Consider the following 57,671-nt stretch of genomic DNA (forward strand, 5'->3'; position numbering starts at 1 on the left):
TCGCTACTGACCCAGCTGAGTGAGCTATATCAAGCACTGGAAATGTGGCTGGAGTGGCTACAGCTATTGCCGGAGCTGAAAAAATACAGCCAACTGCCAGCGGCACAATTGGCGCAAACCGAAGTGAGCGCTTATGGACATTATTTCGAACTGCTGGCCAGTCAGAAAGGCGTTGAACCAACCATCAGTTATTGGCAATCGTTGGCCAAGCAAACTCAGCAAAATGGCGACATTCTGGCTGGATTCAGCCGCGCAATGCGCCGTCATGGTGGCGGCCCTCAAGCAGCGGACTTAGTTTACCCAGCCTTACTCAAAACACCGACTCAAACCCTGTTGGATGAATGGTTGCAGTTGCCCGTTGCCGAGCCAGAACAAAAATTACAGGAAGTGAAAAAGCGGGCCAAAGGCGATGAAGCCATGCGCGCCAGCCTGATAGGCATTACCGCGCTTCACGCCCGCTACTTTGATGAAGCCAGCGATCATCTGAAAAAAGCCTTGAGACAACTCAGCAATCGCCGCGACTATTTAGCGCTGGCCTCAGCGCTGGAGCAAAACGGCAATTACAGTAGTGCCATTGAGGCCTACCGCAAAGCCGTTACCTTGTCTTAACGGTTTATTCGATAAAGGCAAAAGCGTCTGAAAACATCCGCTCGCGAGGCATACCGCGCTCAATAAAGGCGTCGCGAGCAATGCCAACCATTTCAAAGCGACCGGCCATGTAGATATCATAGCCACTCATATCGGCAAAATCGGCCAATACCGCTTGATGGACTTTACCTATTTTGCCCTGCCAACCAGCCGATGGTTCTTCGACCACGGCGTGAACCGTCAGCCAGTCATGATTTGCCGCCAAGTGTTCGATGCGCGGCCACTCATATAAATCAGCTTCTTTGCGAACGCCCCAATACAACACCAAAGGCTCGCGACGCGGCTGATCAATCATGCTCATCAGAATACTGTTCACGTACGAAAAGCCTGTGCCGCCGGCCATCAGAATAGTTGGCTCATGGCGTTCAGGATGCCAGTAGGCCTCACCGCCAGGTAATGACACTGTCACTTGCTGATGGTCGCGCAGGTAGTCAATGGCCTGACCGGCGTAACTGTCGGCTCGGCCAGCACCAATGTGCAGCTCTAAGGTCGCCGCGGAGGTCGCGCTAGCAATGGAAAAAGGTCGCTTATCGTCATCTGATAGGTGCAGCATCAAATACTGGCCGGGCAAAAATTCGACTGGCTCTGCTGGGATCAAAATTGCACGTTGAACGTAAGGCGTCAGCGCCTCAAGACGGCTTACCGTGCAAATCACTTGTTTCATCATTTCTCCAGATACGGTGACTTAATTGTCACCGTCAAAAATGCCGAGTTCGTCCCATATGGCATCGACTCGGTCTTTTACTTGTTGACTCATGGTTATCGGCTCGCCCCACTCTCGATCGGTTTCGCCTGGCCACTTATTGGTGGCATCCATCCCCATCTTCGAACCAAGACCGGCAACCGGAGAGGCGAAGTCGAGGTAATCGATCGGGGTGTTCTCAATCAGCGTGGTATCTCTGGCCGGATCCATTCGCGTGGTCATCGCCCAAATCACATCCTGCCAATTTCGAGCGTCGATATCATGGTCACAAACAATAACAAATTTAGTGTACATAAACTGCCGCAAGAACGACCAAACACCCATCATGACTCGTTTTGCGTGACCGGCATATTGTTTACGGATAGTCACCACTGCCAAGCGATACGAACAACCTTCCGGCGGTAAGTAAAAATCCTCAATCTCGGGAAATTGCTTTTGCAGAATCGGCACAAACACTTCGTTCAAGGCAACACCAAGTACGGCTGGCTCATCCGGCGGCCGGCCAGTATAAGTGCTGTGATAAATCGGCTCGTTACGCATGGTAATGCGCTGCACCGTGAATACCGGAAACTGCTCCACTTCATTGTAGTAGCCGGTGTGGTCGCCATAGGGGCCTTCGGGTGCAAATTCATCTGGCTCGATGACACCCTCGAGAACAATCTCGGCACTCGCTGGTACTTCCAGATCATTGCCAATACAACGCACCGTTTCGGTTTTATTGCCGCGCAGCAGACCAGCAAAGGCGTATTCCGACATGGTATCAGGCACAGGTGTCACCGCCCCTAAGATGGTCGCCGGATCGGCACCTAAGGCGACCGAAACAGGGAAGGGCTCCCCCGGATGCTGCTCTTGCCAATCACGCAAATCGAGGGCGCCGCCACGGTGCGACAACCAACGCATAATCAGCTTGTTTTTGGCCAGCAACTGCTGGCGATAGATACCAAGATTCTGCCGTTTCGAACGGGGCCCACGGGTAATGGTTAAGCCCCAGGTTACCAGTGGTGCAACATCGCCGGGCCAGCAGGTCATAATCGGTAACTGATTTAAATCGACCTCATCACCTTCAAATACCACTTGCTGACAAGGCGCCTTGCCCAACACTTTGGTGGGCATGTTGAGCACTTGCTTGTACATGGGTAGCTTTTGCAAGGCATCTTTGAAACCCTTTGGCGGCTCCGGCTCTTTCAGCGATGCCAATAACTTACCCACATCTTTTAGCGCGCTGACTTCGCTCTGGCCCATGCCCAACGCCACCCGCTTGGGCGTGCCGAACAAGTTGGCCAACACCGGAATATTAAAGCCCTTGGGGTTTTCGAATAACAACGCCGGCCCACCTGCACGCAGTGTGCGATCGGCGATTTCGGTCATTTCCAAATTAGGATCGATAGGTTGTGCAATACGCTTTAATTCGCCGAGCGACTCGAGTTGGTCGAGGAAGTCTCTCAGATCCTTATATTTCATAACGGCCACATAGAAAAGTTGAGGAATTAGTATAGTGAAGCTGACGCAATAAGCGCGGCTGACTCAGCGCAGTTTAACGATGGCGTAAGGCCAATGGTTCAAGGACGTAGCCACTTTGTTCAATGGCCAGCTGAGCAAATCGGTCAGCAGGACTATCCAGCTGTTTTAATTGCAATTTACGATGTAATTCCTGCAATGTTTGCTGACTACCATATTTTGCCAACGACACCGCAGATACGGGCCCGATACGCTCATCGTACAAACCATCGACCATCAATTGTTGAACATCATCATCAGGCCCAAAGTGAGTTGCTAGAACTGGCATTGCTGCCACCGCCAAATCGCCTTGTTGCGCCGCTTCAACCAGCAACTGTTTGGCAGTAGTTTGGTCAAAGCGTTGGGGTATCTCACGCAAACTATTTAAGGTGGCTTCGCGCTCCCCGCGAGCGATAACCTGCCGCAATAAATCAGCTCGCTCGCAACGCAGGGCAAGTGCGGCCAACACGGTCGCGTCAATCCCATCGAACACGCCATCAACCGAACATGCAGGAAATTGTTGCTGACTTAACCAATAAAGCTGTCGTTGCTGCGATAGCATCAGCCAGTCTGACCAAGTCGGCAGCGCGCGTTGCTTGGCTCGCACCAAAAGCTGCTCGGCCGTGTGTTGAATCAAGCCATGACCGCTGCGTTGCCAATCCTCGGTCCAAGCCCGTTGCGCCTCAGTTAACGGTTCCGGCAGCCCCATTAAGTGCTGCATGTGCTGTAGCACAGCAAGCTCAATGGCGGCGTCATTCGACGCAGTCTGGTTCAGATCAGTTGGACTGAGGGCAGTTGGATTTAGGCGAGCTTGAGCAAACGATTGTTGGAAATCAGTACTATGGGCGAGTTCATCACTGAGATCGGTAGCCTGACAGGCTAAGCTCCAAATGAGCAGCCCGATGCCGACACTCAACGCCTTCATGGCAGATTTCATCCGTTGGCCAAATCCCAATTTGTCTGATGAGGTAGGGTTAGTTATTAGTGCAGCGTACATCGGCTGCTTATTAATCAAGCATTCTGCACTAAAAAGGGCAGAAAAAGCTAGCATTTAGCTCTTACTGCCCTTGATAAGACCGCTAAATCTTATTTTTTCTTCATCGCTTCGAAAAATTCATCGTTGGTTTTGGTCATGGCCAACTTATCGATGAGGAATTCCATGCCACTGATTTCATCCATTGGGTGGATGATTTTGCGCAGGATCCACATTTTTTGCAGCTCATCAGGCGTAGTGAGCAGCTCTTCGCGACGGGTACCCGAACGATTAATATTAATGGCTGGGAACACACGTTTTTCAGCGATCTTACGATCCAAATGCACTTCCATATTACCGGTGCCTTTGAATTCCTCGTAAATCACTTCGTCCATCTTCGAGCCGGTATCGATCAATGCCGTTGCCAGAATCGTCAGGCTACCGCCTTCTTCGACATTACGGGCCGCACCGAAGAAACGTTTTGGTTTGTGCAAGGCGTTAGCATCAACACCACCGGTCAGTACTTTACCTGACGATGGGATCACAGTGTTGTAAGCGCGTGCCAAACGAGTGATGGAATCAAGCAGGATCACCACGTCTTTTTTATGCTCGACCAAACGCTTGGCTTTTTCGATCACCATTTCTGCCACTTGCACGTGGCGGCTGGCTGGCTCGTCAAAGGTGGAAGCAACCACTTCGCCCTTCACCAAACGCTTCATTTCGGTCACTTCTTCTGGTCGCTCGTCAATCAGCAATACCATCAGTTCGCATTCTGGGTGGTTCGCGGCAATCGATTGCGCCAAGTTCTGCAGTAAGATTGTTTTACCGGCTTTTGGCGGTGCCACAATCAAACCACGCTGACCTTTACCGGTCGGCGATGCCAAATCCAGTACCCGTGCCGTAATGTCTTCTGTTGAGCCGTTACCACGCTCCATCCGCATACGCTCTGCAGCATGCAGTGGGGTGAGGTTTTCAAAGAGGATTTTATTACGGGAGTTTTCTGGACGGTCGAAGTTGACTTCGTTGACTTTCAACAGAGCGAAATAGCGTTCACCTTCTTTCGGCGGACGAATTTTACCGGCAATGGTGTCACCGGTCCGCAAGTTGAAGCGACGGATCTGGCTCGGAGAGACGTAAATGTCATCCGGCCCAGCTAGATAAGAGCTGTCGGCGCTTCGGAGAAAGCCAAAACCATCCTGCAAAATCTCGAGCACACCGCTACCGAAGATATCTTCGCCACCTTTAGCATGTGTCTTGAGAATCGTAAAAATGATGTCTTGTTTGCGCAAGCGGGCTAGGTTATCTAGGCCTTTGCTTTCGCCCAGAGCAATCAGCTCTGATACTGGGGTGTTTTTTAACTCGGTTAGGTGCATCTTGGGATCTGCTACACGTCGGTTATGTTGGAATAGTTCAATTGCATAGTGACGCGCTCTGCGCACCACGGAGAAAAGACTTTGGAATTTCCCGGCAAAATTAGCCGCAAGAAGGGAACTCAGTTAGATGTAAAGTAACACCTATAATTGGATTCGTCCAGAAAGATAGTCATAAAGGCTAACGATTTAACATTGATAGCCTTTATGACTGATTTGCTTACAGGTTGTCGTTGATAAACTCAACCAGCTGGCCTTTCGACAAAGCACCAACTTTAGTTGCTGCAACATTGCCATCTTTGAATAACAACAATGTCGGAATACCACGAATACCGAATTTCGGCGCAGTTTCAGCGTTGTCATCAATATTTAATTTAGCGATGGTTAGCTTGCCATCGAACTCGCCAGCAACTTCATCCAGAATCGGCGCGATCATTTTGCAAGGGCCACACCATTCCGCCCAAAAGTCAACCAACACAGGGCCGCTGGCTTTTAATACATCGTCTTCAAAACTGGCATCTGTCACGTGGACAATTTTGTCGCTCATCGCTTGCTCCAAATATAGGGTTAGGTCGCTCTCAGTTCAGTCACTATATATGGCGACACTTTGGATCTATTTCAAGTCATGTTGTTTATTATTGCAAGTTTAACCTGATATGCTTACCAGATGAGCAAAACACATTTAACAGAACAGCGCTTTAGCGAATTCCCGCTACACCCAAAAGTGTTAAGCGCACTCACCGAAAAAGGGTTCGATTTCTGCACCCCGATTCAGGCTAAGACCCTGCCTTTGGCATTGGACGGCAAAGACGTTGCTGGCCAAGCTCAAACTGGTACAGGGAAAACCATCGCGTTTCTAGCCGCTACTTTTCATCATTTACTGAATACGCCAAGTCGTGAAGATCGACCGTCGAATCACCCCCGAGCGGTGATCGTAGCACCAACGCGCGAACTGGTTATTCAAATCCATAACGACGCCGAATTGATGGCCAAGCACAGCGATATCAAGCTGCAAGTGGTCTACGGCGGCGAAGGATACGACATTCAGCGCCAGCGTTTGCAGCAAGGCGTCGATGTGCTGGTCGCGACTATGGGCCGTCTGATCGATTACTTCAAGCAAGGCGTGATTAGCTTGGATGATGTCCAAGTGGTCGTGCTCGATGAAGCAGACCGAATGTTTGACCTCGGCTTCATCAAAGACATTCGCTACATGATGCGTCGCTTGCCGCCGCCAACGGAGCGACTCAATCTGCTTTACTCAGCAACGCTGTCTTATAAAGTCCGTGAACTGGCTTATGAACACATGAATGAGCCAACTCATGTGCAAATCGAACCTGAGCGTAAAACTGCCGAGAAAATCCAAGAAGAGCTGTTCTACCCATCGAATGAAGACAAGATGACCTTGTTACTCACGCTGATGGAAGAAGAATGGCCCGATAAAGCCATTGTGTTTGGCAACACCAAGCATGGTTGTGAAAAGATCTGGGGCGCTTTGGCTGGCGAAGAGCACCGCGTGGGCTTGCTAACCGGCGATGTGCCGCAGCGTAAACGTCTCAAAATCCTCGAGCAATTCACTCAAGGTGAGTTGGATATTCTGGTGGCAACGGATGTTGCAGCACGTGGGCTCCACATTCCAGCAGTGACTCACGTCTTTAACTATGACCTGCCAGACGATGCCGAAGATTACGTTCACCGTATTGGCCGTACCGGCCGCGCGGGTGCGAGCGGTCACGCCATTAGCTTTGCTTGTGAGCAGTACGCGATTAACTTACCGGCGATTGAGTCCTACATTGCTCATGAAATTCCAGTGACTCAATACGATGCCAACGCATTGCTAACGGATATCAAACCAGCTAAGCACATGCCGCGTACTCGTCAGGTCAATCAAAGTGGCCGCAAGCGTTCTCGCAGCGGTGGCAATAGTAACCGACGTCCGCAAGGAAAACCGTCTAAGTAGTGTTTGGCTTATGACCACCAGTAACCAAGATTTGTTTGCCGCCATTGATTTAGGCTCAAACAGTTTTCACATGCTGGTGGTTCGCCAAGTAGCCGGCACCATCCAGACCATCGCCAAAATCAAACGAAAAGTGCGGTTAGCGGCGGGTCTGGACGACAACCTAACACTTTCAGCCGAAGCGATGGAGCGCGGCTTTGACTGCCTCCAGCTATTCGCTGAGCGCCTGCAATTCATTCCCAGCTCAAACGTTCGTATTGTGGCCACAGCCACCATCCGGCTCGCCACCAATGGCGCCCAATTTATTACCCAAGCCGAGCACATCACCGGTAACCGCATTGATGTCATCAGCGGTGAACAAGAAGCCCACTTCGTTTATCAAGGTGCGGCATATACATCTGCCGGCAGCGATCAGCGCTTAGTGATCGACATTGGTGGCGCCAGTACCGAGCTGATCATTGGCCAAGGGGCCGACATTCATCAAGCCGTCAGCCTTGATATGGGTTGTGTCCGTTTTACTGAAGAATATTTCGCTGATGGGCTGTTTAATCAACTTAGCTTCACTGCCGCCGTCAACGAGGCCAAGCGCATCGTTGCGCCACTGGTGGCGAACTATCAGCAAATCGGCTGGCAGCAAGCTCTTGGCGCATCAGGCACCCTGCGGGCGATTCAAGAAGTGCTGCTGGCGAACGGCTACGATGACGTCATCACCTTAGAAGTACTGCACCAACTGCAGCAACGCGTGGTGTCTGCAGGAAAGTTGAGTCTGCTGACCATTGATGGTCTGAAAGAAGAACGTAAGCCGGTGTTTGCCGGCGGTCTGGCGATCCTGACTGGTTTGTTTGAAGCCTTGGCTATCCACGATTTGCGCATTTCCGGAGGCGCCCTTCGCGAAGGGCTCGTGTACGGCATGCTCAACGTCACCGCCGGTGATGATGTCAGACAGCGGACGCTCAGCAATCTCGCCGACAAGTACCATTTGGATACTCAGCATGGCGAACAATGCCGTCAGGCGGCCATGGCGTTATGCGCCCAATTTGAGCCTCACTGGCCGATTACTGAAGACGGCAAGGCGATGCTGGCCTGCGCCGCACAATTGCATGAGATTGGCTTCACGATTGGATTCGTCAATGGCCATCGGCACGGTGCGTACATTCTCAGCCATACCAATCAGCCGGGCTTTTCAACCAGCCAACAAACTTTGATTGCCACCTTGCTCGGCGCCAGCAAAGGCGATTTATCGGCCGATTCGCTTCAGCACCTGCAAGGCTACGATAATGAACAAGTGATCGCTCTTGTGCGGATCTTGCGTTGGGCGATGATTCTCACCAGCCATCGCTCAAACCATTTGTTACTGCCGCTGCAGATCCACTGCGATGGCCACGAGGTACACTGGCAGATGCCCGCTGACTGGCAAAAGAAGCACCCGTTAACGGCTGTCAACTTAGCAGAGGAAAGTCATTTCCAAACCGAAGCTGGTTTTACCTTTCAACTCAGTGAGGCCAAGCTCAGCGAACCATCAGAAGCCTGATGTTCGCCGCTTGCCAGTCAGATTAGCTGTTTTGCTCTTTGAGCCAGCGCGCCACGTCCACGGCAAAATAGGTCAAAATGGCATCCGCTCCGGCACGCTTGAACGCCAGTAGCGACTCCATTACCACCGCTTTTTCATCGAGCCAGCCGTTCTGCGCCGCCGCTTTTAACATGGCGTATTCACCACTCACTTGATAAACCATGGTTGGCACTTTGAATTCGTCTTTCACGCGACGAACAATGTCGAGATAAGGCATACCTGGCTTGACCATGACCATGTCGGCGCCTTCTTGCAAATCCATCGCCACTTCCCGCAGCGCTTCATCACCATTCGCCGGATCTATCTGATAGCTATATTTATTACCACCCTTGAGGTTACCGGATGAACCAACCGCATCACGAAATGGGCCATAGAAACTTGAAGCGTACTTGGCTGAGTAAGCCAAAATTTGAGTGTGAATATAGCCCGCTTGCTCGAGCGCTTCGCGGATAGCGCCAACACGGCCATCCATCATGTCCGAGGGGGCAACAACATCAGCACCAGCTTGAGCATGACTCAAGGCTTGCTTGACCAGCACTTCGACGGTCTCATCATTCATCACATAACCCGACTCATCGAGTAAACCATCTTGGCCGTGAATCGTGAACGGATCGAGCGCCACATCAGTGATCACACCAAGCTCAGGTTGGTGGGCTTTTAACGCTCGCACCGCGCGTTGGGCTAGGCCATTCGGATCATAAGCCTGCTCGGCCAACTCGGTCTTTACTTCCGCCGGCGTGACCGGAAACAAAGCAACCGCCGGGATCCCGAGCTCAACCAGTTCATCGGCCAGTTCGAGTAGCAAATCAATGGAAAGGCGTGTTACTCCGGGCATCGATGGCACCGATTGACGCTGCTGTTCGCCCTCTAAGACAAACACCGGATAAATTAAATCAGCCGCAGAGACTTGGTTCTCAGCCATCAGTCGACGAGAAAAAGTATGTTTACGCATCCGCCGAGGGCGGGCAAAAGGAAAAGTAGCGGTCATCAATAGTCGTCCGATTTAAAAAGTAATGATTGAGGTGAGTGGCCTTGGGCGCCGACCTGCTGCCACTTGGCCTGATCGCGGCCTGCTTCTTTGGCGCTGTACAAAGCCTGATCGGCCGCATCGAGCAAGCCATTGGGCTCCATTTCAGGCTGTACCACAGCAACCGACAATCCGGCGCTAATAGTCACCGGCAAAGCACCGTCATTGGTGATGAACGGCGTTTGTCTGATTGCCGTGAGCACCTCTTCAACAACCAGCAACGCGCCTTCTAAATGGGTTGCCGGAAGGATGAGCGCAAACTCCTCGCCACCGTAGCGCGTCAAAGCATCCGAAGGGCGCTTTAACACCGACTGAATTCGATGGGCGACTTGGCGAATCACTTCATCGCCAACCAAATGGCCATAGGTATCATTGATCCGCTTAAAGTGATCAATATCGAGCATCACCACACCCAGCGGCGTTTGCTCTCGGCGGCTGCGACGAAATTCAGCAACATAGCGCTTATCAAAGTGCTTGCGGTTTTTTACACCAGTGAGGAAGTCTACCGTGCTTTGCTCTTCAAGCTGGCGATTGGTCTCTTCCAATTCGCGCAGAGCCACTTCCAGCTCAAAGGTCCGCTCTTGAACCTTACTTTCTAATTCTTCGGTGGCATTGGCTTGAGCTTGCAGCGCTTGCTGCTGCAGTCGATTGGCTCGCTCCGCATTTTTCAGCGATTCACGCTGGGCTGCCAAGCGCGCTTGTTTAGCATCAGCAAAGCTGCCAGCCATAACAAACGAAATCACAATCACTTCAGCAATCAAACCAATGATCAGCGGCACATGAGTGGCAATCGGCAACGTCAGCCAGCCTTTGTAACTCAACAGCGTCAAACCAAAACCAATGGACAACGCCAGCCAAGCGATAAAATAAAAACCACTGTAACGAACTTTTTTCTGCCACAGCCAGATGCTGCAACCCAGCATATATAAACTCAGCAAGCACGCCAGCACCACTACCAACCGCACCGCATATAAATGCCAACTGAGCAGCATTACCATGCCACTAAGCGCAATGGCTAAAATCAACACTCGGAAGACGACTTGAAGTCGTTTCGGCGCTTTAGCCTGCGCCACTAAATCACCGGCAAATAATGCGATCAACACGGCGGCAGCGACGCCAATGACCATGATTAATTGGAAGGTATTCCAGAATGGTGGCTGCCAGAAAAAGCTGCTCAAGCCAGTGGCCACCGCAGTCATCAGGAACACGCAAAGGCCATAACAACCGTGAAATAAGAAGCTCAGCGTGCGGCTGTGCCAATAGACAAACAGCTTGAAAACCGCCATGACCAGCAGCACGCCACAGAATAAACCGTTCACGGCCAATGCTCTGGCTTGCTGGGTATAGCTGTCGGCGGCTAGATCAATAGAAATCAGGTAGGAAATATCAGGGTTAGCCGCCACGGCCAAGCCTGGCAGCAATACCAAGCTCAGAGATAACAACCAGCTCCATGGCGACTTATACATTCAACACCCTGTTACTCGAGACGTTTCGCCCGAGTTTTTCGTCCGGCGCCATCTTTACGAACATAAAACGCGCCAAATGCACCGCGTTCAATCACCACTTTGTCGCCCTCAGCAAATTTAGGTCCGGTCGATTGCAGCTTCCAGCGCTGATTGTTATCGAGGCTTAGGGTTAATTTGCCGTATGCATCTTTTGACAGGTCGGTAATCACCGCATCAATGGCATCGATCTTGTCCAATTCTTGCTTGATAATTTTTTGCTCAAGGCCAAATTGCTCTTCCGGCGACGAATCGACAGTCACAACAGATGGTGCTGGCGTACTGCCGGCAACGACCGCCGCAGCTTGAGACTGTTCTGCCGGCACCATTGCGCTTGCAAGTGCCGATGAATCGGCGGGCTGCTGCACTTCCTGACTGATGGTTTTCGCCGCACCCGAGCCAGTTAAGCCATAGCGGGCGCCAATTCGGTCATAGCACAGCAGGCGCTGCTGATCGTTTTTTACCGAGGCACACAACTGCCACTCAGCTTGCCAATCGGCTGCATTGGCGGCGGCACCACTGATGAGCAATGCCCAGCTCAGCAACACGGTATTAGCTTTTAACATCAGATTCCTCTTCATTCTGGTCATCGCGCTGGCGACTGTAGAGCGATGACATCAACACGCCTAACTCAAACAGCAGCCACATCGGCAGCGCTAGTAAAGTTTGAGATATGACATCAGGCGGTGTCAGCAGCATTCCAATAACAAACGCTGCAACAATAACATAGGGGCGTTTTTTGCGCAGCGATGCAGGCGATGTAACGCCACTAACGCAGAGCAAGATCACCGCAATGGGGATCTCGAATGCCAAACCAAAGGCAAACAGAATTTTCAGCACGAAATCGAGATAGCTGGAAATATCCGTGGCGATCACCACATCATCGGGCGCGACACTAGTAAAAAAGCTAAAGGCCAGCGGGAACACCACATAAAACGCGAATGCAATGCCGCCGTAAAATAGCAGTACGCTCATCACCAATAACGGGATGGCTAAACGTCGTTCATGCCGATACAGACCCGGCGCAATAAAGCCCCATGCCTGATGCAACACCACTGGCATGGCCAGCGCCATGGCAACCACTATGGTGAGTTTAAACGGAGTAAAAAATGGCGCTGCGACATTAGTGGCAATCATGTTGCTGCCTTCAGGCAGTTGGGCAACAAGCGGCTCAGCGATCCAATGATACAAATCATTGGCGAAGTAAACCAAGCAGAGAAAAATCACCAAAATGGCAACGACGGCTCGCAACAGCCGCGACCGCAATTCAATCAAGTGAGTGATTAGCGGGACACTGTTATCCGTCATCACGTGGGCTCTTTGTCGGAGAAGGCTGCTCGGAATTAGATTGTTGCGAAGGTGGCGTGCTGTCTGCCGTAGCGTCAGTCTGATAAGGGCGCTGCACCGATTCTGCTGCCGACTTCAGTTCGTCCACTGAACGTTGCAGGTCCGGAGCCAAATTACTCATCCCCTGCTCCTCGGCTTTTTTCAGATTCTGCTGGAGCTCATGGATATGTAACTCCTGACTAATTTCTTCTTTGACATTAGTCGCCATGGAACGCACCGAGCGGATCCAGCCAATCACCGTCCGCAGCGCACCGGGGAGGCGCTCAGGCCCGAGCACAATTAGCCCCAGAACAGCAATAACGCCGAGCTCCCAAAAGCCAATGTCAAACATGTTCGATTACTTCTTTGGAGTTTCAGATTTCTGCGAAGTGAAATCCGCATCCTGTTCAGTTTGGCTTTGATCGGTCAGCTGCTCATTTTTTTGCGGCTCCGATTTATCGTCACTGACAGATTCTTTAAATCCCTTGATGGCCGAGCCCAAATCGCTGCCCAAACCACGCAACTTCTTCGTTCCAAACAGCAGCGCAACAATCACTGCAATAATCAAAAGTTGCCAAATGCTGATTCCACCCATGGTGTCAGTCCTATTTCGATGGTTAAAAAATCTTCGTCATTATAAAGAGCTAGGCTCGCAACGGCTACTACTGCCGATTCAACCACAGCCCCCGCACCCAACATATTGCGGCAGCGGTTAAAACACCAGTTAATTGTGGCCAGCTGACGGTATCGTGGACCAGTCCGCCACACACCGCCAATACCCCCGCAGTCGCCAGCCAATAAAATGAGCGCGCTTGGCGCTGCCGCCATTGGCTGATTTGAGCTGCAGATTGCTGATGTTGTTCGGTGAAGCGCTGCACCGCCTGCAACGAGTCATAAATCAGGTTCGGCATTTCGGGCAATTTTTCACCCCAAAATGGCGCATTTTCCTTGATATCACGCCAAACGGCTTTCGGCCCAATTTGCAGCTGCATCCACTCTTCTAAAAATGGCTTCGCGGTTTTCCATAAATCCAGCTGGGGATACAACTGCCGCCCCAAGCCCTCAATATAAAGCAATGTTTTCTCGAGCAAAACCAGCTGCGGCTGAACTTCCATATTGAATCGGCGCGCGGTATTAAACAAGTTGATCAAGACATGACCAAAGGAAATTTCCGCTAACGGCTTTTGGAATATCGGCTCGCAGACGGTTCGAATGGCAAATTCAAATTCTTCCACATTGGTGTCAGAAGGCACCCAACCCGAAGCCACGTGCAACTCTGCAACCTTGCGATAATCGCGGTTAAAAAAGGCTAAAAAGTTTTCCGCTAAGTAACGTTTGTCTTCACGGTTCAGGGTGCCAACAATGCCAAAATCGACGCCAATGTACATCGGGTTATCAGGGTGTTGCCGAGAGACAAAAATATTGCCCGGATGCATGTCGGCATGGAAAAACGAATCACGGAAAACCTGGGTAAAAAACACTTCAACGCCACGTTCAGCAAGGCGCTCCATGTTGGTACCTTGGGCTTCAAGGGCGGCGATATCACTGACCGGAATGCCATCAATGCGCTCCATCACCAAGACATTCTGACGACAGAAATCGGCATAGATTTCTGGTACATACAAACTATCTGAGCCGTCAAAATTACGCTTTAGCTGAATGCCATTGGCGGCCTCTCGCATTAAGTCGAGCTCATCAAACAGCGTCTTGCGATATTCGCTGACCACTTCTTTGGGACGCAGCCGTTTACCATCGGGGAGAAATTTTTCGGCCAAACCGGCAAACAGTTGCATCACCGAGATATCGGCATCAATGACTTTGCCAATACCAGGGCGAATCACCTTCACCACCACGCTCAGCTGCACGTCATTGATGGTCAGTTTGGCGCCATGTACCTGCGCCACTGAGGCGGACGCCATTGGCTCCGCTTCAAACGAATCAAACACCTGTTCCAGCGATTTGCCATAGGCTTGCTCAATTTGCTGGCGCGCTTGTGATTCATTAATTGGCGCCACTCGATCTTGCAGCTTGGCCAGCTCTTCGGCAAAAGCATCAGGCAGCAGGTCACGGCGAGTCGACAACATCTGGCCAAATTTGACAAACACCGGCCCCAGCTCTTCCAACGCAAGACGAAACCGCGCCGCATCAGAGGCTTCTTTGTGACGCGGGCGAAACCACAGCACAATGAACCGGCCATAGCGAACGTACCAAGGCAGCCAACTTTCTGGAAACAGTCGATCAAGACGGTATTGCCAGAAAATTTTAGTAATTTGATAGAGCCGGCGATGTTGTTTGATTAGCATTCCGAACAGACTCCCGGAGTCGCAAGGCAGGGTATGAAAGCAAGGTTTATCATGATGTTAGTTTCTCAATTCGCTCACTCAATTGCTGACAACGAGCGTTCAGCTCATTCACTTGGCGGCTAAATTGACGCAATTCTGCAGCAGCAGGTAGCCAGCGGATTTCGTCCTGCAAATACGCTTCGACGTCGGCCTCCATGGTCTGCTTTCGGTGCGCTGCCCAGTGTTGTACACGCTTGCCCGCGGTCACCAGCAGGTGAGCCGGCACATCGCCAATGCGCTGCGATAGCCACTCTTCACTATCGAACTGAGTATGACTGAGCGCTTCGCCGATTTGGCTGGCAATTTTGACATCGCCCGTAACCGACACCGCTTCAGTTTTAAGGAGCTCCGGCAAGCGTTCGCTGTGTTTGAGTTGCTGCAGCGCTGCGAGTGTGCCGTCGATCCGGCAATCGGCAGTTTGCTCCTGCAATGGCAGCAATCGCAGTCGTTCGCCGACTTCAATCAGGATGGCAATAGGTGCATCGGAGCACTCAATCGCTAACGTGGCTCCTTTGATGCGCTGCAAACTTGGTGGCATAGGCTGTTGGCTGCAATAAGCCGCCAATGCCTTATCAGCCAGCGAGATGGCAAATGCTTGCAACATCATGGGTTAAAATTTGAAGCCGCGGTGCAAAGCAACAATGCCGCCGCTGAGGTTGAAGTAGCTGACTTCATCAAAACCAACGTCGCGCATCATTTGCGCCAGCGTGTCCTGATCAGGGTGCATGCGAATCGATTCGGCTAGATATTGGTAACTTTCGCTGTCATTCGCCACCAACTCGCCCATTTTTGGTAACAATTTGAACGAGTAGGCATCGTAGACTTTATTCAGCCAGTCGAACTGAGGCTTGGAAAACTCCAAAACCAGCAAGCGCCCGCCCGGTTTTAAAACCCGCAGCATCGACGCCAGCGCATTGCTCTTCTCGGTGACATTGCGCAAACCAAAGCCAATGGTAATGACATCAAAATGATTGTCGGGGAATGGCAGCGCCTCGGCGTTTGCTTGGACAAATTCAACATTACCCACCACACCGCGGTCGCGTAATTTGGCCTTGCCGACTTTCAGCATGGAGCCATTAATATCGGCTAGTACCACTTGCCCTGTCGGGCCGACTCGCTTTGACATCAAAGCGGTGATATCGCCAGTGCCACCGGCAATGTCGAGCACGCGATCGCCACTTTTAACGCCGCTGCACTCACGGGTGAACAGTTTCCAAACACGATGAACACCAAACGACATTAAATCGTTCATCACATCGTACTTATCCGCCACTGAATGAAATACGTCAGCAACCAGCGAAACCTTGTCTTCTTTGGCAACCTGGCGAAAGCCAAAATGCGTCGTGGCAGATGTTGAGTCAGTCATGGGAAAGCCTTATCAAAAAGTTATCGGCGATTGTAACGGAACCTAGGCAACGGAGAAAGAGCGCCGCATCGGTCGTCCGCAGCCCACAGTCATCATCTCCAGCCTCACATGGCTGCTGAACTTTCCTCGCAACCGACGCTCGAAAAGCCAATGTATCGATGCCGCTGAAGTTTTCAACAAAGCGTCAAAAATTAACTATAACTTAATGATTGCCTTTAATTATCAGCAACAACAATGGTTGGAGAAACGCTGTGATCGAATCGCTCCAGAGTCAACTAAACGATGCCAACACGCCACCACAACAGGCAGCGAAGAAAGTCGCGCACCCAAGGAAAATTGCTTTTGTGTGTAACCCGAAAATGGGTGGCTCGGGCATCATTGCAACCGAGCTGGCCATGGCATTGGCCGAACGCGGCCATCATGTCTGGCTACTGGCCGAAAAGCACCCTTATTCGTGGCGTCAGGTAAGCGACACCCTCTACTTCCTCAAGCTTGAGGTGAATGACTATCCGGTTTTTGAAAGTGCGCCTCACACCCTAGCGCTGGCTGGCGCCTTGGCCAACCTGATCGAGCAAGAGAACATTGAAATCGTTCATGCCCATTACGCGGTGCCTTATGCTGCCGCCGCGGTGATGGCAAAGCAAATCTGCAAGCAACCCTTTCAGCTGGTCACCACTCTGCATGGTACCGATGTGGTGAAGCTGGCAGACGATCCAGCCATGCATCGGGTGATCGACACGGTGTTAAACCAATCGCAGCGGGTTATTTGTGTGTCCGATGATCTGGCGCAGCAAACCCACCAGCGTTTTGACTTGCCGGTTTACCCCGAAGTTATCGCCAACTTCGTGCCACCGGGAAAAATGTTTGCCGGTTCACGCCAGCAAGCACGTGAACAATTGCAACTCGACCAACAAGCCAGCTATCTAATCCACGCCTCAAACTTCCGTAAAATCAAACGTATTCCCGACATTATCAAGTCTTTTGCCCTAGTCAGGCAGCAACGGGATTGCCAGCTTATACTGCTCGGCGAAGGGCCAGAAGTAACGCCCTGCCAGGATTTGGCGGTGCAACTTGGGATGGCCGATGACATTATTTGGGTGGGTCAGGAGCCCAATATCAACCGCTGGTTTGCCGCTGCCAATGTCAATTTGCAGCTATCCGATTATGAAAGCTTCGGTTTGACCTTAATCGAATGCATGGTGCAAGGGGTGCCGACGGTCGCCAATAATGTCGGCGGCATGCCAGAGGTAGTTGCTGGCACCGGCAGGCTGGTTACTGTCGGCGACATCGAAGCAACGGCACAAAATGTGTTGTCATTGCTTGATGAACAACGGCAATCGCCCGCCGAAATGCATCAACGCTGTATTGACAAAGCCAACAGCAATTACACCTCCGAAGCGGTATGCATCGCGCATGAGGCGGTATACCATGGCTTACTGGTAACGGAAGCCAAAACCGCTTAAATCAGTCAACACGGAGGTTATCGATGGCAGAAAAATCAAAGGGTTGGCGCCCATCATTAGCCACCACCATGATCATCGCCATGGTGCTGGGCATCATCACTGGGATTTTTTTTGGTGAACTCGTCGCATGGACCGGGGTGGTCGGTAGCGCCGTCATTATGCTGATGCAAATGACGATTTACCCGTACATTCTGGTCAGTCTGATCAGTGGCATCGGCAAGCTAAATGCCGATGATGCCAAATCGATATTCACCAAAGCAGGCAGTATCATGGCCGCGATCTGGGCCATTGGCCTCATCGCTATTTTGCTCGCTCCGGTAACGTTCCCGACATTAGAATCAGCGAGCTTTTTTAGTACCAGCGAAGTACAGCCAAAAGCAGAAATCGACTACCTCAAGCTGTATATCCCGGCAAACCCTTTTGAATCGATGGCCAGTGGCGCCGTGCCCGCTCTGGTGCTGTTTAGCATTGCCCTCGGGGTCGCGTTAATCACGGTCAAAAATAAAGATCGGGTGATTGATTTAGCGTCAACTGCTGCCGAAGGGCTTTCCAAAATCACTCAATCAGTGGTGAAAATTCTTCCTATCGGCGTGTTTGCCATGTCAGCAAATGCCGCCGGCACCATGAGTGTGGAAGAGTTAGAAAGCCTCCAAGTATTCATGATCAGCTACTTTGTGTTGTGCATGCTGCTGGCCTTTGTGGTGCTGCCTGTTCTGCTAACCAGCTTTACTCCATTTAGCTATCGCGATGTGATGCGAGTATCTTGGGGCGCGCTGGTCACGGCCTTTTCCACCGGCAATATTTTCATCTGCCTGCCGGTGATACTAGAAGAAAGTAAACAACTGCTGAAGAAACACGGTAAGGATTCTGAGGACGCCTTACGGCTGGTTGATGTGGTGTTGCCGATTGCCTTCACCTTCCCCAATCTCGGCAAGCTCACCATTATTCTATTTATCTTTTTTGCTGGCTGGTTTATTGGCAAACCGGTCGATCTAGGCAGCTACCCAATGGTCGGCGTCAGTGGACTGCTCAGCTTATTTGGTAGTGTTTATGTGGCCGTACCTTTCTTACTAGAAAGCGTCTTTTTGCCAGCCGACTTAAACCAGCTATTTGTGGTTTCTTCATTTATTACCGGTCGCTTTAATTCCCTAGTCGCCGTGATGAACCTGATGGCGGTGACTCTGCTAGCCGCTGTGGTGGTGGTTTATGGCGTCAAACGACCGAAAATTGCTGCCATCAAATTCTTTGCGTTGTTTGGTATCAGTACAGTGTTAGTGTTCGCCGGCACCCGCATCATGCTAGAGCACTTAATTGACGAAGATAAAAATACCTCTAGCCTGATTGCTGGCATGCGCGTCGAGCGCAACCTGACCGATCAAGCGCAAGAAACCTCAAGCTGGAATCGAGTCTCTAACCCGGAAATCTCCACCGTTGAGAACATCATCCAGCGCGGCGTGATTAAGGTCGGTTACCAACGAGGTAATGTCCCGTTCAGCTATTTCAACAGTGAAAACAAGCTGGTTGGCCTGGATGTCGCGCTGGCCTATCGACTCGCTGCCGATCTCGGCGTTGATGTTGAATTTGTTCCCTATATGAACGACCACATGGCCGACGATTTGGAACGGGGCTACTTTGATATCGCCATGTCAGGCATAGAAGTGGACGCCGAATTAATGAAACACGTGGCGTTTACGCGGCAAGTGATGCAACTGAATCTCGCCTTAGTGGTACCCGACCACCTAGTAAAACATTACAGCGATACCAGCTTATTGCGGCGCGATGAAGTCAATATTGCCTTTGTTCAGCATGAGGCCATGGTGCGGCGCGCACAAAAAGTGCTGACCAATCTAGAATTTGAGCATTTGGTCCACTATGAAAGCTTCTTTAACCCAGACAAACCGCATCAATACGATGCCCTGCTGACCAGCGCAGAGGCTGGCTATGCGTGGAGCTTGTTCTACCCAGATTATGGCGTAGCCTTAATGAAAGAGCCCGGTACGGGCCGGCTGTATTCATTTCCGGTTGCTTTTGCCCTCGCCCGCCGCAACCAAGATTTACTCAACTACGTCAACAACTGGCTTGATATGGTTCGCGCTTATGGCTTTATCGACAAACAATACGACTATTGGATTCAGGGCCATGGTGCAACAACCAAAGAATCTCGCTGGTCCATCATCAAAGATGTATTGGGGTGGGTGAAGTAGCAATACAAATAGCCCCGCAACTCAGCGGGGCTTGAACATTACAGGTCATTGCAAGTCGTTAGTGGCGCTGGTCGTCTTGGCGGTATTGGCGAATATGGCGATGTATCTGGTAACGCTGATAAGCACAGCCAAAGAAGGCCATCACAATCAAGCCATTTAAGGTCAGCCAAACCGGCGAGGGGAAACCTAACGACCAATTGCTAAAAGTGACAATTGCCATCACCACAAAAATAGAAATCCACAACACCAAAAACTGGCGAAAGCCGCGGCGATGCTGGCGCTCAATAACCGGCAAACCAAACTGGTCAACATAACGAGAGAATGTAGAAGCTTTCATGATGATCTCAGCCTTTCCACTTGAGTATTAACTCTAACCTACCACCTCTAATTGACGGTTGTTTTGTTTTTAATCAATTCATCCTCATCTGGTTAGACCAGATTGAAACGATGTCGTTAACAGCATCGTCATTTTGTATCAGCAGTCCACTAATCCCAATAAAACCAACGGCTACTGCGGCAACCAGTTCTGCTGAAACTTGGCGAAAAAGACGATTATTAACGAGAAATCAGGTAATTAAACGATATTCGGCAATAATAATTTCGTCGCCAAACTTTAACTATCAGAACTTCGTTCTACACTTAGCCCTGTTACTTTTATGTAATGCCTGCCACAACTGAGAGATTTTTATCCGTTAGAAATTACAACCAGTTAACAGCAAAAAAGGTAACGGCTGAACTTTATTGCTGTGGCATCTAGCAACAGTCATATTCAGCCGGTATGTTAGATCTAAGCCTGAATGCACAAGGCTTTCAGTCGTTCAACGAATACCGCAAGGACAGGTAACCAACATGTATAAAAAAATATTAGCTGCCGCTATTGGCGCAGCACTTATTCACACTTCAGCATCCGCAGCTTCCATTTCAGCGTCTCCAGATGGCGTACCAACTAAAGGCGCTCAAAAAAGTACGCTGGCAGTTGGTCTTGGTGTTGCCGCGCCAAGTTCGGCCTATCGTAGCTATGATGATTCAACTTCAGCAGTACCGCTGGTCTTCTTTAACTCCAAGAACTTCTACTTCGAAGGTTTTGAAGCGGGCTATAAGGTAATTGAAAACCGCAGCAGCCGCCTCAGCGTGATTTTGATGGCTGGCTCTGAAGAGTTTGACGCGGGCGACAGTGACATCGATGGTCTTGACGATCGCGATCGCAGCTTCATGGCTGGTGTGCGTTATCGCTATATGGCCAAGTGGGGTATCGTCGATGCCAAAGTCGCTGCCGATATCTCTGATGAGAGTGAAGGTACCATTGCTCGTGTCAGCTACGGTTACCCATTCCACATTTCTGATCGCTTCGTGGTTTTGCCTCGCGGCTTCGTGAAGTGGATGAGCAGTGATTACGCTGACTACTACTATGGCGTTTCAGAAGACGAAGGCGGCCTTGCCGCATATGCTCCAGGCAGCTCACTGAAGTACGGTGCAGAACTGCTAGCCACCTATGAAATTAACAAAAAATGGAAAGTGCTAGGCGGTGGCCGCGTTTCTATGCTGGATTCAGATCTAGAAGATAGCCCGATGCTGGACGACGACATGGAGTCGATGGTCTTTGCCGGCGTGACTTACAGCTTCTGGTAAGCAAAGCAACAATTAAACGACAAAAGCGCTCGTTCTGAGCGCTTTTTTGATCGCCGCCAGTGCGTCCAATTGGGTATTAACTGGAGCTCGCAGGCCAGCGAATCACACCAAAATCAATACGAATACAATCCATACCAGCTGCTCTGGCTGCTTGCTCGCCAATATCGGTATCTTCAAACACTACGCAATGTTCAGGCGCAACGCCCATGCTCTCGGCGGCGGTGACAAAAGTTTCTGGATGCGGTTTACCTTCGCTCACATCACAAGCAGTCACCAGTGCATCCAAGTGTTCGATAACCCCAACATCCGTCAACACATGTTCCGCATGGGATCGAATAGAGCCCGTTCCTACGGCGATTTTCCTTTTTCCTAGCAGAGACTTAAACACCTGATATGTTTCATCAATTAAGTGTGGCGAAGTGTCCAGTAACGCCCACTGCTGACGCTTAGTAGCAGCAACTTCTTGGCAATCGAGTTGCAGGCCATACTTAGCATTAATGCGCTCCGCAATTTTTGCCGTCGGCACACCGCCAAGGGAATATTGCCACTTCTCATCAAACGGAAAACCATGTATTTCCGCGGTACGCCGCCATGCTTCAATATGTGCAGGCATGGAATCAACCAAGGTGCCATCCATGTCAAAAATAATGCCTTGGTAGGCATTTAATAGATCTATCATCGAATCATCTCATTGTTGCAAGCATTCATTCTGCCACTGACAAACATTGTTAACAATCAAAGGTACACGCTATCGATGAAACTCTCCATCGTCTCATTGACGGCTACTGGCGCGTTTCAATTCTTTGGTTGTCATCACGCTGAATAATGGACTGCTCTTCTATAGTAAGTGAGTAGTTGAATATTTAGATTGAGGAATTCTATGGATTGGTTACTCGACGATAAACCTGAGTGTGCGCAAAAATCTCGGCAGAAGCCATGGAAAATCGCCATCGTGGATGATGAGCCACAAGTACACAAAATTACCAAGTTGGCGCTGCAAGATTTTGAGTTCGAAAACCGAGCACTAACATTTGTTCAGGCCTACGATGGCGCCAGTGCGCGTGAACTGTTCCGCCAGCACAATGATATTGCTGTGGTGTTATTGGATGTGGTGATGGATTCAGACGACGCTGGCCTGCGCTTGGTTGAGTTTCTTCGCGATGAGCTGGGCAATCACTATTCGCGCATTGTACTGCGCACCGGTCAGCCTGGTATGGCGCCGCAGCATGAAGTAGTAAGCCAATACGATATTGACTGCTACCGCGCTAAAACTGAGTTGACTCATCAGGCGCTGACGCAAACCTTTTACACCACGCTGCGAGCCTATCGCGACTTGGTTCGCATGCAACGTTATCAACATGGCCTTGAGGCTGTTATCAAAGCCATTTCTCAATTCAATGAGGTGGATGACTTCTCGCTGTTTGCTCATTCGCTGATGGGGCAGGTTGGTTCCGTCCTCAATGCTTACCAAAGTGACTTCATGGTTAACCCATCAGAGATTGTCACCCTCGCTAAAAACAGTGAGCAATCGTGCTGGCACCTCAAAGTTGATGACGGTACTGCGAAGAATGTTTCCATTGAATCGTTTGCTCACCGAGCAATGAAGGAGAAACAGAGTATTTTTCAGCCGCCGGTCCATGCCCACTACTATCGCTCAGCGAAAGGCACCGAATCGGTGTTTGTGATTCAAACAACCGAGCAGCTATCCGCCGAAGGAGAGCGCTTGTTGGCGATGTTTTCACAAAACATTGTACTGATCCTTGAGCGTATTATGTGCTCTCAACAATCAGCTGCGGACTCATGCTAAGCAAAAGCATATCCGTCATAATCGAAAAGCTGCAGGCCAGCTATGGTGAAGCGTTCTTCAACACCATGACGCTGCAGCTCCATCAAGTCATAGATGCCGATTACACATTTATCGCGCGTCTCAGCCGCGCTAGCAAAAGCGCCCGAACCATTTCACTAGTGGCTCACGGCGAGGTGGTTGATAACTTCGAATACGAACTTGCCGATACCCCATGCGCTGACGTGTCAGAAGGGTCCGTTTGCGTCTACCTAAGTGATATTTGCCGCCTATTTCCTGACGATCAATTGCTTATCGACATGGGCATTGAGGGCTATGTCGGCACACCACTGTACGATTCTGAGGGCAGTGTATTAGGGCTGGTCGTCGCGCTCTATCAAAATCCGATAGCCAACAGCGACGATGTCAAAGCACTGTTTACCTTGTTTTCAGGACGAATTTCGGCCGAGATTGAACGCTTCGAAAAAGAGCAGCAACTGATCCAGTTTAATCAGAACTTAGAGCAACAAGTGGCCCAGCGCACGGCGGAACTCACAGCCACGCTGGAGGAGCTTAAAGCCAGTCAGCAACAAATGATTGAGCATGAGAAAATGGCGTCCATTGGCCGCTTAGTGGCAGGTATCGCTCACGAGATCAACACGCCGCTTGGCGTAGCGTTATTGTCCAACTCCACCATCAATCAAAGCTTGCAAGATCTGCAACGCGAGGTCGAGAGTAATAATCTGACTCGAAAAACACTGGCAAAATCGCTACAGGTGATTAGCGAAGCCCAGCAAACGCAGCAGTTCAACATGCAACGCGCTGCTGATTTAGTGCAAAATTTCAAACAGGTTTCTGCCGAACACTATGCTGACAAACTCGCTAAAATCGACTTGCAACAGTGGCTAAATACTGTGGTTGCCAGTCTTAAGCCGCTGATGGATCAGCATCAAATCAGCATTCAACTCAGTTGCCAGCCGGCTAACATTGAAATGACCACGTTTCCGGGGCAGCTGGCCCAAATCGTCATCAATCTGCTGACCAATGCGGCCCAGCATGCTTTTCCTGCCGAGCAAATAACCGCTTCTCCGACCATTAACATCGCAGCCCACCAAACCGCTGAGCATATTCATTTAATCGTTCAGGACAACGGTGTCGGCATGCCGGAAGCAACACTAGGGCAAGTCTGCGAGCCTTTTTTCACCACTAAACGAGGGCGTGGCGGCACGGGGCTGGGGATGAGTATCGTCAATAACCTAGTGCGAAATTCGCTACAAGGCTCGCTGTCGATCGATAGTGCGATGTCCCATGGCACTCGGATTGCTATCTCACTGCCAGAGAAGATCAAGGAGTAATTGACGGCGATGCGCTACCACGCGCATCTGGTTTTCTCATGCTTCAGAAACGAAAAAGCCCCGCTCTTACAAGCAGGGCTTTAGAATGGTGGTCGGTGAAGAGGGATTCGAACCCCCGACCCTCTGGTCCCAAACCAGATGCGCTACCAAACTGCGCTATTCACCGACAAATTTTTGCTGACATCACTTCCATTCAAGGAATGGGGTGGCTGATGGGGATCGAACCCACGACCACCGGAATCACAATCCGGGGCTCTACCAACTGAGCTACAGCCACCGTAGCATATTTCGCCTTCCGAGTCAGTCACTGAGTCGGGCTGGCGCGCCCGAGAGGATTCGAACCTCTGACCTTTGCCTCCGGAGGGCAACGCTCTATCCAGCTGAGCTACGGGCGCTCACTGGCTGTCAGCGGATGCGTATACTACACACGTCCTATGGGCAGGTCTAGCCCTTTTTTAAAAAAAATTTCAGGAAATAAAAATCGATTAAATCACGTTCAATAAAAAACGCACTCACATCGGTTGGTGGTGACAAAATATCCCGATATAATCTCCAGTCTATTAACCAACAATAACATTTAGAAGCCCGAGGGGATGTACCCATGAAAACGACCTGGCTCCTGGCTGCTGTAGGCCTGTCTGCGTCAGCTTTAGCAATGGCCGCAACTGATAAAGATGCCGAGATCCTTAAACGTATTCAGCCGGTAGGCGACGTTTACCTTGCTGGTGATGAGCCAGTTGATGCAGCCCCAGCCGGCCCACGCTCTGGCGACCAAGTCTACAACGCAGTCTGCATTGCTTGCCATACTGGCGCAATTCCTGGGGCGCCAGTGAAAGGTAATGCTGATGATTGGGCACCGCGCTTGGAAAAAGGCTTGGATGTATTGGTCGACCATGCGCTCAATGGCTTTAACGCCATGCCGCCGCAAAAAGCGATGGCTTCTGAAGAAGAGATCCGCGCTGCCATTGAGTTCATGAGCAAATAACTCATACCGCAGCAGCAAACACAAAAACGCCAGCAATCGCTGGCGTTTTTTTATCTTTTAGCCAATTACCATGTCATCATTTGTTGGCAAGCATGGCTTTGAGATTAGCAATATTGGTTTTCGCTGTTTGCTGGCGCTGCTGCTCGCTGGCAACCTTGCGTGCTTCCCACTGCAAGTCATCCTGAGGCAACTCCAGTAAAAAGCGGCTCGGCTCGGGTTTAATAGTTTCACCAAATTGGCGCCGCGTTTTACACAAAGTAAAGGTCAGCGCCTGCTGCGCACGAGTAATGCCTACATAAGCCAAGCGCCGCTCTTCCTCGATATTATCCTCATCAACGCTAGTTTGGTGCGGCAACAAACCCTCCTCCATGCCAACCATAAAGACAAACGGAAACTCCAAGCCTTTCGATGCATGCAAGGTCATCAGCTGAACTTGATCGGCGCCATCTTCCGATTCATTACGTTCCATCATGTCGCGAAGCATCAGACGATTAACCACTTCTAGCAGATTCATTGGCTCTTCGAGTTCGTCACCTTCGAGCATTTCGGTGATCCAGCGATACAGCTCGGAGACATTCTTCATCCGCATTTCAGCAGCTTTTGCCGACGCACTAGTTTCATAAAGCCAATCTTCATAACCAATGCCGCGCACTAGCTCACGGACCACGTCAGTCGACTCAGAGCGCTCAGCGTTGTCGCTCAGCTCCACCATCCAGCGCGCAAATTTTTGAATTTCAGCGCCCGGTTTTCCACCAATCACGCTCATGAGGTGATCGTCGCAAGCCGCCTCAAACAGGCTGATGTGCTTTTCATTGGCAAACAGCCCCAATTTTTGTAATGACGTTGGACCAATGCCGCGCTTCGGTACATTGACGATCCGCAAGAACGAGTTGTCATCATCGGGATTCACCAAGAGTTTGAGGTAGGCCATCATGTCTTTGATCTCGGCGCGGGAGAAAAACGACGTGCCACCCGAAATCTTGTACGGCACCCGATTACGCATCAGCGCACCTTCAAATACTCGGGATTGATGGTTCCCCCGATACAGCAAGGCATAATCGCGATAACTGGTTTTATTGAGGAACTTGTGCGCCATTAATTCCGAAATCACCCGATCGGCTTCATGCTCTTCATCAGTGGCAAACAGCACTTTCAGCGGCACGCCATAGCCCAATTCGCTGAACAGTTTTTTGTCGAATACGTGGGGGTTGTTTTCAATCAGAATGTTGGCCGCCTTTAGGATCCGGCCACTGGAGCGGTAGTTTTGCTCAAGCTTGATCAGTCGCAGGCCGGGAAAGTCCTTTTTCAGCAATTCCAAATTTTGCGGGCGGGCGCCACGCCATGAATAAATCGACTGATCATCGTCGCCGACCACGGTAAATTTGGCGTTGTCGCCGACAATGAGTTTGACCAAGTCATACTGAGCGGTGTTGGTATCCTGATATTCGTCCACCAGCAAATAGCGTATTTTGTCCTGCCAGCGCTGCCGCACCTCGGCATTTTGTTTCAGCAACAAACACGGCAATAAAATCAAATCATCAAAATCGAGGGCATTGTAGGCCGTCATCTGATCCTGATAGCGCTGATAAAACTGCGCCATCATTTGCTCGTGTTCGCCCTGTGCTTGGGCTAACGCCACTTTCGGCGACAGCATTTCGTTCTTCCAATTTGAGATTGCGCTGATTAACTGGCGGATCAGATCTTTGTCGTTGTCCCACTCGTCTTCGGTCAGCGCCGCGATCAACGCCGTCGCATCGTGCTCATCAAACAACGAAAAGTTTTCTTTCAGGCCAAGGGTGCGGTGCTCTCGGCGAATGATGTTCAATCCCAGCGTGTGAAAGGTCGACACCATCAGGCCGCGGGCTTCGGTTTTGCCCAACGTCTGACTAACCCGTTCGCGCATTTCGCGCGCCGCTTTGTTGGTAAAGGTCACCGCCGCGATATTGCGGGCTTTATAGCTACATTGCTGAATTAAGTAAGCAATTTTATTGGTGATAACTCGCGTCTTTCCGGAGCCGGCGCCAGCCAGCACCAAGCAGGGGCCAGAAATATACTCAACAGCCTGTTGTTGACCGGGATTTAGCTTCATGAACGGACCTCAAAATGTAGGGCGGTATTGTAACTCAGTCCTATGTGTTGTCATGCGGAGCTTTCTGAAAATAAAAATAACCATTCTTAACAATCATTTAACCGAAAACGAATTCAAGTACCGCTATACTGTCGGCGTTTGGATTCTTCCACCCGCAGTTAAAATTCAGACTCTGGGACGGATAGGCTGACGAGAAAGAATATTGACATCAGAAAAGCTGAACTTTAGCATTTCGTTGTCGAAAAGATTTCAGACAGGTTCGGTTATTCCTGTCCTCGCCAAGCGAGATTTAGTTGCCCTTCCAGCAAACCCACGGCACTGACCTTTAACAAGGGCGGTGCTCTGTGATGCCTACTGAAGCATTGGGTGCACTGTCCAGTCATTTGGATAAACCCATGCAAAACAAAGCAAGAAACACAGTTCCAACATTCGTGCCCATTGTCATTCGGGGCGTTGAGCCCGTTATTGCTCGCATTTGTGGCGTGAACAAACTACACATTACACGGACTCGCTTTTTAACACTATTGGATCTCTACTCATGAAAAAATGGTATGCGTGGATGATTGTTCTGGTGATCGCCTTGCTTGGCTCGGTCATTGGATTCAATTTTTTCAAAGCTCATATGATTAGCCAATACTTGGCCAATAGCCCAGCACCGACCTTTCCAGTCACCGTCGCCACCATTAAACCTCAGGATTATGTTCCGCGGATCAGCGCATTTGGCTTTATTGAGCCCTATCGTGGCGTCACCCTAGCCAGTGAAGAAAATGGCACGGTGCAGTCGATCAATTTTGAGAGCGGCCAACAAGTCGCGCAAAACCAACCGCTAGTCGTCCTTGATTTGGACGTCGAGCAAGCCAATTTAGAAGCGGCACTGGGCCGAATGCCTGCGACCGAACGCCAAAAAGATCGGATGACCAAGCTGTTTAAGCGAGGTTCGGTATCGGAGGGCGAGAAAGATAGTGCCGTGGCCGAATACCTCACGCTGAAGGCCGAAATCGAATCGCTCAAAGCCAGTATCGATCGCCGCACGATTGAAGCCCCGTTTGATGGCGTGGTGGGATTACGCAACGTTTATCTCGGCCAGTATTTGCAGTCCGGCGATGACATCGTCCGATTGGAAGACATCTCGACCATGCGGATCCGTTTCACTATTGCCCAAACTGACTTATCGAAAGTCTTTGTTGGTCAACAAATTGAAGTGGAGGTCGACAGCTCTCATGAAACCTTTGAAGGCAAAATCACCGCCATCGAGCCAGCAGTCGCCTACCAATCTGGCACGGTTCAGGTTCAAGCCGACATCCCCAACGATAGCGGCAACCTGCGCTCCGGTATGTTTGCACGGGTAGCCATTATCCAGCCCACCATGACTAACCAAATTCTGGTACCACAAAGCGCTGTCAACTTCACTTTGTACGGTGAAAGCGTCTACGTACTCAATCGCGATGGCGAAGCCGATGGCACCATCAACGTGCGTCAAACCACGGTGAAGGTCGCTGAACGACACGGCGATTTAGCATTAATCAGCGATGGGCTATCTGCAGGCGAGGAAATTGTCATCACCGGTCAGGTGCGACTGTCCAACGGCAGTCTAGTGCGTGTCGTCGAATCCAATGCGTTGGCATTACCCGCCAAACTACCGCGGCTGTAATCGGAGACTGCCATGCGTTTTACCGATACTTTCATTCGTCGTCCGGTCCTCGCGGTATCGATCAGCCTGCTGTTGGTCCTACTCGGACTGCAAGCATTGCGTGATATGCAACTGCGCGAATACCCGGAAATGACCAACACGGTGGTGACCGTTAGCACCAGCTACTGGGGAGCAAACGCCGATCTAATCCAGGGCTTTATTACCCAGCCGCTCGAGCAGGCCATTGCCCAAGCCGACAACGTCGACTTTATGACCAGTCAGTCGTCGTTGGGGGCAAGCACCATCACTGTCCAGATGAAGCTCAACACCGATCCCAATGCAGCTTTGGCCAATATTCTCGCCAAGGTCAACTCGGTTCGCTCACAACTACCCAGTGAAGCCGAAGATCCGTCGGTCGATATGTCAACCGGCTCATCCACCTCGGTGATCTACATTGCCTTTACCAGCCCTGAGTTAAATGCCAGTCAAATCAACGACTATTTAGAGCGGGTCATCCAGCCACAATTGTTCACCATTCCAGGTGTCGCCAAAGTCAATCTCTACGGCGGTATCAAGTTCGCCCTGCGGGTGTGGCTCGATCCACAGAAAATGGCGGCGCTGGATTTAACTGCCACGGAAGTCGCCCAAGTGCTTGAAGCCAATAACTTCCAGTCGGCTCCGGGGCAGGCTGTTGGTGTGTTTAATCTTTACAATGGCGAACTCAACTCACAGGTCAGAAGTACCGAGGAGTTGCAGCGCATGGTGGTTGCCAGTCGCAGCGGCTCGGTGATTCGGCTTGGCGATATTGCTCAAGTGTCATTGGAAAAAAGCCGCGATAGTTACCGCGCCATTGCCAACGGCCGTAATGCCGTAGTGGTTGCCATTGACGCGACCCCCACTGCCAACCCGCTGGACATCACCAAAGATGTCCGAGTGATGATGCCTGAGTTGGCCAAGAATCTGCCCGACACCATTGAAATGAAGGTGCTGTACGACTCGACATTGGCTATCGAAGAGTCGATTGATGAAGTGGTGCGGACCATTGTCGAAGCCGGCATCATTGTGCTGGTGGTGATCACCCTATTCCTCGGTAATTTCAGAGCCGTGCTGATCCCCGTTATCACCATCCCGCTGTCACTTATCGGCGTCATTATGGTGATGTCGATGTTCGGATTTTCGCTGAATTTGATGACCCTGCTGGCCATGGTGTTGGCCATTGGCTTGGTGGTGGATGATGCCATCGTGGTGGTAGAAAACGTCGATCGCCATATCAAGATGGGTAAGAAGCCATTTGAAGCAGCGGTCATCGGGACTCGTGAAATCGCTGTGCCAGTAATCGCCATGACCATCACCCTAGGGGCTGTTTATGCACCTATTGCGCTCATGGGTGGTGTCACCGGCTCACTGTTTGCCGAGTTTGCGCTGACCCTTGCCGGCTCGGTGTTTATTTCTGGCATCGTGGCATTAACGCTGTCACCGATGATGTGCTCTAAGTTACTGCAACCACACACTGAACCCAATCGCTTTGAGCGAGGGGTTGAACGCGTACTGAGCGCAGTCAACCGCACCTATGATCGCTGGCTGCGTGCAGTACTAGAGCATCGTCCGGTGGTGGTGGTATTTGCGATTTTGGTGTTCCTCAGCCTGCCACTGCTGTTCCGCTTTATTCCCTCTGAATTAGCGCCGAGTGAGGATAAGGGCGGCTTTATGATGATGGGTAAAGCTCCGGCAACTGCGAATCTGGATTACATTCAGAATCATGCCCAAGAAACTGCCGAGAAAGTCGCCGAGCTTGATGCGGTCGACTCTTGGCTGGCGTTTTCTGGGGTTCCCCAGTCCAACATGGCCATGGGCATCATGAACCTGAAAACCTGGTCGCAGCGGGATGAGTCGCAAGCGCAAGTGATCAAACACACCTCTGGGCTAATTGGCGACTCCGCGGGTCAGGCATTTTCTGCCTTTGCCTTTCCAGAGTTGCCCGGCGCCTCTAGTGGCTTGCCAGTACAAATGGTGATCAGCACACCCAATGGTTTTGAGAGTCTGTTCGAAGTTGCCAGCCAACTCTATGAGAAAATCAAAGTTAGTCCTTACTTCGTTTATAGCGAAATGGATTTGGCCTATGACTCGGCAACTATGAAGATCAATATCGACCGTGATAAGGCCGGCGCGTACGGCATCACCATGCAAGATATTGGCTTAACCCTGTCGACCTTGATGAGCGATGGTTACATTAACCGCGTTGATCTCGATGGTCGTGGCTATGAGGTGATCACCCAAGTCCCTCGTGAGCTTCGGCTGAATCCAGAGTCCACCGCCAATTACTATGTCCGTGCAGCCAATGGTCAAGCGGTGCCATTATCCGAGCTCATTACCATTAAGGTGAAAGGCCAGCCGCGCTCGCTACCACACTTTAATCAGCTCAATTCCGCCACGATTGGCGGTGTGGCGATGCCCGGCACTTCAATGGGTGATGTCGTCAGCTACCTCGACAATCTTGCGGCGGAGCAATTACCAACAGGCTATCAATACGATTACCTCGGTGAATCTCGTCAGTATGTTGAAGAGGGCTCGGCTCTTTACGAAACCTTCTTGCTGGCGCTGGCAATTATCTTTCTGGTTTTGGCCAGTCAGTTTGAAAGCCTGCGCGACCCCTTGGTGATTCTGGTGTCGGTGCCATTAGCAGTCTGTGGCGCCCTAATTGCCATGGCGTGGGGCCTGAGCACGATGAACATTTATGCTCAGGTTGGCTTGGTGACGCTGATAGGCCTAATCACCAAACATGGCATTTTAATCTGCGAAGTAGCCAAAGAAGCCCAGCTCCACCATGGTAAAAATCGCGTGGAGGCGGTTATCGAAGCGGCCAGCATTCGGTTACGGGCGATTCTGATGACCACGCTATCGATGGTCGCAGGATTGATTCCACTACTGATGGCAACGGGTGCAGGTGCCATTAGCCGCTTTAGTATTGGTCTGGTGATTGTCGCCGGTTTGCTGATTGGCACTATTTTCACCTTGTTTGTGTTGCCGGTTATCTACACCTTCTTAGCTTCTGAACATAAACCACTGGCGCCATTGCCAGATACAGCCAATTCACCATAAATCGGTTCGGCCCAGCGGTTCCGCTGGGCCTATCTAGGCGCTACAATGCCTGCTAAAAATAGCGCCTAACCGAAGGAAAGCGGCATGATTAACCCATCAAAACTCGAAGAAATCGCTCGTCAAATCGCCGAGTCCATGCCTACTGGCGTCAAACAATTCGCTGGTGATGTCGAGAGACAGGCTAAAACCGTGCTACAAGCTCAACTGAGCAAGTTGGATTTGGTCACCCGCGAGGAATTTGATGTTCAGAATCGCGTGCTGTTGAAGACCCGACAAAAATTAGAGCAACTTGAAGCCACTGTTGCTGAGTTGGAGGCTACACTAAAAGCCAAGGACTAGAGCCTGTTGATCTTTGGTGTATGAATTTTGTTCGTTCAAAATGCTCTTTTAAGCAAGAAACGAGCTATGCCGTATAGCAATCTATATAAATAGCGAGCGACGTAGCGAAATGAGCATTTTGACGAACCCTTCGGGCAGCGTTTATTGGCAATTTATTCAGCGTCAGCGATTATTCAATGACGGCCAGTCAACTTCATAACCACTTCCTTGCCTAAATCACCAATAAATTGCTGCAAAAACATACAGCAAAGATCAACAGGCTCTAATATCAATCCACCAGCAAAGGAAGCAATATGAAGTGGCTTGCGGACGATGCCCGTTTCACTCTGTTGTATAAACACTTATCCACTCGCGCCAGTGCCACCGGAACTGATATCCCCGAGCACTGGCAAGCCAAGTTAGCCGACGAGCTGCAACACACCAAGCAGCAACCTTGGCGCCGCCTGACAGGCCGCCAAAAACTCCTACACTTATGCGCTAATCACCCGCATTGTGGCGCCACCGGTCTGCAGCCACGTCATTGGTTGCGGGCACTAAGATATCTGGAGCGATATCCGGTGAAGTTTGGCCATGTCATCATCATCGCCGTGCTGCTTCTTGGCATTACCCTGATCCATACCGACTACCTGCTACTCGAAGTGAATCGTCAGTTTGAAGCAGAGTCACAAGTGATGCCGCAACTCAGTGATTGGTTACTCAACAATGGCATGTCGATCGGTTATCTGATTGTGGCTGGTGCGATTGCCATGAGTGTCGGCTTAAAAATCCAATACCGGACCATCGTCAAAGGGCTGCGGGGACTGAACTTCCACAGCCATGGGCTTGGCCCCTATTCGGTGTCACACATGAATACAGCCGTCTGCATTTTTTTGCTCAGTAAACTGCCTGAGCCGGAATTAGCAGCGCATTTATCCGGCTCCGATCAACATCGCGTCAAGCAACTGAGCGAGCAACATGAATTGAGTTTTATGGCTCAGGATAAAGACTGTGCCGAGCTGCTCCTTCACCAACACGTTCATGCCGCACTGCATGCCAATACGCGATTACAAAAAGTGCTGGCGTATCTTAGTTATTTGCTCATGGCGACTTGGTTTTGCACCCTGATGCTAGGGATGTCACAAGCGTTTCTCGATTGGGGCAAACTCGGACTGTAGCCAATAAAAAGCACGCTCAAGCGTCAGCCTGTAGCGTGCTTCATTGAGGCTCTCCGAAGCTACTTCAAAAAAGCCTGATAGGCAGGGTTGTCGGTTTCATCATGCCACTCATACCCCACCTGATCGAGGAATTGGTGGAATGCCGTTTCATCAGCATCTGGCACTTCAAAGCCAGCAAACACGCGGCCATAAGCGGCACCGTGATTGCGATAATGGAACAAAGTGATATTCCATTGTTCACCCAGCGTATTGAGAAACTTCAACAGTGCGCCTGGATGCTCAGGGAACTCAAAACCCAGCAGTTTTTCTGGCACATTGCGGTGTGGATGACCACCAACCATATAACGAATATGCAGCTTGGCCAGCTCGTTGTTGGTCAAATCAATGGTGTTGTAACCTTGCTGCTGAAGATCATCGATGAGTGCCAAGCGGGCCGCTTCATCTTCCACCTTGACGCCAACAAAGATATTGGCGCTCTGATTGTCAGCAAAGCGGTAGTTGAATTCGGTAATACCACGACCAGATAGCGCTTCACAGAATTGGCGGAAACTGCCTTTGCGCTCAGGAATGGTCACGGCCAACACCGCTTCTTTACCTTCACCCAACTCGGTGCGCTCGGACACGTAACGCAAGGTATGGAAGTTCAGGTTGGCACCACTCAAAATTGCTGCCAACTGTTGATCGGCTAACTCATGTTGCTGGGCATATTTTTTCAAACCGGCCAACGACAGCGCACCGGCAGGCTCAGCGATGGCACGCATGTCATCAAACACGTCTTTAATGGCTGCGCAAATCTCATCGGTCGAAACCGTAATGACGTCATCCAAATGCTGATAGCAAACCCGGAAAGTTTCCGCGCCAATCCGCTTTACCGCCACGCCATCGGCAAACAAGCCAACGCTATCCAAATCGGAAGGCTGGCCATGTTTCCACGCCTCAGCTAAACAAGCGGAATCTTCGGATTCAACGCCAATGAGTTTAATGTCTGGGCGCAACTGCTTGAGATACACCGCCACACCAGCAGCTAAACCACCGCCACCAACCGGCAAAAACACCACATTCAGCTGTTGCGATTGTTGCAGCATTTCCATACCACAGGTGCCTTGACCGGCAATGACGTCACAGTCATCAAACGGCGGGATCAGGGTCATGCCTTCTTCTACCGACAAGCGGCGAGACTCGGCGCTGGCAGCATCAAAATTATCGCCAAACTGAACCACGTTGCCACCTAAGCGACGGACCGAATCGACTTTGATATCCGGTGTGGTTTTAGGCATCACAATGGTCGCCTTAATGCCAAGCTTGGCGGCAGACATCGCCACCCCTTGCGCATGGTTTCCAGCCGATGCTGCAACCACACCTCGCGCTTTTTGCTCTTCGGTCAGGCTAAGTAATTTGTTGTAGGCACCGCGCAGCTTGAACGAATGAACAGGTTGCAAATCTTCACGTTTAAGCAAGACTTCACAACCCAACCGAGCCGAGAGTTTTTTCATGTTTTGCAGCGGCGTCACTTCAGCTAAGTCATAAATCGGCGCCAGCAAAATCTTCCGCAGGTACTCTGCGTCCGTAGGTTGCTGAAGCTGTAAATCGACGACTTTTTGCTGCTGGGACATGATGATTCTCTCGTTTGCTATGACTACTAATGCTAGCGATTAAGTGTTGCTGTTCATTCTTACTATCAAATGTTGCGACTGATTCATTCAGTCAAAAGACGCGGTGAATACATCCGTGTACGCTTGGCTACCGCGTCCTGCGGCAGACACATGTGACTGAACAAATCAGCCCCAATTTACGTCATTTGCGCCTTTTTGCTCCAACATCCTCAAAGCTATTGGAAATATATCGAGGCGATAAGGCAACTAAGCCCCACGAGCGTAGATAACTACGTGACTGGGGTTAGTTGCCGCCATCAACGACGAGATATTTTCAAGGGCGCAGAGGATTACAGTTTGCTAGTGTCGCGAACCGCACCCTTATCCGCACTTGTTGCCAGCATTGCATACGCTTTCAATGCATTGCTAACCACACGCTCGCGATTGACCGGCTGCCATGGCTTATCGCGCGCTTCCATCGCCGCTTTACGAGCTGCTAGCTCTTCCTCAGAAACATTCAGCTCGATGGTGCGACTTGGAATATCAATGGCAATCTCATCACCAGTTTCTACCAAACCAATAATGCCACCTGATGCAGCTTCAGGGCTTACGTGACCAATCGACAGGCCAGAAGTACCACCCGAGAAACGACCATCGGTGAGCAGAGCACATTTCTTACCTAAGCCCATCGACTTGAGGTAGCTGGTTGGGTACAGCATTTCTTGCATGCCCGGACCGCCTTTTGGACCTTCGTAGCGGATCACCACTACTTCGCCAGCTTGAACTTCGCCACCCAAGATGCCAGCGACGGCATCATCTTGCGATTCATAAACGCGGGCTGGGCCTTTATGCAGCAAGTTCTCTTCGTCAACGCCGGCAGTTTTGACGATGCAGCCGTTTTCAGCGATGTTGCCCGACAGTACCGCCAAGCCACCTTCTTCAGAGAAGGCATTTTCAAACGAACGAATACAACCTTCAGCGCGGTCATCATCGAGGGTATCCCAGCGACAATCCTGTGAGAATGCCTTGGTGGTGCGGATACCCGCAGGGCCGGCGCGATACATGGTTTTAACGTCTTCGTTTTCAGTCACCATGATGTCGTATTCGGTCAATGTTTGGATCATGGTCTGACCCAGCACATTCTTAACCTCGGTATTGAGCAAACGAGCACGTGCTAACTCACCCAAAATACCAATCACGCCACCAGCGCGGTGGACATCTTCCATGTGGTACTTGTTGGTTGATGGCGCCACTTTACACAATTGCGGCACTTTGCGGCTCATGGCATCAATGTCATCCATGGTGTAGTCAACGCCTGCTTCTTGCGCGGCTGCCAACAAATGCAACACCGTGTTGCTTGAGCCACCCATGGCGATATCCAGCGCAACCGCATTTTCAAATGCTTCACGACAAGCAATCGCTCGTGGCAAGACGCTGTCATCATCTTCGAAGTAATAACGCTTGGCTAAGCCAACAATGCGCTCACCGGCTTTCAAGAACAGTTGTTCGCGATCAGCATGGGTTGCCAGTAGCGAGCCGTTACCCGGCTGTGACAAGCCCAGCGCTTCGGTCAAGCAGTTCATTGAGTTAGCGGTGAACATGCCTGAGCAAGAACCACAAGTAGGGCAAGCTGAGCGCTCAACTTGCTCAGTTTGTTCGTCGGAGATATTTGGATCGGCCGCTTGAACCATGGCATCCACCAAATCCAATTTGATGATTTGGTCGGAAAGCTTAGTTTTCCCAGCCTCCATTGGGCCGCCAGAAACGAAGATCACGGGGATGTTCAAGCGCATTGCGGCCATCAGCATACCTGGGGTGATCTTGTCACAGTTGGAGATACACACCATGGCATCAGCACAGTGGGCATTGACCATGTATTCAACCGAGTCGGCGATTAGCTCACGGGAAGGCAGCGAGTACAACATGCCGCCGTGGCCCATAGCGATACCATCATCGACCGCAATGGTGTTGAATTCTTTCGCTACGCCACCTGCTTTTTCAATCGCACCTGCGACCAATTGACCCAAGTCTTTTAGGTGCACATGGCCCGGTACAAACTGAGTGAATGAGTTCACTACCGCAATAATGGGTTTGCCAAAATCTTCTTCTTTGGTGCCTGTTGCACGCCACAAGGCGCGCGCGCCGGCCATGTTACGGCCTTCGGTTGTTGTTGCTGAACGCAATGGTCTAGGCATACGTCCTCCAAATCTCGTCTAATTCTGAACAACAGACCCGGCGTTGGCCGGGTCTCAAATAACTATCAATGTCTTAGGCGTTGACGTAATCCAACCAACCCCATTTGTCTTCGGTTTCACCACTGAACAAGCCGAAGTACATTTTTTGGATTTTCTCAGTGACTGGGCCACGCTTGCCTTCGCCAACTTGGATACCGTCAACCGAGCGGATTGGTACCACTTCAGCGGCGGTACCACACATGAAGATTTCATCCGCTAGATACAGTGCTTCACGAGCAATAGATTCTTCGCGCACTTCATAGCCCAGCTCTTTCGCTAGAATAGTCAGCGTATCGCGCGTGATGCCCGGCAAGATGCCTGCCGTTGTAGGTGGCGTGTACAACACGTTGTTACGCACGATGAAGATATTCTCGCCTGAGCCTTCAGAGATCTGACCGTGAATATCCAACGCAATACCTTCGGCATAGCCGTGGCGGCCGGCTTCACCAGCAATCAGCTGGGACGACAAGTAGTTGCCGCCTGCTTTAGCGCCCGTCGGCATGGTGTTTGGTGCCAAGCGATTCCAGCTTGAGACACCCACATCAACGCCTGCTTCCAAACTGCCTTCGCCCAAGTAGCTACCCCACTCAAACGCAGCAATCACCACGTCAGATTTAGCTTCTGGATTGGCACGCAAGCCCAAACCGATATCACCCAAGAACGCGGCCGGGCGGATGTACGCATTTTTCAGGTCATTGCGGCGGATCAGCTCTCGGGTTGATTCCATGATTTCTTCAGCGCTGTAGTTGATGTTAATGCGATAAATCTTGGCCGAATCAAACAAACGCTTAGTGTGCTCTGGATGACGGAACACTGCTGGGCCTTTCGGGGTGTTATACGCACGGACACCCTCAAAAACCGATGAGCCGTAGTGGATAGCGTGACTCAACACGTGAACCTGGGCATTTTCCCAAGGCATGATTTCGCCGTTGAACCAGATAAATTCAGCTTTTGCAGCCATGTTCGATACTTCCTTTAAGCACTAATACGTAGTGGATTCGTTTCAGCAGACGTGATTTCAACAGAAGAAACGTCCACCAGTTTAGAGAGTTGGTTTTGCAGCAGAACCACGGATTTGTCGCTGGCGACTGTCACCGACAACGCAATGCGCTCGTCCTCCTGACTCGATTCGACGGCCATTCTACACAACCGATAGCCCCGATGGCGAATCACACGTAGCAAACGCTCAACCGTCGCTGGACGGTCCTGTGCTTCAATGCTGATGGTGTGTTGTTGACCAGCTTGGCTGGCCGTTGATTGCGCGGATGTCGTCATTCTGCTGTCTCCATCATTTGTTGATTGGCGGCGCCGGGTGGAACCAGCGGCCAAACGTTTTCTTCGGCATCAATCCGCACGTGCAGTAAGTAACTGCCTTGGCTATTGACGAGATCCGAGATTCCTTGTTGCAATTCGTCGTCGCGGGTAATGGTGCGGCCAGCAATGCCAAAGGCGCTGGCCAGCGTGACGAACTCAGGGTTGTCCGACAAAATGGTTTCGCTAAAGCGACCATCAAAGAACAATTGCTGCCATTGGCGCACCATGCCAAGGCGTTCGTTATCAATCAGCAGGATTTTCACCGGCAAGCCGTAGCGGCGAATCGTTCCTAGCTCCTGCACATTCATCATGAACGAGCCGTCACCGGTCACATTGACCACAGTGGCATCAGGGCGGGAATACTGGGCGCCAATTGCCGCAGGCAAACCAAAGCCCATGGTGCCCAAGCCACCAGAGCTGAGGTGATTGTATGGCAGTGAGAAGGACATGTGCTGAGCGACCCACATTTGATGTTGGCCGACATCACAAGCGACCACTGAATCAGTTGGTAGCTGCTCGGATAGTAACTTCAGCAACTTAGGCGCATAAATGCTTTCACCCGGCTTGTCATAGCGCCATTGGTGCTGCGCTTTTTCTGCCAGCGCTCGTTGCTGCCAAGGCGATAAGTCTTCACCGGGCTGTTCCGCGAGCTTGGCGCCAAGACGTTTCAGGCCATCGGTCAGATCACCCAGTAAACCAACATGAGCATGGCGCAGTTTGCTGATCTCACAGTGATCAATATCGAAGTGAACCACACTTGCGTTGGGGGCAAAGGTATCGAGCTTGCCGGTCACCCGATCATCAAAACGAGCCCCAGCGACAATTAGCAAGTCGCTCTCTTGCACCATTAAATTTGCCGCTTTAGTACCGTGCATACCCACCATGCCGAGGTGATAGTCACGGCTATCTTCAACTGTACCAATACCTTTTAAGGTGACAATACTCGGAATGCCGGTTTGCTCAGCGAAGCGACGCAACTCTGCAACAGCTTGCGGACCCGCCATACCGACACCGCCTCCGACATATAAAATCGGCTGTTTGGCCTGACGGATCAGTGCCGCGGCTTGTTCTAACGGCTCATCTGCAATTGATTCAGCTGGCTCAGCGTCCGCAGAAGCGGGGCCACCCAGCAATGCAGCAACTTGAATATCTTTTGGAATATCAACTAAGACCGGCCCCGGACGACCGCTGCGAGCAAGGATAAATGCCTCTTCCAGAGTGCTTTGCAGTTCGCTCGCGCTTTCCACCAAAAATGAGTGTTTGGTGACGCTCAACGACAGACCCAAAACATCCACTTCCTGAAAGGCATCAGTACCAATTAGCGGACTGGCGACTTGACCGGTAATCGCCACCACTGGCACCGAATCGAGCATGGCGTCAGCCAAGCCTGTGATCAGGTTGGTTGCGCCAGGGCCAGATGTCGCAAGGCAAACGCCAACATCATTACAGGCACGAGCAAAGCCCACGGCTGCCAACGCGGCCCCTTGTTCATTGCGGCACAGGATATGATCAATATCACCGCGATGAATGGCATCATACACGGGCATGATGGCGCCACCTGGATAACCAAAAATGGTTTTTACCCCAAGGTTGGCGAGCGTTTGTACCACTAAATCTGCGCCTGTCATCTTGTTGTTCCTTGCTCGTTATTCCCGCGCTTGTTGGTCATTGCGGAGCTGAAGTTTGGCTGGAGACAAAGAAAAACCCCCGAGCCTTTCAGCGCGGGGGTTTGTTGTTCAGCTTGAATCGTAAGCTAACGAGTCCCCCGCGCGCTGGTAATCACCACCACGACAATGCGAATCAGCACGAGAGACATTAGTTTACGAGTCATTATTCAATTCTTTTGGCAGAAGCCGTTCCAGTTAAAGCGCTGTTTCAGTTGGCTCCATTGGGTGTAACCAAGGATTTACAGCGGCTAAGGTGGTTAATTCAAACACAGGCTTGCCTTTGGTGCAAATTTTTTGTTGCCAAAAATATTTCATCTCCAGCAATCGGTTGACGAATGAGAATTAGTTACCAGACTTGTAGTAACCCACTGGGCTCAACAGCGGTGTCAAACACCTATGTTATCCAGTTGTTAATAAAGGCCTTTTATTGTTAAAAGCTGAAAAACCATGACTTTGATCATGTTGCAGCAGAGCGCATCGACTAGGGTTTGCACAATTCTTATCCATTTTTAACAAGTGCTCACCACCAACAAGCACCATCACGATTTATCTCAGCTCATGCGCTGAGAACAAGGAGCAGATATGCATCAGTTTGAGTTGATCCAATTCGGCTTTGTGGTCTTATTCGGTTTTATGTTGTTGGTTGGCGCAAAAGTGGTGATGACCTATTTGAAAGCCGATAAGCCACCCGAAAACAGCATGCTATTGATCGCCATGTTGCTCGGCCTATCCGTTATCGGCGGGATTAGCGGTTTCGCCTGCGTTGAGCGCACCGTGGCCAACAATGAAGTGATCGCAGCCACCACGGAAACCATTCACCACGAACTCGAACAAGTTCGAAACGAATATCAAGCGATCGTCACGCCCCTGCAAAAAGCGCGCGAAAAAGCGCTGTTTGCCAGCAGCTACGCAGGCAACTTGCGCCATGAGCAAGACACCCAATATGCCCGCGCGCAGCAATTAACAGAAATGATCGAGCTCGAAGAAGCGCGTTATCAAAGCAAACTGCAACGGGTTTACGAGACATTTGCTGCGGTCACGGACAACAAAATAGCCGTGGTTGCTCGCTCATCCTCGCAGCAGCAACTGTAAAACCCATTGCAGATCATGACAAAGTTCAGTCGGCGAGCGTCAGCTCAAATGGCGTCGCCGGCAACCCTGCGCCATTGATCAAATTGACCTCTGGATTATCCGCCCAACCATAACGCACCGCTTCGACAGACTTAACCTCCGCTGGCAGCGGCAAAATAACTTGGGAGCCGCGGATCTTGCCATCCTGCCATTGCCACAAACCATTCCGTGGCTTGATGGCAAAGCCCATTAACTTGTCGCCATGGCTGAGCTTGAGCCCCTGTTCGGCAAAATCAAACGGGATCACCAGGTCGGTACCAATCTGCTGAGCTTTGTTAGGCATGGGGCTAGCGATGATAGGAGGATGCCGGTAAGCCAACGCATTGGCACCAAGCCAAAGTCGATACCCTACATCTTGTTTGTTGCGCGGGTGAATGTCGTCGGCTTCACCAATATCAATGGTCACTGCCATTGCCGTATTATCGAGCGCCAAGGTTTGTCGCTGCGCTTCTCTGAGTTGCGCCCACTGGCTTTCCACAGGCAATGGGTTGGGCTGCAGAAAATTCGCTAATTGAGTGAATGCAAATGGTAATTCTGGCTGCTGCCAAGCTGTTCGCCAGCCCTTAATTAGCTCGCCAAATAACGCCTGATAGTAGCCTGCTTCACCGACATTGTTTTCTCCCTGATACCAGATCACGCCTTTAATCGGCTGTGAGGTCAGTGGTTTGATCATGGCGTTGAACAACATCGATGGGTTCCAATGAATTCGCTCGACCGCTGGCAGTGGGGGAGAAATCTGATTGCTGTAAGCCCAGCCCTGAGTAAAGTCGAAACTGTTGTCGCCGACATGTAAGCGCACCTGGTCGGCTTTGCCAACATAGACCTTGTTATCCCAATCATTGCTGACTCGAAGCGCCAGTACATTTTGACCGACATGCAACGCCGCAGGGTCAAGGGCTAACTGTTCCAGTGACGACGACCAGTTTTTGGTATGAATTAATTGGCCATTTAAAAACACATGGGCGTTTTGCACTACCGAACCCAGCTCAAGTACAAGGGGTTGATTCAGCTGCTCAAGGTTGAACGATTTGCGCAACCAGACGATGTCCGTCAATGGCTCGTTGTTGGGTAATGCAATCCGCAGCCACTGGCTATCATCAAAATTTGGCAAATGAACGCCTTTTGCAAGATCACCATCTAATTGCTCAATCAATTGCCATCTTTGAGCTTCGAGCTGTTGATTGCTGGCTATTCGCTGGCGCCATTGTTGGGGATTGGTCATGACATCACGAGCTAAAGCCTCATAGCGAGGCAAACTCAATAGCTGCGCCACAGGCGTCCACGCCTCCGCAGGAGTGCCACCCCAAGTGCTGTCGATGATGCCAATAGCAACGTTTTCATGACGCTGCGCATGTTTGGCAAAAAACCACGCTACTGCCGAAAAGTCGGCTACGGTATCTGGCGATGCGACCCGCCAATGCAGTGGTTGCTGCAGCTGGTCAAGCGGGCTGGGTGAAAATGCCTTAGCGACCTCGGCGAAGCGGATCAGCGGATAATTTGAATCGGCAATTTCGGCCGCCATATTGTTGATATCATTGCCAACCTTCCATTCCATATTGGATTGACCGGAGGCGACCCAGACATCACCGATGTAAATATCATCGAAGGACATCGTTATTTCGCTGCGGATTGCCAGAGTATGAGGTCCACCTGCGCTCATTGGCGGTAGCTCAACCTGCCACAAACCCTCGGAATTGGCCTGAGTGGTCAATTGGATATCAGCAAAAGACACCACCAACTCGGTTCCGGCTGGCGCTTTGCCGCTGATCGGATTTGCCACATGACGCTGTAACACCATGTGCGATGACACCAACGGGCTGACTTCGATTGATGACGATGAAATGGCGGCTGCAGAGATAGCGCCGCTCAGCCCCATTAAAATAACCAGTAATAAGGTTCGAACAAACATTAACTTTCCTGTCATAGAATTGCTGGAGCGCTGTCGTTGCAGTCGCCCAAATGTAACCGTTTACAATTCTACTGCAGCATGCATTAACATTTCTGTGATTTGCTCAACAATCGCCTGTTCTTTTGCCTTGTCATAGCCACTAATGCGCGGGGTATGAATATGGCCCACCGGCAAATCAGCGTTAAACATATCGCGCATTCGGATGGTTCGGTAGCTAATCTCGTTAGACAAGTAGCCGCCACCGCCGCCCTGTACCGCGGTATGCTCGCGCAACTGCTCTAAACTGTTTGCCTCAAAAGTTCCTGTGAGGGTTTCCACTTCACGGTTATCATTAATCTGAAAATCGCCAGCGGCTTGTTGCATGGTTTTTACTGGTAGCGAAAACTCAACAAACTCAGGTCCCAGCAATGGGCCGTGACACAGCGGCGGTATAAGCGGCTTGCTCGCGTTTGCGCCGGTGTACACATTGAGATTATCTGGCGCAACAGAGCTTCTGCGCTTACCCGGAAAGCGCTCTAAATCGAAATGATCGCGGCCCATGGAGACGGTCACCAACATGTCGATGCTGTTGTCTTGCAAATAGGGCTGAACCAACTGCTCGATCATGCCTTGGTCAAAATCGGCAAAGCGCACTGGGATCAGCACGGTTTCAACGCGAACTTTGCCGGTGGCTGTTTGCCACTCAGTGCCATCCAATTGCAAGGCAGCCAATCCGGAGGGGTTGGACTGCTTAATGTTGCGATCGAGAAAAAACGGGTCAAAACCGGTGAGCAAAATTCGCTTGTCGGCATTACCGAAATCAACTTGTTCAATACCACGAGTTAGTCGTTCAAAACGCTGCAGCAGCGGCGCTTTTTCAGCTTCGGTCAACGGTAATTGGCGAATGCGTTGCTTGCCAGCCAAGCGAAACCAATACAAGCCACGATCATCACCTTGCGACTGGGCAACTTGCTTACCGGTTTGCCAGCCAGCAATCGCAACCTGATCCAGTTCGGCCGCAGAAATACCTTTAGTAATCTTGTCCAATTCTGAGTCAAACGGCGCCAATAGCTGCGGCATCGCAGCAATGGCTTTATCAACTCGCGCTTCTTCAACGTCAGCAAAAGCCGCCAGAGGCAACGCAAGCAGCACCAATAGGAGGCGAGAATTTAGTGCCAGTAGCCGACTCATGTTCTGTTTCATCAACTGATGTTCCTTTATCAGGCATAGATAGAAAAAGCGCGCCATTTGGCGCGCTTAATGAGAATGAGTTAATAGACGATGTTCATTTCATCGAGCAAGTTGTCTGCTCCATCAAGGTGCTTCATGACCCACAGCATGTACCGAGTGTCGACGTGAATCGAACGGTTACGCGTTTCGTCAAAGTCCCAGTCGCCAATAATCGAGTCGGTCGTACCATCAAACAACAACCCAATCAATTCGCCTTTGCTATTGAAAGTTGGCGAGCCAGAGTTGCCGCCTGTGGTATCAACCGTCGACAAATAGTTCACCGGCACTGACTGCAACTGCGAGTCAACAAACTTGCCGTACTGCTTCTCAGCGATCAGCTTCAGTTGCTCGGCAGGGGCATTAAACGGCCATTCACCGGATTCTTTTTGAACAATGCCTTCGACTTTGGTGAACGGCGTGTAGTACATGCCATCGCGAGGTTCAACGCCTTTCACCGAGCCATAGGAAATCCGCAAGCTGGAGTTGGCATCGGCATAGATTGGTTTGCCTTGTTCTTTGGCATAAGCAATCAAGGCCTGCATGTGACGCGGGCGCCATTTCTGCAACTCGCCATCATGAGCTTTTTCTTCTTTTTCCATGGCCATGGTGGTGTCATGCATGGCCTTAGCGAACTCAAGCATGGCGTCGTCAGTTTTTTCCAAGGTCGCTAAATCGGCTTCCATCCAAGCCAAACGAGTCGCTTCGTCCCCCACCTTAGTGTTGCTGTACATGGCATCCAACTTGGCCAGATCGGCTTCCAATGCTTCTTTGCGCTGCTGGAAGTCACTTTTGGCGTAGATATCGATCATCGACTGATAGTTTTTGGCGTAGTTGTCCAAACCGGCCAAGGTGTTTTCGTAGCGAATACGAGCATCAGAACCCTCAGGCGCAGTGGTCTTGATGATATCCATCAGATCTTCGCGCAGAGTTTTCGCCATTGGATAAAACTCAGTGAAGGCGTACTTCACTTCGTCGGCAGTGCGGTAACGGTTCGTGCGGCCCGGATAGCCCGCCACCATAACAAAATCATCTTCATCGAGTTCTTTCGCAGACACGGTCAGGTGACTCACCGGCTCAAATGGCACATTGTCTTTGCTGTAATCGGCAGGCTTACCATCTTTGCCGACATAAGCGCGATAGAAAGCATAATCGCCGGTATGGCGCGGCCACATCCAGTTATCAATGCTGCCACCAAACTTGCCCACAGACAGGGCTGGCGCATGCACTAAGCGAACGTCGCGAATAGCCAGTTTCTTCACCAAATAGTATTCCAAGCCATGATGGAAGCTCTGCACACTACAGTGGTAACCGTCGGCTTTTTCACATTCGGCAACCAAGGCTTTACGATTATCTTCAATCAGCTGATAACGAGTGGCACCATCAGCGTTGGCCGGAATGGCGCCAACAACTTGATCAGTCACATTGGTCACCGACTCGGTAATGTAAACTCGCGAACCAGGCGCTGCTGGCAGTTCCTCGCCATAAGTTTTGGCAAGGAAACCATCTTGCAAGTAGTTGGCTTCGGGCGTGGAATTAAACTGGATTGAGCCATAAGCACAATGGTGGTTGGTCACCACTAAGCCTTTAGGCGACACAAATGATGCCGTACAACCGCCTAAGCTGATCACTGCATTCATTGGGAATTTATCAAGGCTACTCAAGCTGTTTGGGTCCAGCTCCAGTCCTTTGGCTTTTAATTGTGAGGCAATTTGCGGCATTTGATGCGGTTGCCACATGCCTTCATCTGCTTGCGCGGCCAATGCGGCCAGAGCGCTTACAGCAATGAGTAAACGTTTCATTTGGATAGTTCTCTTGACTGTCGGTTATTGCTTTGAAGGTTTTTATTATTTACTGCCGCCAAGCAAGCCCTGAAGCTTGCTCTCGACATGGCTGTACATACTGCCACCGGACTCAATCCGATGGCAAAATCTGCGGCAATTTAAGTGTAAATAAACATGTAAATTTTAGTGTGACAGGGGCTCAGCCCAACGCTGCACAATTCATCGCCGGGTATGGACTAGGGCAGGCTTTTGGCATCGAGACTTAGCAGAACATTCGTTAGCAGAACATGGGGCCTTGCTGATTGATGATGGCAAGTACATCATCGCATTCGCTATTCGCCGCCATAACCGCCACTCCGATTTCAACCTCGTCGAGATCAAAATAAGCCAACAAGTCAGTTGGCAGCGCGACCTGTTCTGGCGGAATAGTGTTTTTCAACTCGGGCTCAATACTATCGGTAATGTTGATGGCCAAGCGAAGCAGCATGGTCTCAGCTTTCATCTTGGTTAACGAACGACAATGCAATTGCGCAATAGGCCCCCAAATGGTTTCAGGTAAATGCCACTGTCTCAGCAGGGCGGCACTGACTGCTGCACTGGTAAACGACAACTTGGCTTTCTCAACCTCTGGAATCGGCGTTTTAGAGATCTCGCTTTGGCGTAAAATTTCCTCTGCCAATACCGGTTGCTGGGAGTACAACACCAGCTTGCCAATGTCATTAAACAAACCACTCAAATACTGGTCGTCACCACGTCCCATTTTACAGCTGACAGCCAGCCTTTTAGCCAATGCCGCTACATAGATGCTGCGATGGAAAAAGCTGGTCATATCGATCAAATCCGAGGATATGCCATCGAATATTTCAGCTGACTTGGATGCATAAATAAGGTTTCTCAGCCCATCCGTGCCGAGCACAGTAGTGGCTTGAGAGAGGCTATCAACAGCTCGACTTCGCCGGTACGAAGCGCTGTTTGCAAGCCTAAGTACTTGCGCTGCCAGAGCAGGATCATGGCTAACTAAAGTCCCCAAATCATCTGCATCTGAACGATCGGAATTGAGTAACTCATTGGCTTTAAGTAGCACTTTTGGCAACGATAGGAGTTGTTTGGTGTCATTCACCAAAGTATCTGGAGTCATCAGCATAGACCTTTGAGTTTTTCTTTAAGCATATGACAGAGCGCCATTCTGATTCATCGAATTGACTCACATTAAGGGGAATTCAGACTAACGCTTGTTTGAGAGTAGAACATTTATTAGCCAGTCATTGAGACTTCACCCAGTTTTTCAGGGGAGTCCTTTCGTTCGATGACTATGTTCCGCAGCACTGAGCATTATTTGACCTATACTCACTAGCGATATGAGTTCGCAAGGATTGCGGCTACCAAAACCACAAGGACAAGTGATGAATCTCGCCCTCATTCATAGCCGTGCCGTGATCGGCATGGACGCACCTGCCGTGACTGTTGAAGTCCATTTAAGCCTAGGCCTCCCGGCTTTCTCGATAGTGGGTTTGCCAGAAACATCGGTTAAAGAAGCCAAAGAACGGGTGCGCTGCGCCCTGATCAACGCTGGATTTGACTGGCCTGCTCGGCGTATCACCGTCAATTTAGCGCCAGCTGATTTACCCAAAGAAGGGGGGCGCTTCGATCTGCCGATTGCCATTGGCATTCTGGCCGCCTCCGAGCAGTGCCAAAGTGACAAGCTGGCAAACATTGAGCTCGCAGGCGAGCTGGCGCTGTCGGGCGAGTTGCGCCCAGTCCATGGCATCATTCCAATGGTGGTCAGCTCGCAGCAAGCGAATCGGCAACTATTATTGCCCGAGCAAAATGGTGCCGAAGCAGCATTAGTTGAGGCTAATCATTGCCTTGTCGCCAATCATTTACTCACCGTCACCGCATGGCTAAATGACAAACAAGAACTGGCTAACGCAGCAATAGAATCAGCAACCGCCATCGGCGCCGATCATCCTGATTTGCAGGATGTGATTGGCCAGCAGCAGGCCAAGCGGGCATTAACCGTTGCTGCTGCTGGGCGCCATCACCTCTTGTTCTATGGACCTCCAGGAACCGGCAAAACCATGCTCGCCAGTCGCTTACCTGGGATTTTGCCAGCCATGAATGATCAAGAAGCACTTGAAAGCGCAACGGTTTATTCCATTAGCCACCAAGGCTTCAAAGCCTGCAATTGGCGTCAGCGACCGTTTCGATCGCCTCATCATTCATCCAGTGCGGTGGCATTAGTTGGTGGCGGCTCCCAACCCAAACCTGGCGAAATATCCCTTGCCCATCGCGGCGTGCTTTTTCTAGACGAACTCCCCGAATTTAGCCGTCATGTTTTAGACATGTTGCGACAACCCCTAGAGTCCGGTCAAATCACCATTTCAAGAGCGGCGCGGCAACTTGATTTTCCGGCTCAATTTCAGCTCATTGCGGCGATGAATCCAAGCCCCTGCGGCAATTGGGGCAATCCGAATGTGGCATGCCGCTCGACGCCAGATGAAATCAGGCGTTATCTTAATCGGCTATCTGGCCCACTACTGGATCGCTTTGATATGTCGTTGGAAGTACCGGCTTTGGCCGAGCAAGGCCTATACCAGCAGCGGTCTGATGGCCCTAGCTCGTCCGACGTGAAACAGACCGTCGAGCAGTGCTACCAACTACAGCTTGATCGACAAGGTTGTGCCAACGGCCAATTGCAGGGCGCACTACTGCACCAGCATTGCCAGCTTAGCCAAGAAAATTCGCAGTTACTGCAACGCATCATTGAACAATTTGGCTTATCCGCGCGCGCCCAGCAACGGGTGCTCAAAGTTGCCCGAACCATTGCCGATCTGCGCCACTGTGAGCAGATAGAATCGAGCCATATTTCCGAAGCAATCAGTTACCGAGCAGTCGACCGGCTCATGCAGCAACTCGCCACATAAATTGTTAAATTAGCCGATAGTTAGTAAATATGACGAATCCCTAGCAAGACAAAGATCAGTGAAATATCCCAACATATTGTTTATATTGAAATAAAAATATTGGCACGACTATCGCTATAACAAGTTCGTTACTTTATTGATTTAGTCAAAATTACAAAAAGGATGATAAAGATGAAACGCACTGTTGTTGCTATTGCCGCTGGATTGATTGCCATTAACACATTAGCTGGATGCGTTGTTGCTGTTGGCAACGACGATTGGGACAGCAATTCAAGCTGGAGAAGTCATCAAGAAGAAAACCGCCGCGACATCGCCAAACTAGAACTGGGTAAAAGCTATGATCAGGTGATTTCAGATATGGGCACACCAGATTTCACCGAGCGCCTGACCATTGATGACAAAGACTTTCAGATTCTTTACTACCAAACCAACAGTAAGCACAGCGATGGCAAAATCACCAAGAGCGAGTGTACGCCGCTGTTGTTTGAGAACAAACAGCTAACCGGTTGGGGCGAGACCGCGTTGACTCACCTCAAAGCGAGTTAAATCAGACGTTTTGGTAGGCTGGTCCACTTAGTAGTTGGCCAGCATCACCTCAGTAAGGCCGGCTCGTAATTCGGGGCTGAGGCCATCAAATTGAATACCGTGTAAGACTCGCCCTTGGGCATCGTAGGACGCATTTCTGACGATGCCCGGCAACGACAAGTGGGAGTGGTCGCCTTTAAAGCGAACATGGATATTAGCGCCATCTCCAATCGGGCGCTCGAGGCTTGTGGCGATCCGGCATCCTTTGCTGGATAAGTCGATAATATCACCCATCGCCAGCTTCTCACCGCTGTCTCCAAACTCAATGTAACAGCCAAAATTCACTCGGATCCGCTTTTGCTCGCGCATGTTGGCCGCTTCAATGGCTTCAGGAAAACGCACCGTGAGCCATTTGCGCGGCACCTTAGTCGAAACGCCCAACGTTGAACGAAACGCCAATACCTGACACTGGCCAATTTCATTGACCATGCGCAACACCACAGGTTGTCCGGCTTCAATCACATGACGCGCATCCTGCCAGCTTTGATCCGCACCGTAACGCAGTAATAAGACATTCGGTACATCAATACCAACGAGACGGGTGCGGAGCCGATAAACATGGCTACCGGCAAGCACTTCGACTTCAAGTGGACTGTTAATTGGACAAGCCAACAAGGCTTCACTGATAGCGTTGCTATCGTCATGGATGGCTTTTTGAATCATATCCGTTCAATTCTTTTCATTTACTACTCCGACAACTAACACTAACAAAAATGCTAAGGCCCAGCCAAGCTTGTATTCAAGCTGAATCACCGCAACATTTCTTAGTTCATCTAAACTGTTCACAAAACAGCATAATTTACAAACAGTATGGCTCGCGATAGAGTGAGCAATCGGCTTTTTTCAAAGACCTTTACACGGTTCAAACTATGGCAATCGATCGGATTATGAACACTCAACTGGTGACGGTTGAGCTGGACGATACCTTATCTACGGTAAAAGATATCTTTGATAACGCTCACTTTCATCATTTGTTAGTGGTCGAGGATGGTCACCTAGAAGGCATTATTTCGGACCGCGATTTACTGCTGGCCATTAGCCCCAATATTGGCACCAAAGCCGAAACTCCTAAAGATCGTCAGGCGTTAAAGCGCCCAGTGCACCAAATCATGACCCGCGATCCGCTGACGCTAAAGCCCACAGCAAGCATTTTCGAAGCCATTTATTTATTTAACCGCAATCGAATTTCTTGTCTGCCGATTATCGACGAGGATCGCAAAGCAGTTGGCATTGTCACTTGGCGCGATATTCTCAAAGTGATCGAAGCAGATTTGAGCAAAAAAGTAGTCGCCAATCGTAACAAAGCCACTTAGCTTTCTTGACAATCAACTCCTCCTGCTAACGCCATTAACAGCCAGTGTTATTGCAGACTGATCCGGCCTGACAGCAGCCCCTGCATGGGGTAAAATCACGCCAAATTTATAGGGATCATTGTCATGCTGTCTTTTCTTCCGGGAGTTATTCGCGGTGTACTCGGTTTGTTGGGGTACATCATCAACACCATATTTTGGTCCACTCCGCTTATTTTACTGGCAATCGTCAAGCTCCTGATCCCAATCGCGGCGGTACGCAACGTGCTAAGCCGCATCTTAAATTGGTGTGCATCATCATGGATTAGCGTAAATGGCCTTATCCAACGTCTGTTTCTCAAACTTTCAATACATACCGACATTGATGCCGAGTTAAGCACTAAGGCCAGATACTTGGTGATTGCCAATCACCAGAGCTGGGTCGACATCCTGATTTTGCAGCGCGTGCTCAACGGTCGCATTCCGTTCTTGAAGTTCTTCCTGAAAAAAGAGCTGCTTTACGTGCCATTGCTGGGCATTGCTTGGTGGGCGCTGGATTTTCCGTTCATGCAACGCTATTCGAAAAGCTATATCAAAAAGAATCCACATCTGGCGGGTAAAGACATCGAAACCACCCGCAAAGCCTGTGAGAAGTTCAAGCAGCTGCCGGTCAGCATCATGAACTTTGTCGAAGGCACGCGCTTTACGGCAGAAAAGCACAAACGCCAGAAGTCGCCCTTCAACCACTTGTTGAAGCCCAAAGCCGGCGGTATTGCCTTTGTGTTGTCGAGCATGGGCGAACAGCTGCATTCGATTCTGGATATCACCATTAGCTACGACACCGAGCGCCCGCCAACCATGTGGGAATTTGTCTGTGGCAAGCTGTCGCAATGTAAAGTACACATCCGCGCGATTGAAATTGATGACGAACTCACTCGTGATTACGCTGGTAGCAGTGAAAATCGAGTGGCGTTCCAACGCCGAATTAACCAAATCTGGACCGAAAAAGATGAGCGTCTCGGTCAGCTAATCGAATCCGATTCAAAGTAGTATCGTTATGCTTCATCGTTTACCTGTCGTGATTAAAACGCCCATCATTGTCGTGATGATGGCTCTCAACCTTGCCGTCGCAGGCAGTCTGATCACCCTAATGGGGATCTTAAAACTGGTGCCAATTCCACCCTTACAGCGATTATGGACCGCCTTTAGCCACGTGTGTTATCACCTGTTCATTGCCGGTAACAAAGCCATCATCCAACTCACCAGCAAACCAAGCTGGACGGTGAACTTTTCCCACCCAGTACAGCAGCACAGTTGGAATCTAGTACTCAGCAACCACCGTAGCTGGCTTGATATTGTGGTGCTCATGCAGGTGCTGACAGCGCAGTTACCTCCGCCTAAATTTTTCTTAAAGCACGAGCTAATTTGGGTGCCGTTTGTCGGCATTGCCTCTTGGGCCCTAGATATGCCGTTTATTCGCCGCTACTCACACTCTTTTTTAAAGAAAAATCCACACTTGAAAGGCAAGGATATTGAAAGCACTCGGCGCAGCTGTGCCAAGTTCAAAACGACACCAACCACCATCGTCAACTTTGTTGAGGGTACTCGCCTCACCTCCGCGAAACGCAAGCGTCAGCGCTCGCCTTATCAGCACTTATTGAAACCCAAGGCAGGCGGTATTGCATTCACCCTAGCGGCGATGGGTGATCAGTTTGAAAATATCATCGATGTGACCCTGAATTACCCCGGTATCGATGACGATGCGCCAGCGTTTAAACAGGTCTTGACCGGCCAACTTAAAGCCGTGCAAGTGGATGTGCAGGTGACGTCTGTAGAGCCTGAGCTGATCGGTGACTATTTTGAAGACAAAGCGTTTCGAGTGGCATTTCAGCAACGCCTCAATGAGCGTTGGCAGGCCAAAGATCAGCGTTTATCCGAATGGCAGTAAGGGGGACTTTGTCGACGCTAGTCCTGCGAAATAGGCTGCCGCTTGCTGCAATTGATCTTCATTAAACACGGCAATACCAGCCTGCCGAAGCAGGCTGGCAGTAACTCCCTCGCCAGCCATTAAACGCCCGCTGAAGCTGCCATCATACACCTCATTATTGCCATACGATGGGCTTCTTGCTTTCAGCACAGCAAGGCGGCATTGATTCGCCTGAGCCAATGCTAATGCGGCTCGCGCACCTCGCTCAAAAGCTGCTGTGACATCTGCACCGGTATTGGTGATCACTCGACCATCGACCTGCTGTTCAGCGGCCGCTCTCGGCACCCCAAGTCCGCCAGCAATTTCTGGGCACATGCTGACCAGCAACCCTTGTTCAAACCACTGTTGCAAAATAGGGTGTTGCAGCTGCTTAGCGGCGCCATCATAGCGGACCGGTTGGCCAAGCAAACAACTGCTAATGAGGATTTTCGGCATTCTGAGGCAGCATTAAAAAAGGCCCCGAAGGGCCTTTGGCTTTAATCTTTTTTGGCCACTAAGTAATTGACCAATTTGACGTATTCATCAATGAAGTTATCTGCGCCAGATAACCCACTTGGCTTCACCTTGTACTTGCCATTAACAATCACTGTTGGCGTTGAGCGAATACCATACTTCTTAGTTTGTTGCGCCATCCGCGCCACCATCGAATTGACTGGGAAGCTGTTGTAGGCAGAATCAAAATCTTTAGCGGCTACGCCAGCGGCAATGAAGGCATCACGCAAATCACCAACCGATGAGATTTGGCGATTCTCATAAAAGTGGCGCTTATAAATTTCTTCGCTCACCGGCTCAACCACTTTCAATGCTTGCGCCACAGCAAATCCACGGCTAACAATTTTGCCGGTTTCAGGGTAGCGCTTGCGGGTTGAACGGTCGACGTAGTAAAGGAAGTCAACGTGTGCTCGTTTTAGCTCAGTGCCCTTCAGGCCTTTTTCGAGCGCCGCAACAATGGGTTCGAATTTATAGCAGTGGCCACAGTAATAGCTGAAAAATTCAATTACTTCCGGCGCAGCAGTTGGTTGGCCTGGTAGCACTTCATAATGAGTGCCTTCTTCGTAGTCCGCCGCACATGCAGACAGCGGTAACGCCAGCAAGGCAAAAAGCGCAACGAGGTATTTGTTCATAGTTATTCCCATTTTTGCGAAATTAGGTACGGATAATTAGCCCCTGAGACTACCACAGCTAAGTCATCGGTCAACGCCATTAAATGTTTGGTAACAAACTCAGCGGTGGCTCTGCCAGTGCAGCGAGTTGCTCTTTCATTGCCAGCACTTGATCTTCCCAATAGCGCATGGTGTTAAACCAAGTGAATGAGCGTGGGAAAGCCGGATCACACCAGCGCTGGGTCAGCCACGCCATATAATGAATCATGCGTAAGCCACGCATTGGCTCTATCAGGGCAAATTGGCCATGATCGAAGGGCTGAAACATTTCATAGCCTTCAATCAATGCATCGAGCTGAGCCAGTTGCTGATCGCGAGGGCCACTCAAAAACATCCACAAGTCCTGTATCGCTGGGCCATTGCGGCTGTCATCCAAGTCGACAAAATTGACCACCTCGTCACGGATCAGAATATTGCCCAAATGGGCGTCTCCGTGGAGTCGCAGTTGCGGCAATGCGGCCAGCGATTGAACATGCGGCTCCACCGCTTGCGCCAGTTGCATCAACGTTGGGTAAAACGCCTGTCGCAGATGGTCTGGGATCTCGGCCTGCTCTGTTAGCACTGCCACGGCCTGCTTGAGCATGCTGCTATCGATACTTGGCCGATGCTGAAACAACTCATTGGCACCAACCTGATGGAGCCGACCCAATTGCTGGCCAATGCGCTCCAGGCCATCAAAATCGTCACCATCAAAAGTGCGGCCACCAACCGATGGAAACACAGTAAACCAATAGCCTTGCCAAGGCAGCAGGGTGTTGCCGTCAAACACCAACGGCGCAACGACCGGCACGTCGGCCGCGGCCAATTGCAGAGCAAACTGATGCTCTTCAACAATCTGTTGCTGTGACCAACGCCCAGGCCGGTAGAATTTCACCACGTAACGGCGGCCATCCTCAGCCAACAGCTGATAGACCCTGTTCTCATAACTGTTGAGTGCAAGCAGGCCAGATTGAGCATAGATGCCCACCGACTCAAGAGCATCTAAGATGGTATCTGGACTGAGGCCAGCAAAATCAAACGTTGCAGTTGTCACCTTAGCGCCCTTTAATGAAGCGGCTTTCTTGAACCACTCGGTTGCCCGCATCATCGATCAGGACAAATTCCAATTCGGTGATCGGCTTTTCCAACAGGTACGGATCAATCGCCAGCGACACTGGCACGCTGAACACTTCTCCCGGCTCCACGGTCACCACTTGCTCACCACTCCACTCAAGGCCTTCAATGCCCTGAACAGACAGCTGATAGTCGCGGACTTGCTGCGATTTATTAAGCACTTTGAGGGTGTAAACATTCTCCATCAAACCATATTCGTTCAGTCTCGAAAGCATATTGCGATCGCGGATCACATCGAGTTTAAGCGGGTCTCGGCCCACTGCAGTGGCAATTAGGGCGGTGATCATAATCACCAGCACCATGCCGTAGCCAAGCAACTTTGGTCGCATGATATTGGTTTTGCCACCGGCTAGTTGGCGCTCAGTGGTATAGCTAATCAGGCCTTTTTCATAACCCATTCGATCCATGGTTTGATCGCAGGCATCCACGCAAGCACCACAGTTAATGCACTCGTATTGCAAGCCGTTACGGATATCAATGCCGGTTGGACAAACCTGCACGCAGAGTACGCAATCAATACAATCGCCCAACCCCAGCTCTTTTGGATCTTTCTTACGAGGGCGAGGGCCACGGGCCTCACCACGGGCGGCATCGTAGCTGACGGTGAAGGTATCCTGATCGAACATCACCGACTGAAAACGCGCATAAGGACACATATGAAGACACACAGTTTCGCGCATCCAGCCTGCATTTCCGTATGTTGCAAGGGTGAAGAAGAAGGTCCAGAAATAGGGCCAAAAGGTCATGTCACCGGTGAAGAAACCAACAAACGAGGCGTGACTTCCCCAAAAATAGGCAACAAATGTCAGTGCGGTAAATAATGAGAAGCCGACCCAACACACATGCTTGGCGGTTTTGCGCCAAAGCTTGTTAAAGTCCCATGGCAATTCGTCAAGCCGCATGCGTTTGTTACGCGGCCCTTCGAGCTTTTCTTCAAACCAGATAAAAATAAAGGTCCACACGGTTTGTGGACACCAATAGCCACACCAAACTCGCCCTAAAAAGGTGGTAAAGAAAAACAGAGAAAAGGCAGCGATGATAAAGACAAATGCCAGCAACATCAGGTCTTGCGGCCAGATGGTTAGCCCGAATAAGTGAAATTGGCGATTGGCGAAATCCAAAAACACCGACTGGCGGCCGTCAATATGGATCCAAGGCAGCAGCATAAAGCTAACCATCATCACCCAGTTCATGCGATTACGAAGGCTTTGATAAACACCCTCGACGGCACGCACATAAATGCGGTGGCGCGGCCTGTGCTTTTCGTGCTTGGTACTGCGGCGACCGCTTACTTTGACTTTTTTATCCTTGCTATGAATTTGTTTTACCGGAATTTTCTGCTCTGAATTTGACTCAGACATCATCTCGTCCTGATTCTGGCTTGGCTTGCTGGTCAGGGAACCGCAAGATCATCATAATAGTTATGTAGAGAACGCTACGGGGTTGCCGCAATGGCCGATTATATTCGCATTCGCTGAAATACCCCATGCATGGATCAAGTGAAACATGAAAAAAGTTATGCTGTGGATGTTGGCTATCATACTACTGATGCTAGCAGCTAAGAATGATCAAGTACTGAAAACCATTGGCGACAAACCACAACAATGGTTCGCTGTGATTAAAGCGCATATCGCTGGGGTAGCGGACTACCAGCAGCAGCACTTTATTGACGCGCTGGAAGAACATCGCTTGCCGCTATCGCCTCGCGAACGCAACTATATCAACAATATCAGTAAAAGCAGTGGCGATTTACTGATGTTCATGA

The 57,671-nt window shown here is 50.6% G+C and carries 51 protein-coding genes and 3 tRNA genes (2 of these 54 only partly in view); 20 read left to right on the forward strand and 34 right to left on the reverse strand.

The genetic code is table 11. The features are described 5' to 3' along the window. Nucleotides 1-609, forward strand: the 3' portion of a protein-coding gene (locus IC617_RS01040) for a heme biosynthesis HemY N-terminal domain-containing protein (protein ID WP_191143123.1). The gene continues 558 nt to the left of window position 1, outside the view; only the last 609 of its 1,167 coding nucleotides appear in the window; its start codon lies off the left edge, out of view; its stop codon occupies nt 607-609. 4 nt (nt 610-613) lie between these two features. Here the strand turns inward: IC617_RS01040 and fre are convergent, their stop codons facing one another. The 5 genes from fre to trxA form a co-directional block, all read right to left on the reverse strand. Continuing rightward, nucleotides 614-1,312, reverse strand: coding sequence for an NAD(P)H-flavin reductase (fre, locus tag IC617_RS01045; protein ID WP_191143124.1), 699 nt, complete (start codon nt 1,310-1,312; stop codon nt 614-616). Nucleotides 1,313-1,333: 21 nt separating this feature from the next. Then, nucleotides 1,334-2,812 (reverse strand): 4-hydroxy-3-polyprenylbenzoate decarboxylase, encoded by a 1,479-nt coding sequence (gene ubiD / locus IC617_RS01050; RefSeq protein ID WP_191143125.1) that lies wholly within the window; start codon nt 2,810-2,812, stop codon nt 1,334-1,336. A 73-nt stretch (nt 2,813-2,885) separates the two neighbouring features. Then, a complete protein-coding gene (locus IC617_RS01055; RefSeq protein WP_191143126.1) occupies nt 2,886-3,785 on the reverse strand; it encodes a hypothetical protein in 900 nt (299 codons plus the stop codon). A 149-nt stretch (nt 3,786-3,934) separates the two neighbouring features. Beyond that, nucleotides 3,935-5,194 carry a transcription termination factor Rho gene (gene rho / locus IC617_RS01060; RefSeq protein ID WP_191143127.1) on the reverse strand — a complete coding sequence of 420 codons (1,260 nt, stop codon included), beginning with the start codon at nt 5,192-5,194 and terminating at the stop codon, nt 3,935-3,937. 217 nt (nt 5,195-5,411) lie between these two features. After that, nucleotides 5,412-5,738 carry a thioredoxin TrxA gene (gene trxA, locus IC617_RS01065; protein WP_191143128.1) on the reverse strand — a complete coding sequence of 109 codons (327 nt, stop codon included), beginning with the start codon at nt 5,736-5,738 and terminating at the stop codon, nt 5,412-5,414. Nucleotides 5,739-5,858: 120 nt separating this feature from the next. Between trxA and rhlB the strand changes: the two genes are divergently transcribed. Both rhlB and IC617_RS01075 read left to right on the forward strand, forming a co-directional pair. Continuing rightward, the gene (gene rhlB / locus IC617_RS01070) at nt 5,859-7,148 is read left to right on the forward strand and encodes an ATP-dependent RNA helicase RhlB (protein ID WP_191143129.1); all 1,290 of its coding nucleotides are present in this window, start codon (nt 5,859-5,861) and stop codon (nt 7,146-7,148) included. Between the two features lie 10 nt (nt 7,149-7,158). Then, complete coding sequence (locus tag IC617_RS01075; RefSeq protein ID WP_191143130.1) at nt 7,159-8,676, forward strand: Ppx/GppA phosphatase family protein; 1,518 nt, start codon at nt 7,159-7,161, stop codon at nt 8,674-8,676. A gap of 22 nt (nt 8,677-8,698) precedes the next feature. Here IC617_RS01075 and hemB read toward each other — a convergent pair whose 3' ends face one another. The 9 genes from hemB to ubiE all read right to left on the reverse strand — a co-directional run bounded on the left by hemB (nt 8,699) and on the right by ubiE (nt 16,278). Further along, on the reverse strand, nt 8,699-9,703 hold the full coding sequence (gene hemB, locus IC617_RS01080) for a porphobilinogen synthase (protein ID WP_191143131.1): 1,005 nt from the start codon (nt 9,701-9,703) through the stop codon (nt 8,699-8,701). After that, on the reverse strand, nt 9,703-11,208 hold the full coding sequence (locus tag IC617_RS01085) for a sensor domain-containing diguanylate cyclase (protein ID WP_191143132.1): 1,506 nt from the start codon (nt 11,206-11,208) through the stop codon (nt 9,703-9,705). Before IC617_RS01085 ends, hemB begins: the two co-directional genes overlap by 1 nt. Nucleotides 11,209-11,219: 11 nt before the next feature. Beyond that, a complete protein-coding gene (locus IC617_RS01090; RefSeq protein WP_191143133.1) occupies nt 11,220-11,810 on the reverse strand; it encodes a hypothetical protein in 591 nt (196 codons plus the stop codon). Continuing rightward, entirely contained in the window at nt 11,797-12,552 is a 756-nt protein-coding gene (tatC, locus tag IC617_RS01095; protein ID WP_191143134.1) for a twin-arginine translocase subunit TatC, read from the reverse strand. Before tatC ends, IC617_RS01090 begins: the two co-directional genes overlap by 14 nt. Then, entirely contained in the window at nt 12,542-12,922 is a 381-nt protein-coding gene (gene tatB, locus IC617_RS01100) for a Sec-independent protein translocase protein TatB (protein WP_191143135.1), read from the reverse strand. The genes tatC and tatB overlap by 11 nt, the downstream gene beginning before the upstream one ends. A gap of 6 nt (nt 12,923-12,928) precedes the next feature. Continuing rightward, nucleotides 12,929-13,165: a Sec-independent protein translocase subunit TatA gene (gene tatA, locus IC617_RS01105; protein WP_191143136.1), complete on the reverse strand. Its 237-nt coding sequence runs from the start codon at nt 13,163-13,165 to the stop codon at nt 12,929-12,931. Between the two features lie 67 nt (nt 13,166-13,232). Then, nucleotides 13,233-14,873 carry a ubiquinone biosynthesis regulatory protein kinase UbiB gene (gene ubiB, locus IC617_RS01110; RefSeq protein ID WP_191143137.1) on the reverse strand — a complete coding sequence of 547 codons (1,641 nt, stop codon included), beginning with the start codon at nt 14,871-14,873 and terminating at the stop codon, nt 13,233-13,235. Between the two features lie 49 nt (nt 14,874-14,922). Continuing rightward, on the reverse strand, nt 14,923-15,519 hold the full coding sequence (locus tag IC617_RS01115) for a ubiquinone biosynthesis accessory factor UbiJ (RefSeq protein ID WP_191143138.1): 597 nt from the start codon (nt 15,517-15,519) through the stop codon (nt 14,923-14,925). 3 nt (nt 15,520-15,522) lie between these two features. Then, nucleotides 15,523-16,278, reverse strand: a complete 756-nt coding sequence (gene ubiE, locus IC617_RS01120; protein ID WP_191143139.1) for a bifunctional demethylmenaquinone methyltransferase/2-methoxy-6-polyprenyl-1,4-benzoquinol methylase UbiE — start codon at nt 16,276-16,278, stop codon at nt 15,523-15,525. 251 nt (nt 16,279-16,529) lie between these two features. Here ubiE and bshA point away from each other — a divergent pair, with 251 nt between their 5' ends. Both bshA and IC617_RS01130 read left to right on the forward strand, forming a co-directional pair. Further along, nucleotides 16,530-17,741: an N-acetyl-alpha-D-glucosaminyl L-malate synthase BshA gene (gene bshA, locus IC617_RS01125; RefSeq protein ID WP_191143140.1), complete on the forward strand. Its 1,212-nt coding sequence runs from the start codon at nt 16,530-16,532 to the stop codon at nt 17,739-17,741. 23 nt (nt 17,742-17,764) lie between these two features. Next, complete coding sequence (locus IC617_RS01130) at nt 17,765-19,945, forward strand: cation:dicarboxylate symporter family transporter (protein WP_191143141.1); 2,181 nt, start codon at nt 17,765-17,767, stop codon at nt 19,943-19,945. Between the two features lie 58 nt (nt 19,946-20,003). Here IC617_RS01130 and IC617_RS01135 read toward each other — a convergent pair whose 3' ends face one another. After that, nucleotides 20,004-20,282, reverse strand: coding sequence for a hypothetical protein (locus IC617_RS01135; protein WP_191143142.1), 279 nt, complete (start codon nt 20,280-20,282; stop codon nt 20,004-20,006). 512 nt (nt 20,283-20,794) lie between these two features. On the opposite strand from IC617_RS01135, the gene IC617_RS01140 reads away from it, so the two are divergent. Further along, nucleotides 20,795-21,574, forward strand: coding sequence for a MipA/OmpV family protein (locus IC617_RS01140; RefSeq protein ID WP_191143143.1), 780 nt, complete (start codon nt 20,795-20,797; stop codon nt 21,572-21,574). Nucleotides 21,575-21,650: 76 nt separating this feature from the next. Here IC617_RS01140 and IC617_RS01145 read toward each other — a convergent pair whose 3' ends face one another. Next, nucleotides 21,651-22,253 carry a beta-phosphoglucomutase family hydrolase gene (locus IC617_RS01145; protein ID WP_191143144.1) on the reverse strand — a complete coding sequence of 201 codons (603 nt, stop codon included), beginning with the start codon at nt 22,251-22,253 and terminating at the stop codon, nt 21,651-21,653. 201 nt (nt 22,254-22,454) lie between these two features. Between IC617_RS01145 and IC617_RS01150 the strand changes: the two genes are divergently transcribed. Continuing rightward, entirely contained in the window at nt 22,455-23,381 is a 927-nt protein-coding gene (locus IC617_RS01150) for a DUF3369 domain-containing protein (protein WP_191143145.1), read from the forward strand. Further along, nucleotides 23,375-24,712, forward strand: a complete 1,338-nt coding sequence (locus IC617_RS01155; protein ID WP_191143146.1) for a sensor histidine kinase — start codon at nt 23,375-23,377, stop codon at nt 24,710-24,712. Before IC617_RS01150 ends, IC617_RS01155 begins: the two co-directional genes overlap by 7 nt. An 89-nt stretch (nt 24,713-24,801) precedes the next feature. Here IC617_RS01155 and IC617_RS01160 read toward each other — a convergent pair. The 3 genes from IC617_RS01160 to IC617_RS01170 form a co-directional block, all read right to left on the reverse strand. After that, a tRNA-Pro gene (locus tag IC617_RS01160) sits at nt 24,802-24,878 on the reverse strand. A 35-nt stretch (nt 24,879-24,913) separates the two neighbouring features. After that, nucleotides 24,914-24,989 (reverse strand) — tRNA-His (locus IC617_RS01165). A gap of 41 nt (nt 24,990-25,030) precedes the next feature. Then, nucleotides 25,031-25,107: transfer RNA gene (locus tag IC617_RS01170), tRNA-Arg, on the reverse strand. Nucleotides 25,108-25,313: 206 nt separating this feature from the next. On the opposite strand from IC617_RS01170, the gene IC617_RS01175 reads away from it, so the two are divergent. After that, nucleotides 25,314-25,697 carry a c-type cytochrome gene (locus IC617_RS01175; protein WP_191143147.1) on the forward strand — a complete coding sequence of 128 codons (384 nt, stop codon included), beginning with the start codon at nt 25,314-25,316 and terminating at the stop codon, nt 25,695-25,697. A gap of 76 nt (nt 25,698-25,773) precedes the next feature. On the opposite strand, the gene rep is transcribed toward IC617_RS01175, so the two are convergent. After that, nucleotides 25,774-27,786, reverse strand: a complete 2,013-nt coding sequence (gene rep / locus IC617_RS01180) for a DNA helicase Rep (protein WP_191143148.1) — start codon at nt 27,784-27,786, stop codon at nt 25,774-25,776. Nucleotides 27,787-28,324: 538 nt separating this feature from the next. Between rep and IC617_RS01185 the strand changes: the two genes are divergently transcribed. From IC617_RS01185 to IC617_RS01200, 4 genes are all read left to right on the forward strand, one after another. Beyond that, a complete protein-coding gene (locus tag IC617_RS01185; RefSeq protein ID WP_191143149.1) occupies nt 28,325-29,437 on the forward strand; it encodes an efflux RND transporter periplasmic adaptor subunit in 1,113 nt (370 codons plus the stop codon). A 12-nt stretch (nt 29,438-29,449) separates the two neighbouring features. Beyond that, nucleotides 29,450-32,515: a multidrug efflux RND transporter permease subunit gene (locus tag IC617_RS01190; RefSeq protein ID WP_191143150.1), complete on the forward strand. Its 3,066-nt coding sequence runs from the start codon at nt 29,450-29,452 to the stop codon at nt 32,513-32,515. Nucleotides 32,516-32,599: 84 nt separating this feature from the next. Further along, nucleotides 32,600-32,854, forward strand: a complete 255-nt coding sequence (gene ubiK / locus IC617_RS01195; protein ID WP_191143151.1) for a ubiquinone biosynthesis accessory factor UbiK — start codon at nt 32,600-32,602, stop codon at nt 32,852-32,854. 293 nt (nt 32,855-33,147) lie between these two features. After that, nucleotides 33,148-34,008, forward strand: coding sequence for a hypothetical protein (locus IC617_RS01200; protein WP_191143152.1), 861 nt, complete (start codon nt 33,148-33,150; stop codon nt 34,006-34,008). 59 nt (nt 34,009-34,067) lie between these two features. On the opposite strand, the gene ilvA is transcribed toward IC617_RS01200, so the two are convergent. The 5 genes from ilvA to ilvG all read right to left on the reverse strand — a co-directional run bounded on the left by ilvA (nt 34,068) and on the right by ilvG (nt 40,776). After that, entirely contained in the window at nt 34,068-35,621 is a 1,554-nt protein-coding gene (gene ilvA / locus IC617_RS01205; protein ID WP_191143153.1) for a threonine ammonia-lyase, biosynthetic, read from the reverse strand. Between the two features lie 329 nt (nt 35,622-35,950). Further along, nucleotides 35,951-37,795 (reverse strand): dihydroxy-acid dehydratase, encoded by a 1,845-nt coding sequence (ilvD, locus tag IC617_RS01210; protein ID WP_191143154.1) that lies wholly within the window; start codon nt 37,793-37,795, stop codon nt 35,951-35,953. 73 nt (nt 37,796-37,868) lie between these two features. Further along, nucleotides 37,869-38,795, reverse strand: coding sequence for a branched-chain amino acid transaminase (locus IC617_RS01215; protein ID WP_191143155.1), 927 nt, complete (start codon nt 38,793-38,795; stop codon nt 37,869-37,871). Nucleotides 38,796-38,809: 14 nt separating this feature from the next. Continuing rightward, nucleotides 38,810-39,109, reverse strand: coding sequence for an acetolactate synthase 2 small subunit (gene ilvM / locus IC617_RS01220; RefSeq protein ID WP_191143156.1), 300 nt, complete (start codon nt 39,107-39,109; stop codon nt 38,810-38,812). Further along, a complete protein-coding gene (ilvG, locus tag IC617_RS01225; RefSeq protein ID WP_191143157.1) occupies nt 39,106-40,776 on the reverse strand; it encodes an acetolactate synthase 2 catalytic subunit in 1,671 nt (556 codons plus the stop codon). The genes ilvM and ilvG overlap by 4 nt, the downstream gene beginning before the upstream one ends. A gap of 621 nt (nt 40,777-41,397) precedes the next feature. Here ilvG and IC617_RS01230 point away from each other — a divergent pair. Then, nucleotides 41,398-41,907 carry a hypothetical protein gene (locus tag IC617_RS01230; protein ID WP_191143158.1) on the forward strand — a complete coding sequence of 170 codons (510 nt, stop codon included), beginning with the start codon at nt 41,398-41,400 and terminating at the stop codon, nt 41,905-41,907. A 25-nt stretch (nt 41,908-41,932) separates the two neighbouring features. Here the strand turns inward: IC617_RS01230 and IC617_RS01235 are convergent, their stop codons facing one another. The 4 genes from IC617_RS01235 to IC617_RS01250 form a co-directional block, all read right to left on the reverse strand. Continuing rightward, nucleotides 41,933-43,855, reverse strand: coding sequence for a sialate O-acetylesterase (locus IC617_RS01235; RefSeq protein ID WP_191143159.1), 1,923 nt, complete (start codon nt 43,853-43,855; stop codon nt 41,933-41,935). A gap of 60 nt (nt 43,856-43,915) precedes the next feature. Continuing rightward, nucleotides 43,916-45,037 carry a PA0049 C-terminal domain-containing protein gene (locus IC617_RS01240; protein WP_224745701.1) on the reverse strand — a complete coding sequence of 374 codons (1,122 nt, stop codon included), beginning with the start codon at nt 45,035-45,037 and terminating at the stop codon, nt 43,916-43,918. A 68-nt stretch (nt 45,038-45,105) separates the two neighbouring features. After that, nucleotides 45,106-46,863 (reverse strand): S46 family peptidase, encoded by a 1,758-nt coding sequence (locus tag IC617_RS01245; RefSeq protein ID WP_191143160.1) that lies wholly within the window; start codon nt 46,861-46,863, stop codon nt 45,106-45,108. Between the two features lie 259 nt (nt 46,864-47,122). Next, entirely contained in the window at nt 47,123-47,983 is an 861-nt protein-coding gene (locus IC617_RS01250; protein ID WP_191143161.1) for an HDOD domain-containing protein, read from the reverse strand. A 265-nt stretch (nt 47,984-48,248) separates the two neighbouring features. On the opposite strand from IC617_RS01250, the gene IC617_RS01255 reads away from it, so the two are divergent. Then, a complete protein-coding gene (locus tag IC617_RS01255) occupies nt 48,249-49,769 on the forward strand; it encodes a YifB family Mg chelatase-like AAA ATPase (protein WP_191143162.1) in 1,521 nt (506 codons plus the stop codon). A 171-nt stretch (nt 49,770-49,940) separates the two neighbouring features. Continuing rightward, nucleotides 49,941-50,315: a DUF3192 domain-containing protein gene (locus IC617_RS01260; RefSeq protein ID WP_191143163.1), complete on the forward strand. Its 375-nt coding sequence runs from the start codon at nt 49,941-49,943 to the stop codon at nt 50,313-50,315. A gap of 27 nt (nt 50,316-50,342) precedes the next feature. On the opposite strand, the gene IC617_RS01265 is transcribed toward IC617_RS01260, so the two are convergent. Beyond that, nucleotides 50,343-51,017 (reverse strand): PilZ domain-containing protein, encoded by a 675-nt coding sequence (locus IC617_RS01265; protein ID WP_191143164.1) that lies wholly within the window; start codon nt 51,015-51,017, stop codon nt 50,343-50,345. A gap of 224 nt (nt 51,018-51,241) precedes the next feature. On the opposite strand from IC617_RS01265, the gene IC617_RS01270 reads away from it, so the two are divergent. The 3 genes from IC617_RS01270 (at nt 51,242) to yihG (IC617_RS01280) (ending at nt 53,591) form a co-directional block, all read left to right on the forward strand. Further along, nucleotides 51,242-51,667 (forward strand): CBS domain-containing protein, encoded by a 426-nt coding sequence (locus IC617_RS01270; RefSeq protein WP_255522906.1) that lies wholly within the window; start codon nt 51,242-51,244, stop codon nt 51,665-51,667. 126 nt (nt 51,668-51,793) lie between these two features. Continuing rightward, nucleotides 51,794-52,693 (forward strand): 1-acylglycerol-3-phosphate O-acyltransferase, YihG family, encoded by a 900-nt coding sequence (gene yihG, locus IC617_RS01275; RefSeq protein ID WP_439651243.1) that lies wholly within the window; start codon nt 51,794-51,796, stop codon nt 52,691-52,693. Between the two features lie 7 nt (nt 52,694-52,700). Then, nucleotides 52,701-53,591, forward strand: coding sequence for a 1-acylglycerol-3-phosphate O-acyltransferase, YihG family (gene yihG, locus IC617_RS01280; protein ID WP_191143167.1), 891 nt, complete (start codon nt 52,701-52,703; stop codon nt 53,589-53,591). Here the strand turns inward: yihG (IC617_RS01280) and IC617_RS01285 are convergent. The 4 genes from IC617_RS01285 to ccoG all read right to left on the reverse strand — a co-directional run bounded on the left by IC617_RS01285 (nt 53,574) and on the right by ccoG (nt 57,270). Further along, the gene (locus IC617_RS01285; protein WP_191143168.1) at nt 53,574-54,065 is read right to left on the reverse strand and encodes a 2-thiouracil desulfurase family protein; all 492 of its coding nucleotides are present in this window, start codon (nt 54,063-54,065) and stop codon (nt 53,574-53,576) included. The two genes, yihG (IC617_RS01280) and IC617_RS01285, sit on opposite strands and share 18 nt — an antisense overlap. 41 nt (nt 54,066-54,106) lie before the next feature. After that, a complete protein-coding gene (locus tag IC617_RS01290) occupies nt 54,107-54,754 on the reverse strand; it encodes a thiol:disulfide interchange protein DsbA/DsbL (RefSeq protein WP_191143169.1) in 648 nt (215 codons plus the stop codon). Between the two features lie 79 nt (nt 54,755-54,833). Further along, nucleotides 54,834-55,877: a serine/threonine protein kinase gene (locus tag IC617_RS01295; RefSeq protein WP_191143318.1), complete on the reverse strand. Its 1,044-nt coding sequence runs from the start codon at nt 55,875-55,877 to the stop codon at nt 54,834-54,836. Then, complete coding sequence (gene ccoG, locus IC617_RS01300) at nt 55,828-57,270, reverse strand: cytochrome c oxidase accessory protein CcoG (protein ID WP_191143170.1); 1,443 nt, start codon at nt 57,268-57,270, stop codon at nt 55,828-55,830. The genes IC617_RS01295 and ccoG overlap by 50 nt, the downstream gene beginning before the upstream one ends. A gap of 142 nt (nt 57,271-57,412) precedes the next feature. Between ccoG and IC617_RS01305 the strand changes: the two genes are divergently transcribed. Further along, a protein-coding gene (locus tag IC617_RS01305; RefSeq protein ID WP_191143171.1) for a hypothetical protein crosses the window boundary here: on the forward strand, nt 57,413-57,671 show its 5' portion. It continues 101 nt past the right edge of the window; the window shows 259 of its 360 coding nt (coding positions 1-259); its start codon is at nt 57,413-57,415; the stop codon falls past the right edge of the window.

Origin of the sequence: Neiella litorisoli (assembly GCF_014773395.1) — a bacterium.
In the GTDB taxonomy this organism is placed as follows: domain Bacteria; phylum Pseudomonadota; class Gammaproteobacteria; order Enterobacterales; family Neiellaceae; genus Neiella; species Neiella litorisoli.

Coding starts and splice junctions, on each gene's coding strand:
- fre (WP_191143124.1), bottom strand. CDS start 1,312: ATGAAACAAGTGATTTGCACGGTAAGCCGTCTTGAGGCGCTGACGCCT.
- ubiD (WP_191143125.1), bottom strand. CDS start 2,812: ATGAAATATAAGGATCTGAGAGACTTCCTCGACCAACTCGAGTCGCTC.
- IC617_RS01055 (WP_191143126.1), bottom strand. CDS start 3,785: ATGAAATCTGCCATGAAGGCGTTGAGTGTCGGCATCGGGCTGCTCATT.
- rho (WP_191143127.1), bottom strand. CDS start 5,194: ATGCACCTAACCGAGTTAAAAAACACCCCAGTATCAGAGCTGATTGCT.
- trxA (WP_191143128.1), bottom strand. CDS start 5,738: ATGAGCGACAAAATTGTCCACGTGACAGATGCCAGTTTTGAAGACGAT.
- rhlB (WP_191143129.1), top strand. CDS start 5,859: ATGAGCAAAACACATTTAACAGAACAGCGCTTTAGCGAATTCCCGCTA.
- IC617_RS01075 (WP_191143130.1), top strand. CDS start 7,159: ATGACCACCAGTAACCAAGATTTGTTTGCCGCCATTGATTTAGGCTCA.
- hemB (WP_191143131.1), bottom strand. CDS start 9,703: ATGACCGCTACTTTTCCTTTTGCCCGCCCTCGGCGGATGCGTAAACAT.
- IC617_RS01085 (WP_191143132.1), bottom strand. CDS start 11,208: ATGTATAAGTCGCCATGGAGCTGGTTGTTATCTCTGAGCTTGGTATTG.
- IC617_RS01090 (WP_191143133.1), bottom strand. CDS start 11,810: ATGTTAAAAGCTAATACCGTGTTGCTGAGCTGGGCATTGCTCATCAGT.
- tatC (WP_191143134.1), bottom strand. CDS start 12,552: ATGACGGATAACAGTGTCCCGCTAATCACTCACTTGATTGAATTGCGG.
- tatB (WP_191143135.1), bottom strand. CDS start 12,922: ATGTTTGACATTGGCTTTTGGGAGCTCGGCGTTATTGCTGTTCTGGGG.
- tatA (WP_191143136.1), bottom strand. CDS start 13,165: ATGGGTGGAATCAGCATTTGGCAACTTTTGATTATTGCAGTGATTGTT.
- ubiB (WP_191143137.1), bottom strand. CDS start 14,873: ATGCTAATCAAACAACATCGCCGGCTCTATCAAATTACTAAAATTTTC.
- IC617_RS01115 (WP_191143138.1), bottom strand. CDS start 15,519: ATGATGTTGCAAGCATTTGCCATCTCGCTGGCTGATAAGGCATTGGCG.
- ubiE (WP_191143139.1), bottom strand. CDS start 16,278: ATGACTGACTCAACATCTGCCACGACGCATTTTGGCTTTCGCCAGGTT.
- IC617_RS01130 (WP_191143141.1), top strand. CDS start 17,765: ATGGCAGAAAAATCAAAGGGTTGGCGCCCATCATTAGCCACCACCATG.
- IC617_RS01135 (WP_191143142.1), bottom strand. CDS start 20,282: ATGAAAGCTTCTACATTCTCTCGTTATGTTGACCAGTTTGGTTTGCCG.
- IC617_RS01140 (WP_191143143.1), top strand. CDS start 20,795: ATGTATAAAAAAATATTAGCTGCCGCTATTGGCGCAGCACTTATTCAC.
- IC617_RS01145 (WP_191143144.1), bottom strand. CDS start 22,253: ATGATAGATCTATTAAATGCCTACCAAGGCATTATTTTTGACATGGAT.
- IC617_RS01150 (WP_191143145.1), top strand. CDS start 22,455: ATGGATTGGTTACTCGACGATAAACCTGAGTGTGCGCAAAAATCTCGG.
- IC617_RS01155 (WP_191143146.1), top strand. CDS start 23,375: ATGCTAAGCAAAAGCATATCCGTCATAATCGAAAAGCTGCAGGCCAGC.
- IC617_RS01175 (WP_191143147.1), top strand. CDS start 25,314: ATGAAAACGACCTGGCTCCTGGCTGCTGTAGGCCTGTCTGCGTCAGCT.
- rep (WP_191143148.1), bottom strand. CDS start 27,786: ATGAAGCTAAATCCCGGTCAACAACAGGCTGTTGAGTATATTTCTGGC.
- IC617_RS01185 (WP_191143149.1), top strand. CDS start 28,325: ATGAAAAAATGGTATGCGTGGATGATTGTTCTGGTGATCGCCTTGCTT.
- IC617_RS01190 (WP_191143150.1), top strand. CDS start 29,450: ATGCGTTTTACCGATACTTTCATTCGTCGTCCGGTCCTCGCGGTATCG.
- ubiK (WP_191143151.1), top strand. CDS start 32,600: ATGATTAACCCATCAAAACTCGAAGAAATCGCTCGTCAAATCGCCGAG.
- IC617_RS01200 (WP_191143152.1), top strand. CDS start 33,148: ATGAAGTGGCTTGCGGACGATGCCCGTTTCACTCTGTTGTATAAACAC.
- ilvA (WP_191143153.1), bottom strand. CDS start 35,621: ATGTCCCAGCAGCAAAAAGTCGTCGATTTACAGCTTCAGCAACCTACG.
- ilvD (WP_191143154.1), bottom strand. CDS start 37,795: ATGCCTAGACCATTGCGTTCAGCAACAACAACCGAAGGCCGTAACATG.
- IC617_RS01215 (WP_191143155.1), bottom strand. CDS start 38,795: ATGGCTGCAAAAGCTGAATTTATCTGGTTCAACGGCGAAATCATGCCT.
- ilvM (WP_191143156.1), bottom strand. CDS start 39,109: ATGACGACATCCGCGCAATCAACGGCCAGCCAAGCTGGTCAACAACAC.
- ilvG (WP_191143157.1), bottom strand. CDS start 40,776: ATGACAGGCGCAGATTTAGTGGTACAAACGCTCGCCAACCTTGGGGTA.
- IC617_RS01230 (WP_191143158.1), top strand. CDS start 41,398: ATGCATCAGTTTGAGTTGATCCAATTCGGCTTTGTGGTCTTATTCGGT.
- IC617_RS01235 (WP_191143159.1), bottom strand. CDS start 43,855: ATGTTTGTTCGAACCTTATTACTGGTTATTTTAATGGGGCTGAGCGGC.
- IC617_RS01240 (WP_224745701.1), bottom strand. CDS start 45,037: ATGAAACAGAACATGAGTCGGCTACTGGCACTAAATTCTCGCCTCCTA.
- IC617_RS01245 (WP_191143160.1), bottom strand. CDS start 46,863: ATGAAACGTTTACTCATTGCTGTAAGCGCTCTGGCCGCATTGGCCGCG.
- IC617_RS01250 (WP_191143161.1), bottom strand. CDS start 47,983: ATGACTCCAGATACTTTGGTGAATGACACCAAACAACTCCTATCGTTG.
- IC617_RS01255 (WP_191143162.1), top strand. CDS start 48,249: ATGAATCTCGCCCTCATTCATAGCCGTGCCGTGATCGGCATGGACGCA.
- IC617_RS01260 (WP_191143163.1), top strand. CDS start 49,941: ATGAAACGCACTGTTGTTGCTATTGCCGCTGGATTGATTGCCATTAAC.
- IC617_RS01265 (WP_191143164.1), bottom strand. CDS start 51,017: ATGATTCAAAAAGCCATCCATGACGATAGCAACGCTATCAGTGAAGCC.
- IC617_RS01270 (WP_255522906.1), top strand. CDS start 51,242: ATGAACACTCAACTGGTGACGGTTGAGCTGGACGATACCTTATCTACG.
- yihG (WP_191143167.1), top strand. CDS start 52,701: ATGCTTCATCGTTTACCTGTCGTGATTAAAACGCCCATCATTGTCGTG.
- IC617_RS01285 (WP_191143168.1), bottom strand. CDS start 54,065: ATGCCGAAAATCCTCATTAGCAGTTGTTTGCTTGGCCAACCGGTCCGC.
- IC617_RS01290 (WP_191143169.1), bottom strand. CDS start 54,754: ATGAACAAATACCTCGTTGCGCTTTTTGCCTTGCTGGCGTTACCGCTG.
- IC617_RS01295 (WP_191143318.1), bottom strand. CDS start 55,877: ATGCGGGCAACCGAGTGGTTCAAGAAAGCCGCTTCATTAAAGGGCGCT.
- ccoG (WP_191143170.1), bottom strand. CDS start 57,270: ATGATGTCTGAGTCAAATTCAGAGCAGAAAATTCCGGTAAAACAAATT.